Annotated in this window: 54 protein-coding genes and 3 pseudogenes (1 of these 57 cut by a window edge); 22 read left to right on the top strand and 35 right to left on the bottom strand. The window is 57.2% G+C overall.

Annotation, left to right across the window (positions count from 1 at the left end):
* From ACVLVH_RS03810 to ACVLVH_RS03760, 11 genes are all read right to left on the bottom strand, one after another.
* On the bottom strand, nt 1–169 hold the 5' portion of the coding sequence (locus ACVLVH_RS03810; RefSeq protein ID WP_110866094.1) for a DsbA family protein. It extends 554 nt beyond the left edge of the window; only the first 169 of its 723 coding nucleotides appear in the window; it begins with the start codon at nt 167–169; its stop codon lies off the left edge, out of view.
* The gene (locus ACVLVH_RS03805; protein ID WP_498948795.1) at nt 169–2,169 is read right to left on the bottom strand and encodes a protein-disulfide reductase DsbD family protein; all 2,001 of its coding nucleotides are present in this window, start codon (nt 2,167–2,169) and stop codon (nt 169–171) included. Before ACVLVH_RS03805 ends, ACVLVH_RS03810 begins: the two co-directional genes overlap by 1 nt.
* Before the next feature lie 49 nt (nt 2,170–2,218).
* Nucleotides 2,219–2,575 (bottom strand): hypothetical protein, encoded by a 357-nt coding sequence (locus ACVLVH_RS03800; protein WP_498948793.1) that lies wholly within the window; start codon nt 2,573–2,575, stop codon nt 2,219–2,221.
* 224 nt (nt 2,576–2,799) lie between these two features.
* Nucleotides 2,800–3,594 carry an SDR family NAD(P)-dependent oxidoreductase gene (locus ACVLVH_RS03795; protein ID WP_498948791.1) on the bottom strand — a complete coding sequence of 265 codons (795 nt, stop codon included), beginning with the start codon at nt 3,592–3,594 and terminating at the stop codon, nt 2,800–2,802.
* Between the two features lie 124 nt (nt 3,595–3,718).
* Entirely contained in the window at nt 3,719–4,303 is a 585-nt protein-coding gene (locus ACVLVH_RS03790) for a P-loop nucleotide/nucleoside kinase family protein (RefSeq protein ID WP_498948790.1), read from the bottom strand.
* Nucleotides 4,300–4,737, bottom strand: coding sequence for a PTS sugar transporter subunit IIA (locus tag ACVLVH_RS03785; RefSeq protein ID WP_091003163.1), 438 nt, complete (start codon nt 4,735–4,737; stop codon nt 4,300–4,302). The genes ACVLVH_RS03790 and ACVLVH_RS03785 overlap by 4 nt, the downstream gene beginning before the upstream one ends.
* Before the next feature lie 9 nt (nt 4,738–4,746).
* Nucleotides 4,747–5,016 (bottom strand): hypothetical protein, encoded by a 270-nt coding sequence (locus ACVLVH_RS03780; RefSeq protein ID WP_222210468.1) that lies wholly within the window; start codon nt 5,014–5,016, stop codon nt 4,747–4,749.
* Nucleotides 5,017–5,078: 62 nt separating this feature from the next.
* Nucleotides 5,079–5,921, bottom strand: a complete 843-nt coding sequence (locus ACVLVH_RS03775; protein WP_101764478.1) for a class II fructose-bisphosphate aldolase — start codon at nt 5,919–5,921, stop codon at nt 5,079–5,081.
* Nucleotides 5,908–7,281 (bottom strand): PTS sugar transporter subunit IIC, encoded by a 1,374-nt coding sequence (locus tag ACVLVH_RS03770; RefSeq protein ID WP_008110085.1) that lies wholly within the window; start codon nt 7,279–7,281, stop codon nt 5,908–5,910. The genes ACVLVH_RS03775 and ACVLVH_RS03770 overlap by 14 nt, the downstream gene beginning before the upstream one ends.
* Nucleotides 7,274–7,588, bottom strand: a complete 315-nt coding sequence (locus ACVLVH_RS03765) for a PTS sugar transporter subunit IIB (RefSeq protein WP_008110086.1) — start codon at nt 7,586–7,588, stop codon at nt 7,274–7,276. Before ACVLVH_RS03765 ends, ACVLVH_RS03770 begins: the two co-directional genes overlap by 8 nt.
* A gap of 10 nt (nt 7,589–7,598) precedes the next feature.
* Nucleotides 7,599–8,579 (bottom strand): 6-phosphofructokinase, encoded by a 981-nt coding sequence (locus tag ACVLVH_RS03760; RefSeq protein WP_498948788.1) that lies wholly within the window; start codon nt 8,577–8,579, stop codon nt 7,599–7,601.
* Nucleotides 8,580–9,013: 434 nt separating this feature from the next.
* On the opposite strand from ACVLVH_RS03760, the gene dld reads away from it, so the two are divergent.
* Nucleotides 9,014–10,714 carry a D-lactate dehydrogenase gene (gene dld / locus ACVLVH_RS03755; protein WP_498948786.1) on the top strand — a complete coding sequence of 567 codons (1,701 nt, stop codon included), beginning with the start codon at nt 9,014–9,016 and terminating at the stop codon, nt 10,712–10,714.
* A gap of 97 nt (nt 10,715–10,811) precedes the next feature.
* On the opposite strand, the gene pqqF is transcribed toward dld, so the two are convergent.
* The 8 genes from pqqF to ACVLVH_RS03715 all read right to left on the bottom strand — a co-directional run bounded on the left by pqqF (nt 10,812) and on the right by ACVLVH_RS03715 (nt 18,529).
* Nucleotides 10,812–13,130: a pyrroloquinoline quinone biosynthesis protein PqqF gene (pqqF, locus tag ACVLVH_RS03750; RefSeq protein WP_498948784.1), complete on the bottom strand. Its 2,319-nt coding sequence runs from the start codon at nt 13,128–13,130 to the stop codon at nt 10,812–10,814.
* Nucleotides 13,130–14,269 (bottom strand): pyrroloquinoline quinone biosynthesis protein PqqE, encoded by a 1,140-nt coding sequence (gene pqqE, locus ACVLVH_RS03745; protein ID WP_101764482.1) that lies wholly within the window; start codon nt 14,267–14,269, stop codon nt 13,130–13,132. Before pqqE ends, pqqF begins: the two co-directional genes overlap by 1 nt.
* Complete coding sequence (gene pqqD / locus ACVLVH_RS03740; RefSeq protein ID WP_061720121.1) at nt 14,256–14,534, bottom strand: pyrroloquinoline quinone biosynthesis peptide chaperone PqqD; 279 nt, start codon at nt 14,532–14,534, stop codon at nt 14,256–14,258. The genes pqqE and pqqD overlap by 14 nt, the downstream gene beginning before the upstream one ends.
* A 4-nt stretch (nt 14,535–14,538) precedes the next feature.
* Nucleotides 14,539–15,294, bottom strand: coding sequence for a pyrroloquinoline-quinone synthase PqqC (gene pqqC, locus ACVLVH_RS03735; protein WP_137385725.1), 756 nt, complete (start codon nt 15,292–15,294; stop codon nt 14,539–14,541).
* Entirely contained in the window at nt 15,291–16,217 is a 927-nt protein-coding gene (pqqB, locus tag ACVLVH_RS03730; protein WP_498948783.1) for a pyrroloquinoline quinone biosynthesis protein PqqB, read from the bottom strand. Before pqqB ends, pqqC begins: the two co-directional genes overlap by 4 nt.
* A 55-nt stretch (nt 16,218–16,272) precedes the next feature.
* Nucleotides 16,273–16,344: a pyrroloquinoline quinone precursor peptide PqqA gene (pqqA, locus tag ACVLVH_RS03725; protein WP_002905689.1), complete on the bottom strand. Its 72-nt coding sequence runs from the start codon at nt 16,342–16,344 to the stop codon at nt 16,273–16,275.
* Nucleotides 16,345–16,492: 148 nt separating this feature from the next.
* Nucleotides 16,493–17,518 (bottom strand): dipeptidase, encoded by a 1,026-nt coding sequence (locus ACVLVH_RS03720; RefSeq protein ID WP_498948781.1) that lies wholly within the window; start codon nt 17,516–17,518, stop codon nt 16,493–16,495.
* A gap of 78 nt (nt 17,519–17,596) precedes the next feature.
* Nucleotides 17,597–18,529, bottom strand: coding sequence for an ABC transporter substrate-binding protein (locus ACVLVH_RS03715; RefSeq protein WP_498948780.1), 933 nt, complete (start codon nt 18,527–18,529; stop codon nt 17,597–17,599).
* 322 nt (nt 18,530–18,851) lie between these two features.
* Between ACVLVH_RS03715 and leuA the strand changes: the two genes are divergently transcribed.
* Nucleotides 18,852–20,537: a 2-isopropylmalate synthase gene (leuA, locus tag ACVLVH_RS03710; RefSeq protein ID WP_192411901.1), complete on the top strand. Its 1,686-nt coding sequence runs from the start codon at nt 18,852–18,854 to the stop codon at nt 20,535–20,537.
* Here leuA and ACVLVH_RS03705 read toward each other — a convergent pair.
* Nucleotides 20,488–21,270 (bottom strand): AraC family transcriptional regulator, encoded by a 783-nt coding sequence (locus ACVLVH_RS03705; protein ID WP_101764486.1) that lies wholly within the window; start codon nt 21,268–21,270, stop codon nt 20,488–20,490. The genes leuA and ACVLVH_RS03705 overlap by 50 nt on opposite strands.
* Nucleotide 21,271: 1 nt before the next feature.
* The gene (locus tag ACVLVH_RS03700) at nt 21,272–22,225 is read right to left on the bottom strand and encodes an NAD(P)-dependent oxidoreductase (RefSeq protein WP_192411902.1); all 954 of its coding nucleotides are present in this window, start codon (nt 22,223–22,225) and stop codon (nt 21,272–21,274) included.
* A gap of 129 nt (nt 22,226–22,354) precedes the next feature.
* On the opposite strand from ACVLVH_RS03700, the pseudogene ACVLVH_RS03695 reads away from it, so the two are divergent.
* Together ACVLVH_RS03695 and pqqA (ACVLVH_RS03690) are read left to right on the top strand one after the other, a co-directional pair.
* Nucleotides 22,355–22,642 (top strand): annotated as a pseudogene (locus ACVLVH_RS03695) (TonB-dependent receptor plug domain-containing protein); the annotation flags it as partial.
* Between the two features lie 127 nt (nt 22,643–22,769).
* Nucleotides 22,770–22,841 carry a pyrroloquinoline quinone precursor peptide PqqA gene (gene pqqA / locus ACVLVH_RS03690; RefSeq protein WP_010245103.1) on the top strand — a complete coding sequence of 24 codons (72 nt, stop codon included), beginning with the start codon at nt 22,770–22,772 and terminating at the stop codon, nt 22,839–22,841.
* Nucleotides 22,842–22,938: 97 nt separating this feature from the next.
* On the opposite strand, the gene ACVLVH_RS03685 is transcribed toward pqqA (ACVLVH_RS03690), so the two are convergent.
* The 4 genes and pseudogenes from ACVLVH_RS03685 to ACVLVH_RS03670 all read right to left on the bottom strand — a co-directional run.
* The gene (locus ACVLVH_RS03685) at nt 22,939–23,145 is read right to left on the bottom strand and encodes a hypothetical protein (RefSeq protein WP_498948777.1); all 207 of its coding nucleotides are present in this window, start codon (nt 23,143–23,145) and stop codon (nt 22,939–22,941) included.
* A gap of 350 nt (nt 23,146–23,495) precedes the next feature.
* A complete protein-coding gene (locus ACVLVH_RS03680) occupies nt 23,496–23,948 on the bottom strand; it encodes a phage protein NinX family protein (protein ID WP_498948775.1) in 453 nt (150 codons plus the stop codon).
* Nucleotides 23,945–24,241, bottom strand: a complete 297-nt coding sequence (locus ACVLVH_RS03675) for a hypothetical protein (protein WP_498948774.1) — start codon at nt 24,239–24,241, stop codon at nt 23,945–23,947. The genes ACVLVH_RS03680 and ACVLVH_RS03675 overlap by 4 nt, the downstream gene beginning before the upstream one ends.
* Nucleotides 24,238–24,588: pseudogene (locus ACVLVH_RS03670) on the bottom strand (MT-A70 family methyltransferase); the annotation flags it as partial. The gene ACVLVH_RS03675 and the pseudogene ACVLVH_RS03670, both read right to left, overlap by 4 nt.
* Between ACVLVH_RS03670 and ACVLVH_RS03665 the strand changes: the two are divergent.
* The 3 genes and pseudogenes from ACVLVH_RS03665 to ACVLVH_RS03655 form a co-directional block, all read left to right on the top strand.
* Nucleotides 24,586–24,921 (top strand): annotated as a pseudogene (locus ACVLVH_RS03665) (TonB-dependent siderophore receptor); the annotation flags it as partial. The pseudogenes ACVLVH_RS03670 and ACVLVH_RS03665 overlap by 3 nt on opposite strands.
* Nucleotides 24,922–25,054: 133 nt before the next feature.
* Nucleotides 25,055–25,306, top strand: a complete 252-nt coding sequence (locus ACVLVH_RS03660) for a type II toxin-antitoxin system prevent-host-death family antitoxin (protein WP_101764487.1) — start codon at nt 25,055–25,057, stop codon at nt 25,304–25,306.
* A complete protein-coding gene (locus ACVLVH_RS03655; RefSeq protein WP_192411904.1) occupies nt 25,306–25,731 on the top strand; it encodes a type II toxin-antitoxin system VapC family toxin in 426 nt (141 codons plus the stop codon). The genes ACVLVH_RS03660 and ACVLVH_RS03655 overlap by 1 nt, the downstream gene beginning before the upstream one ends.
* Before the next feature lie 61 nt (nt 25,732–25,792).
* On the opposite strand, the gene ACVLVH_RS03650 is transcribed toward ACVLVH_RS03655, so the two are convergent.
* The 3 genes from ACVLVH_RS03650 to ACVLVH_RS03640 all read right to left on the bottom strand — a co-directional run bounded on the left by ACVLVH_RS03650 (nt 25,793) and on the right by ACVLVH_RS03640 (nt 27,456).
* Entirely contained in the window at nt 25,793–26,347 is a 555-nt protein-coding gene (locus ACVLVH_RS03650; RefSeq protein ID WP_192411905.1) for an isochorismatase family protein, read from the bottom strand.
* A gap of 17 nt (nt 26,348–26,364) precedes the next feature.
* Complete coding sequence (locus ACVLVH_RS03645; RefSeq protein ID WP_192411906.1) at nt 26,365–26,790, bottom strand: MarR family winged helix-turn-helix transcriptional regulator; 426 nt, start codon at nt 26,788–26,790, stop codon at nt 26,365–26,367.
* Between the two features lie 120 nt (nt 26,791–26,910).
* Complete coding sequence (locus tag ACVLVH_RS03640) at nt 26,911–27,456, bottom strand: helix-turn-helix domain-containing protein (RefSeq protein WP_192411907.1); 546 nt, start codon at nt 27,454–27,456, stop codon at nt 26,911–26,913.
* A 96-nt stretch (nt 27,457–27,552) separates the two neighbouring features.
* Between ACVLVH_RS03640 and ACVLVH_RS03635 the strand changes: the two genes are divergently transcribed.
* The 4 genes from ACVLVH_RS03635 (at nt 27,553) to ACVLVH_RS03620 (ending at nt 35,571) form a co-directional block, all read left to right on the top strand.
* Nucleotides 27,553–28,731 (top strand): benzoate/H(+) symporter BenE family transporter, encoded by a 1,179-nt coding sequence (locus tag ACVLVH_RS03635; RefSeq protein WP_192411908.1) that lies wholly within the window; start codon nt 27,553–27,555, stop codon nt 28,729–28,731.
* A 152-nt stretch (nt 28,732–28,883) separates the two neighbouring features.
* Nucleotides 28,884–30,227: an SrfA family protein gene (locus ACVLVH_RS03630; protein WP_192411909.1), complete on the top strand. Its 1,344-nt coding sequence runs from the start codon at nt 28,884–28,886 to the stop codon at nt 30,225–30,227.
* A 2-nt stretch (nt 30,228–30,229) separates the two neighbouring features.
* Nucleotides 30,230–33,202 (top strand): virulence factor SrfB, encoded by a 2,973-nt coding sequence (locus ACVLVH_RS03625; protein WP_192411910.1) that lies wholly within the window; start codon nt 30,230–30,232, stop codon nt 33,200–33,202.
* Nucleotides 33,199–35,571, top strand: a complete 2,373-nt coding sequence (locus tag ACVLVH_RS03620) for a virulence factor SrfC family protein (RefSeq protein ID WP_192411911.1) — start codon at nt 33,199–33,201, stop codon at nt 35,569–35,571. The genes ACVLVH_RS03625 and ACVLVH_RS03620 overlap by 4 nt, the downstream gene beginning before the upstream one ends.
* Before the next feature lies 1 nt (nt 35,572).
* On the opposite strand, the gene ACVLVH_RS03615 is transcribed toward ACVLVH_RS03620, so the two are convergent.
* The 3 genes from ACVLVH_RS03615 to ACVLVH_RS03605 all read right to left on the bottom strand — a co-directional run bounded on the left by ACVLVH_RS03615 (nt 35,573) and on the right by ACVLVH_RS03605 (nt 36,716).
* Complete coding sequence (locus tag ACVLVH_RS03615; protein WP_137385714.1) at nt 35,573–35,845, bottom strand: barstar family protein; 273 nt, start codon at nt 35,843–35,845, stop codon at nt 35,573–35,575.
* A 2-nt stretch (nt 35,846–35,847) separates the two neighbouring features.
* Entirely contained in the window at nt 35,848–36,282 is a 435-nt protein-coding gene (locus ACVLVH_RS03610) for a ribonuclease domain-containing protein (RefSeq protein ID WP_192411912.1), read from the bottom strand.
* An 86-nt stretch (nt 36,283–36,368) separates the two neighbouring features.
* Entirely contained in the window at nt 36,369–36,716 is a 348-nt protein-coding gene (locus tag ACVLVH_RS03605) for a helix-turn-helix domain-containing protein (protein ID WP_008110158.1), read from the bottom strand.
* A gap of 293 nt (nt 36,717–37,009) precedes the next feature.
* Here ACVLVH_RS03605 and ACVLVH_RS03600 point away from each other — a divergent pair, with 293 nt between their 5' ends.
* Both ACVLVH_RS03600 and oqxB read left to right on the top strand, forming a co-directional pair.
* On the top strand, nt 37,010–38,164 hold the full coding sequence (locus ACVLVH_RS03600; RefSeq protein WP_192411913.1) for an efflux RND transporter periplasmic adaptor subunit: 1,155 nt from the start codon (nt 37,010–37,012) through the stop codon (nt 38,162–38,164).
* 18 nt (nt 38,165–38,182) lie between these two features.
* Nucleotides 38,183–41,335, top strand: a complete 3,153-nt coding sequence (gene oqxB / locus ACVLVH_RS03595) for a multidrug efflux RND transporter permease subunit OqxB (protein ID WP_192411914.1) — start codon at nt 38,183–38,185, stop codon at nt 41,333–41,335.
* 113 nt (nt 41,336–41,448) lie between these two features.
* Here the strand turns inward: oqxB and ACVLVH_RS03590 are convergent, their stop codons facing one another.
* Nucleotides 41,449–41,934, bottom strand: a complete 486-nt coding sequence (locus ACVLVH_RS03590) for an RrF2 family transcriptional regulator (protein ID WP_008110154.1) — start codon at nt 41,932–41,934, stop codon at nt 41,449–41,451.
* Nucleotides 41,935–42,092: 158 nt separating this feature from the next.
* Nucleotides 42,093–43,292 carry an MFS transporter gene (locus tag ACVLVH_RS03585; protein ID WP_192411915.1) on the bottom strand — a complete coding sequence of 400 codons (1,200 nt, stop codon included), beginning with the start codon at nt 43,290–43,292 and terminating at the stop codon, nt 42,093–42,095.
* Between the two features lie 156 nt (nt 43,293–43,448).
* Here ACVLVH_RS03585 and tus point away from each other — a divergent pair, with 156 nt between their 5' ends.
* The 4 genes from tus to ACVLVH_RS03565 all read left to right on the top strand — a co-directional run bounded on the left by tus (nt 43,449) and on the right by ACVLVH_RS03565 (nt 46,274).
* Complete coding sequence (gene tus, locus ACVLVH_RS03580) at nt 43,449–44,378, top strand: DNA replication terminus site-binding protein (protein WP_101764501.1); 930 nt, start codon at nt 43,449–43,451, stop codon at nt 44,376–44,378.
* A 93-nt stretch (nt 44,379–44,471) separates the two neighbouring features.
* Complete coding sequence (locus ACVLVH_RS03575) at nt 44,472–45,035, top strand: fasciclin domain-containing protein (protein ID WP_192411980.1); 564 nt, start codon at nt 44,472–44,474, stop codon at nt 45,033–45,035.
* Nucleotides 45,036–45,078: 43 nt separating this feature from the next.
* Nucleotides 45,079–45,633 carry a sigma-70 family RNA polymerase sigma factor gene (locus tag ACVLVH_RS03570; protein WP_192411981.1) on the top strand — a complete coding sequence of 185 codons (555 nt, stop codon included), beginning with the start codon at nt 45,079–45,081 and terminating at the stop codon, nt 45,631–45,633.
* Nucleotides 45,630–46,274 (top strand): anti-sigma factor, encoded by a 645-nt coding sequence (locus ACVLVH_RS03565; protein ID WP_192411916.1) that lies wholly within the window; start codon nt 45,630–45,632, stop codon nt 46,272–46,274. Before ACVLVH_RS03570 ends, ACVLVH_RS03565 begins: the two co-directional genes overlap by 4 nt.
* 89 nt (nt 46,275–46,363) lie before the next feature.
* Here the strand turns inward: ACVLVH_RS03565 and fumC are convergent, their stop codons facing one another.
* Nucleotides 46,364–47,761 (bottom strand): class II fumarate hydratase, encoded by a 1,398-nt coding sequence (fumC, locus tag ACVLVH_RS03560; protein ID WP_101764505.1) that lies wholly within the window; start codon nt 47,759–47,761, stop codon nt 46,364–46,366.
* A 197-nt stretch (nt 47,762–47,958) separates the two neighbouring features.
* On the opposite strand from fumC, the gene manA reads away from it, so the two are divergent.
* Both manA and ACVLVH_RS03550 read left to right on the top strand, forming a co-directional pair.
* Nucleotides 47,959–49,134: a mannose-6-phosphate isomerase gene (manA, locus tag ACVLVH_RS03555; protein ID WP_192411917.1), complete on the top strand. Its 1,176-nt coding sequence runs from the start codon at nt 47,959–47,961 to the stop codon at nt 49,132–49,134.
* A 132-nt stretch (nt 49,135–49,266) separates the two neighbouring features.
* On the top strand, nt 49,267–50,766 hold the full coding sequence (locus ACVLVH_RS03550; RefSeq protein ID WP_110866063.1) for a YdgA family protein: 1,500 nt from the start codon (nt 49,267–49,269) through the stop codon (nt 50,764–50,766).
* 26 nt (nt 50,767–50,792) lie between these two features.
* Here the strand turns inward: ACVLVH_RS03550 and malI are convergent, their stop codons facing one another.
* Nucleotides 50,793–51,821, bottom strand: a complete 1,029-nt coding sequence (gene malI, locus ACVLVH_RS03545) for a Mal regulon transcriptional regulator MalI (protein WP_110866062.1) — start codon at nt 51,819–51,821, stop codon at nt 50,793–50,795.
* Nucleotides 51,822–51,996: 175 nt separating this feature from the next.
* Here malI and malX point away from each other — a divergent pair, with 175 nt between their 5' ends.
* The 3 genes from malX to add all read left to right on the top strand — a co-directional run bounded on the left by malX (nt 51,997) and on the right by add (nt 55,878).
* Nucleotides 51,997–53,583 (top strand): maltose/glucose-specific PTS transporter subunit IIBC, encoded by a 1,587-nt coding sequence (gene malX, locus ACVLVH_RS03540; protein WP_110866061.1) that lies wholly within the window; start codon nt 51,997–51,999, stop codon nt 53,581–53,583.
* Entirely contained in the window at nt 53,583–54,761 is a 1,179-nt protein-coding gene (locus tag ACVLVH_RS03535) for a MalY/PatB family protein (protein ID WP_192411918.1), read from the top strand. Before malX ends, ACVLVH_RS03535 begins: the two co-directional genes overlap by 1 nt.
* A gap of 118 nt (nt 54,762–54,879) precedes the next feature.
* The gene (add, locus tag ACVLVH_RS03530; protein ID WP_101764511.1) at nt 54,880–55,878 is read left to right on the top strand and encodes an adenosine deaminase; all 999 of its coding nucleotides are present in this window, start codon (nt 54,880–54,882) and stop codon (nt 55,876–55,878) included.
* The last annotated feature ends 142 nt before the right edge of the window (nt 55,879–56,020 follow it).

Below are 56,020 nucleotides of genomic sequence, written 5' to 3'. Positions count from 1 at the left end.
CTGCTTCTTTATCAAAGGCATCGGCGGCTTCCGCCAGAATCGACGGATTCTGCACCAGGGTTTCACGGATCAGTTCTTTGATGCGCGCCTCCTGCTCAGGCGTAAAAGGCGCGGCCGCCAGTGCAGGCATGGCAAGGAACATCAGTGGCAGTAACAGGGATTTCTTCATTATTTTTTCGCCTCAGAGAGAGTAGAGATCACCGCTTCACGACTCAGCAGCGGTGACAAAATCTGGCCTTGCGGCAGTGCCGGGCCATAAATTTGGTTGAAAGGGATCGCCACGCGGTCGCGGCGGCGCAGGAATTCACCAATGGCCGGATCGGGCTGCGTCCAGTCGCCGCGCAGCAGCACCACGTCATCGGCTTTGAGCGCAGCACGCACATCGGGTTGATTTAACACGCGGGATTTATTCACTTTACAGGTGATGCACCAGTCGGCGGTGACATCGACAAACACCCGTTTATTCTGCTCGAGTGCCTGATGGATCGCCGCTTCGGTCAACGGCTGCCAGTGCAGCGTCTCCTCTTCCGGCGTGACACGCGTCATCAGGAGCAGCGCTCCGGCCAGCGTCAGGGTGATAAACACCACGCCCGCCTGCTGCAGCGCGCGACGTTTCACCAGCCAGCCACACAACACCACGAGTAACACGCCCGCCAGCACCAGCGCGAAGGTGCTGCCCCAATGCGGCACCAGCAACGTCACCAGCCAGAAGGTGGCGAGCAGCATCAACAGGCCGAGCACGCTGCGCAGATGCAGCATCCAGCGCCCCGGACGCGGCAGGCAGCGCGCCATGCCCGGTAACGCCGCCACCAGCAACCATGGCAAACTCATGCCGACGCCGAGCGCGACAAACAGCAGCCATAGCTGCGGCAGCGGTGCCGTCAGCGCATAAGCCACCGCCGTACCGAGAAACGGCGCGCTGCACGGCGTGGCCAGCAAGGTGGCAAACGCGCCCTGGCCGAAGTGGCCGAGCAAGCCGTCGCCGCCCTGCGTCGCCAGTTTGGTATTCAAACCCGACGGCAAGCGGAAATGCAGCAGATCAAACAGGCTGGCGCTAAACAGGAACATCACCAGCACCATCACCAGCAGGAAGCCGCTGCTCTGGAACTGAATGCCCCAGCCCAGCGCCTGACCGCTGAGTCGCAGTCCCGTCATCAGCAGCGCCAATAGCAGGAAGGAGAAAATGATTCCAGCGCTAGAGGCGAGAAACTGCTGGCGCGTCTGACGCTGCGTTTGCCCTTGCTGCTGCACCAGGCTGCTGAGCTTGATCGCCAGCACCGGCAACACACACGGCATCAGGTTGAGGATCAAGCCGCCGAGCAGCGCCAGCAGCAACACCGACCATAAGGTTTGCGCCGCATCGCCGGACACCAGCGTTTCCGCGCCGATATTTATCGCGCTTTGCTGCGCAATGCCAGCATCCGCAACTACCAGCGACAGCGTTTTGCCGCGCAGATCCGGTGCCGCTTCGCCCCATTCATCGGTGACCGCTACGCGCGCGCTGAGCGTGTCGCCATTCACACGGATCGTCGGTGCCGCCAGCATGCTGCCCGGCGGATAATCGAAGAACAGTTCAGGTTGTTGCCAGCCGCCCTGACGCTGTGCGCGGATCTGCAATTCGCCATTTACAAAGCTGGCGTGGAGTTGATCGGTTAAGCCGCTAGCCGCCGGGATGCGCCCCATCGCCTCGGCGAAATCGCGGGCAAAATCGGCGTCTGCGGGCTGGGTCAGATCGAGGCTGATCGGGAAGTCGGTGAGGATGCAAACATCGCTACAGGTTGAGAGCGTCAGCGTTCCCACAAGTTGCTGGCTCGACAGTTTCGCCAGCTCGATCGGCAGCGTGATATCGCCTTTATAGCCTTGCGTGGTCAAGCCGCTGACGTCAAAACGCTCGGGCGCGGGCCAGAACCATTGCGCCTTGACCGCCGGGGTTTGCCAGCGGATTTCCGGCGCAACGCCGCCTTCGCCAGGCGTGCGCCAGTAGGTTTTCCAGCCGGGTTGCAGGCGAATATCCAGCAGCAGTTGCTGATTATCGTTGTGGCTGGCGCTGCGCAAGCGCACTTCGGCGTGGCTGTTTTGCGCATTGCGCAGCCAGCCGGTGTCTGCCGCCTGCGCAGTGATTGCGCAGCTCGCCAGCAGGAGCAGCAGGCTCCTGATCAATACAGTCATGTGAATTCTCCAGTGAATAACAGGGTTTACGCGATGTAACGCGCAGGTGTTATTCCCGGAAGACGCAAAAGGTCAGATGCCGCCGTCGCAGAGGCGGAAACAGCGGTGCGCGGCGATAGCCGACGCAAGTGGTAGTTTGTGTGAAAGTGGCGATCAGTGCCAGCAGCAACAGCAGGAAAGGCAATGCGGTATCAAGGATTGGCGCGGCGGCACTCAGCGATTTGGCGCTTAGCGCACAGGGTTTTTCGCTGGCGCTGGCATCATCACTGCTGTTGGTGTGCGCGGACGCGCTGACCTGCGCTAAAGGTGCGGAAGGCAAATTGAAGCTGCGCTGGACGAGACAAAACGCCAGCACCAGACAAACCAGTGCCAGAATCCATTTTGCGCGTGATAGCGATATCGTCATGCCGCAGCCTCAGAGAAAAGTGCGGACATTTTAAGCATCTGCAGCAGAAACACCAAGCATTGCTGTGTAAACTTTTGTCTTTGTGGTGTTCAACCCAGATCCTGCATCGTAGCGGCGCGATTTATCGCGCATCTCAACGAAGGCATATTACCCACCTAAACACGACGCAATAAATGGCGCCGCTACGATGATTGCGGCCATCAAAATTTGATCGTTACACGGCGTTAAACAATATCATCCACCACGCCACCATCGACGCGCAGCGCGGCACCGGACGTCGCCGACGCCTGTTTCGAGCAAACATACACCACCATATTCGCCACCTCTTCCACCGTGGCGGCGCGCTGGATCACCGAACCTGGCCGCTGCGCCATCACAAACTCTTTCGCCAGCTCTTCCAGCGCCTTACCGGTGCGCTTCACCTCATCTTCCATCATCGCGGCAAAGCCATCAGAGAGCGTTGGGCCGGGCAACACGCTGTTTACCGTCACGCCGCTGCCCGCCACCACTTTCGCCAGACCGCGCGCCAGCGACAGCTGCGCCGTTTTGCTCACGCCGTAATGCAGCATATCGGCGGGAATGTTCAAGGCTGATTCAGAGGAGATAAACACCACGCGGCCCCAACCACGCTGCACCATCTCCGGCAATAAAGCCCGCGACAGACGCACGCCGGACATCACGTTGGTTTGCCAATAGGCATCCCAGGTTTCGTCATCCACCTGATAGAAATCCTGCGGACCGTAAATCCCGGCGTTATTCACCAGAATATCGATCGGCGGCAAGCCGTTAAGCAGTTGCTTAACGCCCTGTGCACTGCCGAGATCGGCGATAAAGGTGTGAATTTTGGCCCCCGCCACTACGCCGTTAAGCTTCTCCCGCGCACGACTCACCGATGCTTCGCTGCGCCCGTTCAGCACCACTTCCGCGCCGCTGGCCGCCAGACCTTGTGCAATGGCAAAACCGATACCGCCAGTTGATGCGGTAACTAAGGCTGTTTTTCCGTGTAAATCGATATTCATCGTGCTTTCCTCTGTGAGCGTAATCACAAAGCCTGGTTCAGGCAGGAGAAGATGCATTGACGAATCATGCGATGGTGCTGTCGGCCACAGGGCTGATGTGCGTTCAGCCTGCTGCCGACATTATTTAGCCCGAGGCCGATAAAGCCGGTTGAGCGCTGATCGGCAGCCGCAGTTGACGCTGTAACCAGGCGCAGGCTGCCGCCTGATCCGGATTGCGTGCGTTAAGCTGCAACACCGGACCCAGCGCCATCGGCTGGGCGGTTTCTGCTAACTTGCGCAGTTCTGGCAGATACTCCGCGCCCGGATGTCCCGGCATGCGATCGGTTAAACGAGCCTGATAACGCGCTACCGCCTCATCCGGCGTGATCGCCAGCCACAGCTCCAGCACCCGCATCACGCCCGCCTGCTGCAATCCCTGCTGCAGCACCTCTTTCGGCTGGAAGCCAAACCAGGCATCGATGACATAGATACAACGCGTCGGCGCTTGCGCCACCACTTGCCAGATCGCCTGATACGCCGCACAACCTAACTGGCGATTGCGCAGGCGATCCACCGGCGCAAAGCTGGCCATAAACGGCTCTTTCAGGCTATCCAGCGTCAGCACCGGAAAGCCGAACTGCTCGGCCAGCGCGCGCGTTAGCGTGCTTTTGCCGGAAGCCGGAATGCCATTCACCAGCACGACAATTTTCTCTTCAGTGTCGGTTGTCATAGGATTTCTATCACCTCCGCGGCACTGCTGGCGTTGCGCAAGCGCACCAGCGTCTCCTCATCCTCCAGCAGCGTAACAATCGCGCGGATGCCCTCTTCAATGTGCGCGTTGCTGTCACGCGCACCGAACATAATCACGATGTCGGCTTTGTCACTGCCGTCGAATGAGATCGGCTCATCCAGCACAATCATGCTGAAACAATCTTTCAGCACGCCGGTCTCCGGCCGCGCATGGGGAATGGCGATGCCCTCCTCAAACACGTAATAGGCGCCATGCTCCAGCGTGTTAGCGATCACCGCTTCCGGGTAACTGGCTTTGATGTAACCGCCGTTCACCAGCGGCAGCGCCGCCAGCGCGATCACTTCGCGCCAATCCCTGGCGCTGATCCCCACCTGAATCGCACTTGCCTCCTGCAGCAGCTGTTTAATACTCATACTGCCTCCTTAAAACGATTTGCGAATGGTGTTACGCAGTTCATCAATTTTGACAAACAACGGATCAATTTCCTGACGATAGTGTCGACTTTTGGCAAAGATATTTAATGCACGATTATATTCCAGCATTAATTGTTTTTGCGTGTCTGTCGCCTGCGGATTATTGGCCAACTGTTTTTCCAGTTCGCTTATTTTCCCGCTGATGGTTTCAGCCTGAAGATCTATTTCCTGTGAATCCTGGCTCTTATTATCAGAGCCCTTTTTCAAGAATCCAAACATAGCATCTCCTGCCCCGAATGGCGCCGGGCACCTCAGGTTATTACGTCATGAGTAAGTCGGAACTAGCGGAACAGTTGAATCTTTTCTACCAGCACATTGGTCACGGCATCGTTGGCCGGCACAAGGAAATTACGCACGCTGTCGTTGACCTTGCCCTTTTCAAACGTCTGCTTGCAGTTTGCAACCCACTGCACATTCATCTCGGTGCCAACGTTGACTTTCTCAATCCCGCTGCGCACCGCAAGACGCATATCTTCATCGCTGACGCCGGTACCGCCGTGCAGCACCAGCGGCGTCTTAGTGGCATCGGTAATTTCCGCGAGGCGCTGATGCTGAATATGGGCTTTACCGGTGTACAAGCCGTGCACCGTGCCGATGGAGATCGCCAGCATATCGACGCCGGTTTCATCGACAAAGCGTTTGGCTTCATCGACGGTGGTAAACGCCGCATCGTTCATTTCCACCTCTTTGCCATCTTCCGACCCGCCAATCGCGCCCAATTCCGCCTCAACCGAAACCGCCAGCGGGCGCGCCATATCAATAACACGGCGCGTATTGGCGATGTTCTCTTCAATCGGTAAATGTGAACCGTCATACATAATTGAACTGAAGCCCGCATCCAGCGCGGTTTGGATAGCGTCCAAATCCGAACAGTGATCGAGGTGCAAACAGGTCGGCACGTTACGGCTTTCAGACAATGAGCGAATCGCATCCACCAATAATTTATGTCCGAGATATTTGGCGGTTCCGGTTGAGATCTGAATCATTAATGGGCTATTCGTTTTCTCCGCTGCTTTAAAAAAGGCGGGCAACATTTCCAGACAGTGCAAATTAAAGGAACCGAGCGCTTTAAATTCACGTTCTTTAGCCACCTGTAACAGATCGGTAAAGTTATAAAGTTTCATGGAGCTTTTCCTCATGGGATTTAGACTTGGTGGATTTTCCGTTAACAAACCAGGCGATGAGAGTAATAAAGGCGATAAACAGCGCCACGAACAGCCAGTTATTCTGGAATGCATGGCCGAGCACCAGGCCGGTACTGATGACATCCGAATCACTGAAGGTGACTCCGGTAAAACCGTAGCTTTCCAGCATCGGCACCAGAATCGCCGGCAGGAAGGTAATGAACAGACCGTGCACGAAACCGCCAATCATTGCGCCGCGACGCCCACCGAGCGCATTACCGAACACGCCTGCGGTGCCACCGGCAAAGAAGTTAGTCAGCAATCCTGGCAGAATCATCGCCAGACCAAACATCGGGAACACCAGCATGCCAACCACCGAACCCAGCGTGGTGGCGAGGAAGCCGACGATCACCGCGTTCGGGGCGTACGGGAACATCACTGGGCAGTCGAGCGCCGGTTTTGCATCCGGCACCAGACGCATGGCGATACCACGGAAAGCCGGCACCAGTTCGTTCAGCAACAGACGCACGCCGCTATACAGCACGAACACACCGCACACGAACTGAATCGACTGCATAAAGGCGTACATCAGGTAGTTCATGCCGTTGCTGTACTGGCCGATAAATTCCGGACCGGCGGCGACCGCAGGGATCAGGTACATCGGCACCATCACCACCGCCATCGACAGATAGGTGTCCTGCAGGAATTTAAAGTTATCGGGCAGTTTGAGATCTTCGGTGGAGCGCGACCCTTTGCCTACCACCTTTGCCACCGCCGCCGTCAGCAGATAGCCAATGGTGCAGAAGTGCCCGAGCGCCACGTCGTCAGAATCGGTGATGCGGCGCACCACCGGTTGGGCCAGCGCAGGCATCACCACCGCCATAATGCCGCCAAAAATGCCGCCGGTAAGGATCAGAGGTAAACCTGTCAGCCCCGCTTTATAGCCAATCACCGCACCGATGGTCGCCATCCACAGCAGCGCCTGACCGGTAAGGAAGATGTATTTGAACGGTGTCAGACGCGCAATGATGATGTTGACGATAAAGATCACCAACAGCGTCAGCGCCACTTCTGAACCCAGCTCGCGGTTTGCTAACCCGGCAATGGCGGCAACATCGGTGATATAACCCTGCATGCCAAAGCCGTGGGTGAAAATGGTGTTCAGGAAGGTCAGCGTACCGACAATAATGTTGATACCGGCCATCATAATTAAGAAACCGAGCAGGGTTTTAAAGGTGCCTTCCACCACCTTGCCCGCCGATTTTTTTTGCAGTAGCAGACCAATCAGGGCAATAAAGGCGATCAGTATCGATGCCTGCCCCAATAAGTCTTTTACCAGGAAGTCGATGACACTATTCATGATTAGCAACCTTTAAGTTACGTTCTTTCATAAACGCCACGATTTTCTCTTCAATTTCTGCTTTGTCGGTCAGCTTATTGAGAATAATCACCCGCTTGATCTGTTCCGGGCTGGCATCGGCATTTAACACATCAGCAAAGGCTTTCTGGGTTAAAATCATGTCGGATTTAAAGGCGTTGGCTTCAGAAATGGTGGTGTGATCAATATCAGCATCAATTTCGAGTTTCTTTAATACTGACTTGGCGCTCATTTCAATCGCAAAGCTTGAACCCAAACCACATCCACAGACACATAATATTTTCAGCATGGCTATTTCCTCACAGAATTTGTAGTTGTTTAGCGAGTTTATAATGATGCCCTTCCGTATCGACCAGGCGTTTTTTCATGCTTATTAAATCAATCGGAATCGGTCGATTACTGCCATTAATAATCACCGCTTTATTGCGCATTCCCGACTGAATACAACGCGCGACTTCACTGGCCATAATGGTGCCCTGATAAATCTCTTCACAGGTAGGATCGCCATTACGCAGGCCATAACCGATAATCGTTTTACGAATACGCACACCAATTAACGGTTCAATTTGTTTAATTAAGGTATCGATAGCGCCCTGAAAGCCCGGCGAATATTCACGGGTATAACCTTCCGAGCACAAAATTATTACGCTGTTCTGCGCCGCCAGCCGCTGCGTGATGCGCTCCGCCAGCTCCTGCGGTGCAATCTGGCATTCCGGGATCAGCGCGAAATCGGCATTGGATTTAATCGCTGACTGCAAGGTTAATTCACCGCAATAACCGCCCAGCAGCTCCACCATAAATACACGACCGGTTAAGGCGCGGCCGGTATTACGTAACTTCGCCACCTCTTTTAACACCTGCTCACAGGCGGTGGAGAAACCGATGCTGTAATCACTGCCAAAGACATCGTTATCGATGGTCATGCCGACGCCAAAACAGTTGACACCAAATTCGCTCAGCGTATGCAGGAATTGTAATGAACCATCTCCGCCCGCCATAATTAATACATCGATGCGCAGCGATTTAAGGTGTTTGGCGATCATCTCATATTCCGGGCGAATTAATTTCCTGCTGGTTCGTCCCGATTGCATCACCGGAATAGCGGCGATGGCGTAATCCACTAAATCACGTCGGGATATTTCCTGATGATTGTTTTCCAGCAAACCTGGAATACCACCATTAAATAACACCATTTCCGCTTGAGTTAAGCGCGATATTTGATACACAAAGTTATTAATCCCGGTGACATCGCCACCGCTGATCACCATGCCAATTCTCATTGTCATCATCCTTTATGCTGTGCGTCTGGAATTCATTCTTCCGATTAACCGCATTGTTATTTGCAACGAATGTCACACTTTTGCGATGAATTTCCCGAGTGAGATAATTGACAGCATCCAACAAAGGCTTATTTTTGTGATGTAAATCACATGGCATTTTTTACCTTAAAACCTTAATAACAAATAAAATCATAGGTTTATATTTATTTTGCGTAGTGAAATCAGCAACCCAAATAAACGCCCTCTTCGCGATTTTTATTTCGATCTATTTTGTGATTTCCCGCGCATTTTTATCGGTTCCTGCCGATTATTCCGTAAAGTAAAAAGGGATAATGATTCCGTGCGTTATTTACGCGTCAGGGCCAGTGAATGATTGACTCAGTGCAGCTGCGCTTGTCCAATACCGTGGCAGATAAAGAATAAAGAAGAGAAAAATGAGCATGCAGAAGGATATTTTGCTTAAGTTGGCCGCGGTGGTGGGTGACAAACAGTTATTAACCCATGCGGATGATAAAGCCTGGTACATAAAGGGGTTCCGCGTCGGGCGCGGTGACGCGCTGGCGGTGGCGTTACCGCAAACCTTGTTGCAGCTGTGGCAAACACTGCAGGTGTGCGTGGCGCACGATGTGATTGTGTTGATGCAGGCATCAAATACCGGCGTCACCGGCGGCTCAACGCCCGACGGCAATGATTACGACCGCAATATCGTGATCATCAGCACCCGCCAGCTCAGAGGCGTGCAGGTGATCGATCAGGCGCGCCAGGTGATCGCCTTCCCCGGCACCACCTTGACTGAACTGGAACACACCTTACAGCCGCTCGGTCGAGAGCCGCACTCGGTGATTGGATCATCCTGCATCGGCGCCTCGGTGGTCGGCGGGATCTGTAATAATTCCGGTGGCTCGCTGATTCGGCGCGGCCCCGCGTTTACCGAAAAATCCTTGTTCGCCCGTATTCATGAGGATGGTCGCCTGGAGATGGTTAATCATCTCGGCATCGAGTTGGGCGACACGCCAGAAGTGATGCTGGCAAACCTGGCGCAGCAGCAGTATCAAACCGGCGAGCAAGCCGATTGGCAGGGTAAAATCTGGGCCGATGACTACGCCGACCGCTTACGAGATGTGACCGCGGATTCCCCAGCACGCTTCAATGGCGATCTGCGCTACTTGCACGACAGCTCGGGCAGCGCCGGTAAAGTGGTGGTTTTCGCTGTACGCTTGCCCACCTTCGAAGCCAGCGCCGGCAGCGACACCTTCTACATCGGCACTAACGATGAGAACGTGCTGGTGGCGCTGCGCCGTTTCCTGCTAACCGAAATGAGCGAACTGCCGCTGCAGGCGGAATATATTCATCGCAACGCCTTCGATTTAACCGTGCGCTATGCCAAGCATATGTATCTGGCGATCCGCAAACTGGGCCCGCAGGCCATTCCGCAGATGATGGCCAATAAAGCCAAATGGGATGTGCGCTTCAGCCATCTTAAATTCCTGCCGCGCAATTTTGTTGATCGGGTGCTGCAATTCTTCAACCAATTGACGCCGAGCTTTATCGCGCCGCGCATCATGGATTACCGCAGCGAGTATCAACATCATCTGATGATCAAAGTAGAGTCGCCGCAAACCGCCGAGTTGCAGAGTTTACTGCAGCAATTCTTTGCTGAGCAGCAAGGCGGCTTTTTCCGCTGCAATGCGCGTGAAGCGGCAGATGCGTTTTTGGTGCGTTTCGGCGTGGGCGGCTGCACCATTTCCTACTGCGACGCGCTGGGTTACAACCCCAACGAGCGGCTGGTAGCCTTCGACGTGGCGCTGCGCCGTAATGACGATGCATGGCGTTTGACGCTGCCCGATCATCTGGCGGCGCAGGTACAGGTTGATTCGTGTTGCGGGCACTTCTTCTGCTTCGTCAATCATCAGGATTACGTGCTGAAACCCGGCTACGACGCGAAAGTGTTTAAGGAAGAGGTGAAACGGTATCTGGAACAGCGCGGCGCGAAATATCCCGCCGAGCACAATGTCGGGCACCTTTATCAGGCGTCGTGTGAGCATGTCGCGCACTGGAAACAGCTTGATCCCACCAACAGCTGTAATCCAGGGATTGGTAAAACCAGTAAGAAGAAGTTTTGGCGGGAGATGTAGCATCGCACTTAGGGTGCGCATTCATGCGCACTCGGTCACCATAAATAGCGACCCTACGTAATGACGAATGATTTCACGTACGTTTCGGTTGAATCTTTCAGCTTTGATTGACCAAAATCAACCAGCGATGCCGTTCGCTCAGCAGACGCTGATGCAGTTGCTCGAGCTGCGGCAGCGTCAGTGCCTGAATAGCCGCGCGATTGAGAGTGGCCAGGCCGTGCTGCTGGCGCAGAGTTTCGAGTGCGGCCTCGCCATTATCTTTGCTTACGCACTGCGTCATTAAGCTCGCCTGCCATGCCGCCAGCTTTTGCGGCGAGATTGCCGCGATCTCGGCGACCATCTCACGCATAAAGCGTTTGCAGTGACCCAGCAGCGCACGCCAGGAGATATCCGGTGATTGCAGCGCCAGCATCAAGCCATCCACATCCGCCACCCGCTGATAGCGCGCCGACACCACATAGCCAATTTGCTGATCCACGCGCAACCGCTGGAAGAAGCGAGTTTCCAGCATCAGCGCCAGCACGCGTAAAGCGGCCAGGCTGGCATCATCGGCCTGCGGTAACGGCATAAACAGCAGCAGCGCCTGATCGCGCCCGTCGCAGGCGATGGGCACGATGCCGTGTTGCAGTCGTGCCGGCGGCGTGTCGCGCGCCAGATCCGGCGTAAAATCGCTGAGCAGATGCGCCACGCGCTGGCTTAATGCGGTATTGGTGCCGCACCATGCCGCCAGCCATTGTGGCGCGGGTAATGGCTTGCTCAAGCGAGTGGGCAACGCGGCGAGCAATTGACGAATCACAATCGAAGGGGTATTCGCTGCGGGTTGCGCCAGCACCGGCGTGTTCAGCGCCTGTATTGCCTGATGCACGCTAAACAACGCGCGATCGGCGGATGCGGGCAGATTGAGCAGCAGCTGCCAGCTTGCATGCGTCTGTTGCCAGCTGCCGTTGCCACCCGCGTGGCGCAATTCCGCCAGCAACGGGCGTAACTGGCGCTGCCGCGACTGCGCGTCTTCCTCACTCAAGGTCTGATAAAACGCCGGACGCAGCAGCAGCGTTTCAACCTGTTTTACCGGTGCAATCAGCGGCAACGACTGCGCCACGGGCGGGAGACGAGGGAGCGGAACAGCGGCTGAAGCAGGATAGAAGTGAAACGCTGCGGGTTTGGTCGCAGCCAACGACGGCGGCAGCCACTCGGCCAGCTGCAAGGTGAAGCCCTGCGTGTGATGCGGTGCGCCGTCAATCTGTTGCTGCGTGAGCAGACGTGTGCGCGGACAATCTGGCAACGCTGCGGCAAAATCCGTGAAGTTTTCTGGCAGCGCGCAACCCGGCGCGAAGCCCAACGCCCGGCCGCGCAACTGTTCCAGCGGCGACAAGGTCGCGAAATCTTCCTGCGCGAGCTGTGCGTAGTGCCGCAGCTGAAGCGCCGTACATTCAGCTAACGCAGCCAGATGCTGCCAAACGCGTTGCTCAATCTGTTGCGCCTGCGCCGGGGAAATGCGCCTGGCGCTAAAGCGCAGCGCCAGTAAAGCTTGTTGCTCATCTTGCCATAACCAATGCGCGTCAAAGGTTTCGCATAACGCCTCAGCGCGCAACTGCGCCAGCAAGCTGCCGGGCGCTTCGTCCTGCCAGAATGCTTTTAATAATGTGACATTGTCACGCACAGTCTGCTCATCGCCCGCCACCAACATCGTCAGCCAGAAATTTTCTTCACCGCCTGATTGCAGTAAACGATCGCCTTGCAACAGCGTAGCTTCAATAGCCGCAGCGCGTTCTCCACCCGCCAGCAAACTGCCGCCAAAGCGTGCCGCCAACTGTTCGAGCTCATCCAGTGATTGCGGGCCATGGAGCCAAAGCTGCATATTTTCAGCGCGATAGAAGCGGCGATGAAAATCGCGTAGTGCGGATTGCAACTCCGTGACGTTGTCACCAAAAGCCTGCCGACTGCCGACGCGGAAGCGCTGAAAACGTCCCGGCAACTTTTCCAGCACGGCAGCTTCACTCAGCGTGTCGGCATGGTTTTGCAGCAGTTGATACTCAGCCTCAATTACCGCCGCTTCCTGCTGAATGGCCTGCGCCGTTAGCAACGGTGCCGCTAACATGTCACACAGCCGCTGCACGCCCGCTGACAACGCTGCAGCTGGGAGCTGAAAGAAATAGGCGCTGCGGCTCAACTGCGTGGTAGCGTTCACCTGGCCGCCCTGCAGCTGCAGCCACGGCATCAGGCGATCGTCGCCGTGAAAAGCTTCGCTGCCGCAAAACAGCAGATGTTCCAGCAGATGTGCCAAACCCGGCCAGCGATCCGCTTCATCCAGACTGCCGGCCTGCACGCGCATCAGCGCCGCCGCCTCACGCGCGTCGGGCTGATGATAAAGATGGCAGCGCAGGCCGTTGGCGAGCGTGAGCTGGCGCGCGTGCATCAGGTGACGCGCTGCTTAAAGATCAGTTCGGAGTTGCTGCGATTGCGGAACTGCAGCTGCTGGATTTTGATGTCGCTGCAGTTGGCTTCACGTCGTGCTTCGAGGATCTTGCCGTGATGCGGCGATTTGCTGCACACCGGATCGGTGTTATCGGCATCGCCGGTCAGCATAAAGGCCTGACAGCGACAGCCGCCAAAGTCTTTCTCTTTTTCATCGCAGGAGCGACAGGGTTCCGGCATCCAGTCAAAGCCGCGATAGCGGTTAAAACCAAACGAGTTGTACCAGATATCGTCCAGCGTGCGCTCCAGCACCGACGGGAACGCAACCGGCAGCTGACGCGCGCTGTGGCACGGCAACGCGGTGCCGTCAGGCGTGACGCTGAGGAAGATCGATCCCCATCCGCCCATGCAGGGTTTCGGCCGCTCTTCATAGTAATCCGGCGTCACGAACAGCAGATTGGTGAGATTGCCGCTGGCGCCCATGCGCTGACGATAATCGGCCACCACCGCTTCGGCGTTGGCGATCTGCTCGCGCGTCGGCAGCAATCCTTCACGATTGAGCTGCGCCCAGCCATAGAATTGGCAAGTCGCCAGCTCGACATCGTCGGCTTCCAGTTCGATACAGAGATCGATGATTTTGTCGATCTGGTCGATATTGTGGCGATGCAGCACGAAATTCAGCACCATCGGATAGCCGTGCGCTTTCACCGCTTTCGCCATCTCCAGCTTCTGCTGGAAGGCCTTTTTTGACCCGGCCAGCGCCGCGTTCAGCGTTTCATCGCTGGCCTGGAAGCTGATCTGGATATGATCGAGTCCGGCGTCGGCAAAGGCATCGAGTTTTTTCGCCGTCAGGCCGATGCCGGAGGTGATCAGGTTGGTGTAGAAACCGAGATCGCGCGCGGCGCGGATCAGCTCCGGCAGGTCCTTACGGGTTAGCGGTTCGCCGCCGGAAAAACCGAGCTGCACGCTGCCCATGGCGCGCGCCTGACGAAACACCTCAATCCACTGTTCGGTGGTCAGCTCTTTCTCCTGCTGGGAAAAATCCAGCGGATTGGAGCAATACGGACACTGCAGCGGGCAGCGATAGGTCAGTTCTGCCAGCAGCCACAGCGGTGGCGTCACGCTTTTACTCGGGTTCACGACACTGTATCCATTTTTGTTCGATGGCGGATTGCAGGAACTCTTTGACGTCGTCGCCGACGCCGCCCGCGTCCGGAAAACGCGCATCCAGCGTGGCAACGATCGCCGCCACATCCTGTTTGCCATCCACCAGTTCGAGGATCGCCACGGCGGTCTCGTTCAGTTTGGCCATGCCTTCCGGATAGAGCACCACATGGCTATCCTGCGCCGCTTCCCACTGCATGCGGTAGCCGCGACGGAAAGCCGGAATCACATTATCTTTCATGTTGTTATACCAGTCTTGTGCTGTGCCAGGACACCTGATCGGTGACCGTATGATAAGGCGGACGTTGCAGCGCATACGCCATGGTCATGGCATCGAGCATGGTCCAGAGAATATCGAGTTTAAACTGCAGGATCTCCAGCATGCGGTTCTGCTGTTCGGCGCGGGTAAACACCTCAAGCGCCAGCGCCAGCCCATGCTCCACATCGCGGTTCGCCTGGCTCAAACGGCTGCGGAAGTAGAAATAGCCTTCCTCTTTGATCCACGGATAGTGCTGCGGCCAGCTGTCGAGACGCGACTGATGAATCTGCGGCGCAAACAGCTCGGTGAGCGAGCTACAGGCCGCTTCCTGCCAGTTAGCACGGCGCGCGAAGTTCACGTAGGCGTCCACCGCAAAACGCACGCCCGGCAGCACCAGCTTCTCGGACAGCAACACGTCACGATCCAGCCCCACCGCCTCACCCAACTGCAGCCAGGCTTCAATCCCGCCTTCGTGACCGTTGCTGCCGTCGTGATCGAGGATGCGCTGCACCCATTTACGCCGCGTCGCCGCATCCGGGCAATTCGCCATGATCGCCGCATCTTTCAGCGGAATGTTGGTCTGATAATAGAAGCGGTTCGCCACCCAGCCCTGAATCTGCTCGCGCGTCGCCTCGCCATTGTGCATGGCAATGTGATAAGGGTGATGAATGTGGTAGAACGCGCCTTTGTCGCGCAGCGCCTGCTCAAACGCGGCGGGCGATAATGCTTCGGTGATGATCACGATGCAAACTCCTGCAGATGAATCGCCATGCCATCCCAACTCACTTCAATGCCCTGCTGCGTCAAATAGGCGCGCTGCGGCGATTGCTCATTAAGGATCGGATTGGTGTTGTTAATGTGAATCAAAATCTTGCGTTTGGCCGGCAGCGCAGCCAGCAACGCCATTAAACCTTGTTCTTCGGCCAGCGCTAAGTGGCCCATCGCTTTGCCGGTATTTTTGCCAACGCCGGTGGCGAGCAGCTCGTCGTCCTGCCACACCGTGCCATCAATCAACAGGCAATCGGCTTTTTGCAGCCACGGCATGATCACCGCATCCGGCTCGCCGAGTCCCGGCGCGTAGAGCAGCGTTTGGCCGTTGGCGGTGTTTTCAATGAACAGCGCCACGTTGTGGCCCGGCAGCGGGCGATCGCGATACGGCGAATACGGCGGCGCGTTGCTGAGAATCGGAATCGCGGTGAACTGCAAACGGTGGCAGACATCGACGCGGAACGGCTCCAGCGGCGTTAACGCATGATGCTGCAAGCCGCCATTCCAGTGCTGCAACATGGTGAAAATTGGGAAACCGCTGGTGAGATCGCCATGCACTTCCGGCGTGCACCACACCTGATGCGGACAGCCTTCGCGCAGGCTCAACAAGCCAGTGGTGTGATCGATTTGGCTGTCGGTGAGAATGATGCTGCCAATCGCCGTGCCGCGCAGCACACCCTTTTTGATCAGTTCTGGCGTGTGGGCAATTTGCTGGCTGATGTCCGGCGAGGCGTTGCACAGCACCCAATCTTCACCGTTGTCGCTGATAATGATCGAAGATTGGGTGCGCGCCTGCGCCTGAATGCTGCCGTTACGCAGGCCGCTGCAATTGGCGCAGTTACAGTTCCACTGCGGGAAGCCGCCGCCCGCCGCTGAACCGAGGACTTTAATAAACATGGACGTTGACCAAAGAGAGAAAACAAAATGCCCGCACGAACGGCGGGCAGAAGTCTTAGCGGTTGGAGATGTACAGAGTCACTTCCAGGCCCAGACGCAGGTCAATAAACGCAGGTTTTTTCCACATAATGGTCTTCCTCATAAAACAAAAACGCAGAGAAATCTCTGCTGAAGAGGATTGCGGCTGTGACTTAGATCACATCGCAATCCGTACGCGCGCAGATGTTGCGCCAATGTAGCGAGCAGATCAACCCTGATTCGGTAAGGGAATGGTGCTAATGCTGCCAAATTTGTTGCAATACGCGCTGCCAGTTGCCCCATGCGAGCTGCTCAAGTGCTGTTTGATCGTAGTCGAACGAACGCAACAACGCATAAAGATGCGGTAATCCGCTCACGTCTTTCAGCGCCTCAGGCACGCTGATGCCATCAAAATCGGAGCCCAGCGCCACATGATCGCGGCCCATTATCGCGATCAGGTGCTCAACATGTTTAACAATTTCGATCAATGCGGTGTCGCTATCGCGTTTTCCGTCGCTGCGCAGAAAAGCGTTGCCAAAATTCACGCCCACCACGCCGCCGCTGTCGCGGATGGCGCGCAGCTGATCGTCGGTCAGATTGCGTGGCTGCGCGCAGAGCGCGTGCGCATTGGAGTGCGTCGCCACCAGCGGCGCGGTTGACAGGCGTGCGGTGTCCCAGAAGGCTTTCTCGTTCATGTGCGACATATCGATCAGCATGCGATGTCGATTGGCAGCGGCGATCAGCTGCTCACCTTGTTCGGTCAAACCTGGCCCGCTGTCCGGTGAGTTGGGGAATGATCCGCAGACGCCTTCGCCAAAGCGATTGGGCAGATTCCAGAACGGCCCGATGCTGCGCACGCCCGCCTGGTAAAACGCATCAAGCGCTTCACCCTCGCCATCAAACCCGTCTGCGCCTTCAATATGCGCCACCAGCGCCAGCACGCCGTCAGCGCGACAGGCGGCAATATCAGCGGTGTTTAGGCATAACCGCGCCCGCCCATCAGATTGCGCCGCCAGCGTTTTCAGGATGTCGAGCTGCTGCCAGAGAATCGTCAGTGGATCGAAATTTTCCTCCGCACGCTGCGGCGCGACCTCTTTGACATAGCGCGCTGGCGGCACAAACATCGCGAACAGCCCACCGGCAAAACCGCCCTGCTGCATGCGCGGAAAATCGAGGTGGCCCTTTTCGATGCCGTGAAAAAAGGCCTGCGCGGGATCATCGCGATGATGCAGCCACAGATTGAGAAGCAGGTCGTTATGACCGTCGAAGGTTTTTAGCAACATGAGGGGTTCTTTGACGAAACAACATGGCGCCATGCTACGCGCGCGCTGCTGTTTCGCCAAATGCGGGCGCACAAAGGGTTAGTTCTGCGCAACCTTTAAGCCGTGATAAAAAGTCGGTTTCACATCAAGATGCTGCTGGATCAACCCGTATTTCTGGTAGAAATCGGCGGTCTCCTGCTGCTGGGCGATGGTGGCATCATCAATGCTCTGCCAGTGCGATTTGCGGCGTGAGAAGGATTTCGCCGCCGCCTCTTTCGGGAAACCGATGATTTTTGCCAGCGTGGTCGAGTACTCATCGACATGGCTGTTAGCCCAGCGATCGGCGGCGGCTAAGCGATTGACGTAATCCTGCAGCGCCGCGCGTTTGGCTTCATCGTTTAGCGCGGCGTCGGTGGCCGCGAGGAAGCTGTTGCCGCTGGACAGGCCAACGCCGTTCACCAGCACGCGTCCGGTGTGGGTCACTTCCGCCAGCGCGGTATAAGGATCCCACGTTGACCAGGCATCCACCGAACCGTTTGCCAGCGCGATGCGCGCATCCGCAGGCGTTAAGAAGCGCCAGTTAACCTCTTTATCGCTGACGCCCGCCTGCTCCAGCGCTTTGAGCGCCTCAAAGTGACCAATCGATCCGCGTCCGGTAGCGATGCTTTTGCCCCTTAACTCAGCAACGGTTTTGATGGGTGAATCCGGGCTGACCAGCACCGCCAATCCTTCGGGCACCGATTTGCTCACCGCCACCGCTTTCACCTGCGAACCGGCCGCCAGCGAGAACAGCAGCGGCGCATCGCCGATAATACCGGCATCCACCGCACCGGCATTTAGCGCTTCCGCCAGCGGTGCCGCCGCCGGGAACTCGGCCCATTCGATTTTATAATTGAGGTTGTTCAACTGCTGCGCCGCTTCCATTTCGGCGTGCATATTTCCCTTTTGATCGGCAATGCGCAGCGTCACGGTTTCTGCCGTCGCCGCACCGCTGGCTGTCACGATTAATAGTGCCAAAGCTGCTCTTTTCATTGTGTTTTATCCCATCGCGCAAAACCCCAGCCTAACCCGCGCGCGCCAAATGACCGATGCCGATTTCGCATGAGATATGCCGCGTGGCGCATAAAGACTATGCATGCAATCACCGCAATTATCGTAGCCGCGCAATTTATTGCGCAATGTCGGGAGGAGCGCGGTGTCGCCTGAAAAATGCGCGATTAATCGCGCCGCTACAGAGTGTGCGCGCAAGAGTCTGAACCCGGTTGTCACTTTTGCGCGAGTGGTTGTCAGCAATGCGCGAGCCGCGCCGCGCGATGCTGGGCGAGACTGAACGCCACATTACAAGGAGATCGTTATGCTCACGCAACCCGCTACAAAATACCGCCCGTTTCCGGTTATCGACTTACCCGATCGTCAGTGGCCCTCGCGCCAACTGACGCAGGCACCGCGCTGGCTCTCTACCGACTTACGCGACGGCAATCAGGCGCTGGCGACACCAATGGACAGCGCGCGCAAGCTGGAGTTCTGGCAACTGCTGCTGCGCTGTGGCTTTAAGGAGATTGAGGTGGCCTTTCCGGCGGCATCGCAGACCGATTTTGATTTTGTCCGTTTGCTGATTGAGCAGAAGCACATTCCAGACGATGTGGCGATTCAGGTGTTGACCCAGGCGCGCAGCGATCTGATTGATCGCACCTTCGACGCGCTGCGTGGCGCGCCGAACGCCATTATTCATCTCTACAACGCCACCGCACCGCTGTTCCGCGAGCGCGTGTTCCGCCAGAGCAAAGCCGAGATTATCGAACTGGCCTGCGCCGGTGCGCGTCAAATTCGCGCCCGTTGCGAAGCGCAAAAGGATACCGCGTGGACCTTCGAGTATTCGCCAGAAACCTTCTGCTTTACCGAACCGGAGTTTGCGCTGGAGATTTGCGAAGCGGTGGCGGCGATTTGGCAACCGGGCCCGGCGCGTCCAATGATCATCAACCTGCCCGCGACCGTCGAAGTGAACACGCCGAACGTCTATGCCGATCAGATTGAGGTTTTCTGTCGCCACTTCAGCCAGCGATCGCAGGTGTCGATCAGCGTGCATCCGCATAACGATCGCGGTACCGGCATCGCCTGCGCCGAGCTGGCGCTGCTGGCGGGTGCCGATCGCGTGGAAGGCTGTTTGTTTGGCAACGGCGAGCGCACCGGCAACGTCGATATCGTTACGCTGGCGCTCAATCTCTACACTCAGGGCATCGCGCCGCAGCTCGATTTCAGCGATATCCAGCAGGTGCTGGAAGTGGTGACGCGCTGCAACCAGCTGCCAGTGCATCCGCGTCATCCGTATGCCGGTGAACTGGTGTTTACCGCCTTCTCCGGTTCGCATCAGGATGCGATACGCAAAGGCTTTGCCGCCCGTGCTGAGCGTGAAGAAGCAATCTGGCAGATGCCGTATCTGCCGCTCGATCCGCTGGATATCGGCTGCAGCTACGAAGCGGTGATCCGCGTTAACAGTCAATCGGGTAAAGGCGGCGCCGCCTGGCTACTGGAGCAGAATCACGGTCTGCAGCTGCCGCGCGGCTTGCAGCAGGATTTCAGCCGTCTGGTGCAACAGCAAACCGACCAGCACGGTCAGGAGATGACCCATCACGCGCTGTGGCAGTTGTTTTGTCAGCATTACGGCTTAACGCAGCCCGTGCGTTGTTTGCTGGAAGCGGAAAGTCACAGCGACGATAAAGGCGAAACGCGCCTTAGGGCGCGGCTGCAACAGGGCGCGCAGCAGTTGATGCTGGAAGGTAAAGGCAACGGCTTGCTCTCAGCCGCCGTTGCCGCGCTGCGTCAGCGCTATGACGTAATCATCACCATTGAGGATTATCACGAACACACGCTGGGCAAACGCAGCGACAGTCGTTCGGTGACCTACATCAGTTGCATTAATGCACGCGGGGAACGCGCATGGGGGGTAGGCATTGATAATGATGTGGCGCGCGCTTCACTGCAGGCGCTGCTCAACGCAGCGCACGCTTTTCTGCCGCAGGAAAGTAGTTCGCTGGCGTGACGCCGAGCACGCGGCGAAACATCGCGCTGAAGGCGCTCGGGCTGTCATAACCGAGATCGAGTGCCACCGTCAGCACGCTATCGCCCTGCGCTAAGCGGGTTAACGCCACGCTCAGTCGCGCGCGGCGCACCCAGTCGCTGAATTGTAACCCGGTTTCGCGACTGAAATGGCGCGCCAGCGTGCGTTCGGCCACGCAGAGTTGCGTAGCCGCGCGGGCCAGCGTCCAGTTTTCGCCGGGCGCTTGCTGGATCTGCTGGCACAAACTCAGCAGCCGCTCGCTTTCCGGCAGCGGCAGACCAAACGGCAGCACGTCCATCACGCGGATCTCATCGAGGATCAGCTCGTAAATCCGCTCGGCGCGGCTGCCGGGAACGTACTGCTCCGGCAGCGCCAGCGCGCTGACAATCAACTCACGCAGCAGCGGCGAAATCTGCACCACCTGACAACTGGCGGGCAGATCGGCGCGCGCCAGCGGATCCACAAACAGCGTGCGTGCGGCCACCGCGCCAACAATGTGCAGTGCGTGACGCGTCCCCGCCGGCAGCCAGACGCCGCGACTCGGCGGCACAATCCAGCTGCCGTGCTGCGTTTCCACTTTCACCACGCCGCTCAGCGTGTGGATCAGCTGGGCGCAAGCGTGGTGATGCCACGGCTCCGCGTCGCCATGCGCATAATCGTGCGCATAGGGCACCAGCGGACGATAGGCGAAGTCGAAGTTGAGCCGCGCACTCATGTTAGCGTTTCAGATATTGATAAACCGCCGCCAGATCCTGCTCGCCGTAACCGGCATCTACCGCTTGCTGCCAGACATCCACAATGTTTTCCAGCGCCGGCAGTTTGCTATCGCCCGCCGCATCCAGCGCCAGTTTGGCGTCTTTCAGCGCCCACACCAGATGCATCTGCGGCGTGAAATCGCCGCTGGCAATCATGCCAAGTTTCATTTTGGCGTACGGTGCCGCCAGCGGACCGCCATCCAGCACTTTCCACAGATCGTCGGTGCTGAAACCAAACTCTTCCGCCAGACGCGTACTTTCCGCCAGGCTCTGCATCAGACCAATCAGCCAGCTATTCACCACCAGCTTCATGCGCGAACTGGCGCCCGCCTCGCCCAGCCATTGCGTGCCTTTACCGATCGCGGCGAACACCTGCTCTGCGGCCTGCGCGTTGCTCTGATCGCCGCTGGCCATCACCAGGATTTGCGCATTCTCTGCTGGCGCTTTGGTGCCGGAAACCGGTGCATCGATAAACACTACGTCCGGACGCGTGCTTTTGAATTCCGCGATCAGTTGATCGGTGGCGGCCACGCCGATGGTGCCCATCTGGCAAATTGTCGCACCCTGCTTGAGCGCGGAGCTGGCGTCGTTCAGCGCCTGACGCGTGGTATCGCCGTCGGCCAGCATGGCGATCACCACATCCGCGCCACTCACCGCTTGCGCAGCGCTGTCGGCCAGCGTGATGCCTGCATCCAGCAGATCTTCGCCTTTGGCACGCGTGCGGTTCCAGCCGCGCACCGTGAAGCCTTTTTTCAACAGGTTAGCGGCAAACGCATGCCCCATCGCGCCCAATCCCAGTACCGCGACCACAGGTTGTTGACTCATCATTCCCTCTCTTTTGTGCCTTAAGACAAAACCGCCAGACTGACAGAATTTCCCTGTCGCAGCCAGGCCAGAGATGCGATGAAAAAACATTTTCAACGCCGCAATGATGAATAATCCGTCATACTATTTACGCTTTTCAAACAAATGATAAAACGATTAACATACGTGCCATTAATGTTCCATTCGGTACATTCCACGCCCTTTTTACGGTCTTTCATAATGAAAATAGCTTTACTGCGACAGGCTTCGCTGCTGATGCTGCCTGCGATGTTACCGGTCTCGGCGCTGGCGGCAAACGCGGCCAGCAATACCATGGTGGTGAGCGCGGCGCCGTCCGCATCCGGACTGTCTGAACTGGATACGCCAGCGGCAGTTAGTGTGGTGTCCGGCGACGATATGCGCCACGCGGCACCGCGCGTCAATTTGTCAGAAAACCTCAGCAGCGTGCCCGGTTTGCAAATTCAAAACCGCCAGAATTTCGAACATAACAGGCAGAGCCATGTCCAATTATCATGTAATCTTCTGATTAATAGGAGATAACATGCTAATGAGCACATTAACTTTGTACTCATTTATGTACTCATTCTTACTTAGGTTTGATTGGGTGTGATTAATTACTTTGGAGGGAAATCCTATGTGGAAGAAGCCAGCATTTATTGATATGCGCCTCGGCTTGGAAGTGACTCTGTACATTTCTAACCGTTAAGGCACCTGCCCGCAATTTTGCGGGCTTTTTTGCCAATAAACCTAGCATTGGGTGCTTGAGTATTAAAACCTCTTAAAATGCTTCACGCGAGGTATTTTCAAATAGTCGGCCTGTCATCCTCATGCATGGTCGTGATTTCGTGCGTTACCACTCCCACCACTGCAATATCTTCCAGCAGGTCATCCATTAGGAATGCGCCATCGTCGGTAATCAGACGGCGCGGCTGAATCATGATCATCGCCCACTCATACATACCTGACATATCAATCAGCACCGTGTCACCGTTTACCGGGTACAGCAACATTCACTGTAATCGGCTTTGGGCGGCGCTTTAGTTGCTGGTATACCGCTGCAATAGCATTGGATCGGAAAGAGCGCCCGCAGGCGCTGATTAATACCCCCTTACGGGTGTTTCTCCAGTAAGTGTTTACGCTTGGAGGAAATGGCAGGGTTAATTTCATAGGCTACCCCACGACCAAATCAGCACATGCTTAACCGCCACTAGCGGCCACAGCAGGCCCCTTATGATCGATGGTATTGGGCTGCTGATGTCTTTGTGCTTATTGGCGCAGCTACTCTCAGCGACCAAGCCCGACACGAAAAAATAGGCGGCAGTGAATACGAGAGCGCCAATCATTGTTTCAATGCTAATCATTACCCCTCCTGCTTCACTAGGAAAACGATCATCGCGGCGCGTAAAATGTTTTCATGCCAATAAACGTTTGAGCCAAGTAAGCCGGTCGATATATCCCACGCCTTTGGCAGCTCGCTTTTAAACGGCATCAGCCCTATGCCATGCTCAGAAATTATGGGCCCAGCATCTGCCCAGGAATTGCAGAAATCGAAAGTTTTAGTTGCCGTCCCTCTATCTTCATCCCACTCAACACCAACCCAAGGTTTCCCTAATTTAGCGAGCTCGCACATGTCTCTTATGTATCCGATAGCAACTGCGACTTCGATATTTAATTCAAGATCGGTCATGTCACTAAAATTTGAACCACTGCCTGTGGTTTGCTCGCGCCTGTTTACACGGCAGTCATCGCCGTTACTCTTGGGTATGATGAACTTCAGGATGTTTTCGCCAGCGCGCTTTTCTTCGTCACTCATGGCTTACTCCAATGATCTTCAATCGAAACGCCGAGGCGATGAAGCCAGTCGGCTAGCTTAAGCATGGTCTCGCGCTCACTCAGTCGCTGCGGGAAATCATCAAGTGCGATCGTTGGTGTCACTCTTCCGTAAGCATCTCGCTCAATCGTGATGCTCTGCTCAAGTGTGGTGTTCCAAATCTTGCTGTGGTGCTTCACCAAATAAACTGACCGGCTGTTACCCTCTTTCACATCTAGGTTGTAGCTCGTGAGAATCACTTGGTTGTTGCCGCGATATAAATTCCTCCAGCTCATGCCACCCTCCCGGCGATCAGTTGCACGCTGCTGTCACACTGGTTGCCCCAGCAATCCCAACCCTCGGCGGCGGTTCGCGCAAACAGCTCAATGCGTGACACGTCACCATAAAGTTGCTCCAGACGGTTTCTCACTTCCCACGGCTTAGCGCTGTGCTCTCCAAGGCAGGAATACACAACCTGCTTAACCGATGCGCTGGCGCGTTCCAGTCCGGTACCGCGTGTCGCTATCAGCACATCCTCTGTGTTGCTGCGGGTGTGGTTGCCGCCGTTCATGCGCGTTTCTGCGTTAAGCATGGCCAGCAGATCGGTAAAGTCGTGGATGGTCTGTTCGGTTAGCGCACGGTTCCCGGCATTGCCCGTAACATGGCTTACGCCGGACTGGCTTACGCGCCCGACCAAGGCTGGTATGCCGGAACCGATGTGCGCTACCTGAGCGATATCGCGGCGGATGATGAGAATGACGTGAAAGCGCCGTCTTATATCGTGGTCGGCGTGAACAGCGGTTATAAGTGGCTGGTGCAGAACTGGACGTTGGATCTATTTGGCCGCGTCGATAACCTGTTTGACCGCAACTACATCGGTTCAGTTATCGTGAATGAAAGCAACGGTCGCTATTACGAACCGGCGCCGGGTCGCAATTACAGCGTGGGCCTGACGGTGAGTTATGCGTTTCAGTAAATAAACGCGTTGGATAGATGATATTAAAGCCCTGCAAGCCGCTTGCGGGGCTTTTTATTGGTTGAATATTGTCCAGCACGGCATATTGCTTTATAGTTATGTAGCAACATCTCTACATATCATGGAGGTCGTGATGACAGTGACGAGAATCAGCAGTCGAGCTTTTAATCAGGAGGTATCCCGGGCCAAGAAAGCCGCCGAGGAAGGCCCGGTTTATATTACTGACCGTGGCAATCCTGCACATGTTTTACTGACATTTGAAGCGTATAAAAAACTCACGGGTTCAAACCGAAGCATCGTAGATTCACTCGCCATGCCGGACGGCGTAGATATCGATTTTGAGCCAGAACGTGCGACCATAATCAACAGGGATGTGGAGTTCTAATGCGCTATTTGCTGGATACCAATGTTATTTCAGAATTACGTAAGGCAGGGACGCCTAAAGCCAATCCTCAGGTGATTGCCTGGGCTAAAAGTATTGATGCTGAAGAGATGTTTATTTCAGCATTGACGCTGATGGAAATTGAAAAAGGTATCCTTAAGTTCGCCCGTAAAGACCCTCAGCAAGCCCATCATTTACAGCGCTGGTATCAAGAGCAGGTTCTGACAGAATTTTCCTGGCGTACACTCTCTATTGATAGCAGCGTGGCCCGCCTTTGCGCTCAGCTGCATATTCCTGATGAACGCCCACATACCGATGCGCTGATCGCGGCGACAGCGATTCATCACGAGCTGATTCTGGTCACGCGTAACGTACGGGATTTTGATACCACTGGCGTGATGTTGCTGAATCCATGGCAGGAACGGTAGGCTCGCCATTCATGGCGTCCTGCAAGCCAGGTGCGCATGAATGCGCACCCTACGATGTTCCTTACTTCAACAACGCCAGCACATCATCGGTTGTGCCGGTTTCGCCCAGCCGCGGGAAGATACGCTCGACGCTGTTTTTATGCGTTTCGGCATTCAGGCAGGTCATGGCGTCGGTTGCCAACGTGACGTTGTAACCCAGCTCATACGCCTGACGCGCCGTGGATTCCACGCCGATGCTGGTGGCGATGCCGCAAATCACCACTTGTGTGATGCCGCGCTGCTGCAGCTGCTCGTGCAGATCCGTGTTATGGAAAGCGCCCCAGGTTTTTTTGGTAATGATGATGTCACCGCGCTGCTGCGCCAGGTCCGGCACCAACGTCGCCCAATCGGCTGGCAAATCGCCAGCGTGTTTCGGCTGCTCATTACGGCCAGGCGCGCCGCCCGCAACGTTGACCAGCACCACCGGGCGCTTTTGCCCGCGGAATGCATCGGCCAGACGCGCTGAGCGCTCAATCACTTCATGCGCCTCTAACGGTGCGACCGGCAGCGCAACAATGCCGTTTTGCAGGTCGATCACAATCAGCGCGGTGTTGTCGTCAAGGGTAGTTAAAGCCATGTTGAGTCCTCTCAGGATTATTGGTCGGCAAGTCGTTGCAGTAAGGGAAGCGCGGCCAGCAGCGTGTGCTGTTCCTGCGGGTTCAGTTGCGTTGCAATGCTGTTGAGCAGCCAGTCATCACGCTGTGCGCGGTTGGCAGCAATCAGTTTCAGGCAGGCATCGGTGGGTTGATAGCGGGTTTTGCGGCCATCCAGCGGATCGGCTGCGCCCTGCACCATACCCAGCGTCTGCAGGCTTGCCACGGTGGCACCCATCGACTGCGTGCGCACCCCTTCCAGCGTAGCCAATTCTGTTACCGTCATAGCGCCATCGCGCACCAGATAGCCAAGTACCGACACCTGCGGCCAGGTGAGATCGCCCGGCGGCGCCGATTCACGCAGGCGACGCGCCAGTTTGCCATTGATGCTGCGCAGTAACGCCGCCGCGCTGTTGAGGTCGCTCATGGCACCTTCTCCTTACTGATGAGCCGCGAGTATATAAATACGAAGGCAAACTGTGTAGTTTACCTTCGTATCAATTTGTAATTGTGCCAGATTGTTAGGTGGCCGCCATGCATGGCGATCCTAGGCGCGCTGCAGATAATGAATCAAACTGTGGAAACGCAGCGGCGTGCTGAGAGGATTGCGGTAGCTGTGCGGCGTGTCGGCGGCGAACTGGCTGGCCTGGCCCGAAAGCAAGCGACGCCATGTGCCTTCCACGCCCAGCAACAATTCGCCTTCCAGCACCACAACCTGCTCAATCACCCCGCTTTCATGCGCTGATGAATCACTCTGCGCGCCACCCGCCAGAGTCACTTCCAGCAGATCAAAATGCAGTCTGGCATCGTACGGCAGCAGCGGCTTAACCTGCATCTGCGCGTTGGGCTCGCTGAAGGTCGCCACGCTGCCCGGCGGTTGATCGCTGCCCTGCACAAAGAAGGAAAACGGCACGTTAAAGCCGGTGGCAATTTTCCACAGCGTCGCCACCGTGGGGCTCGATTCGCCGCGCTCGATCTGGCCGAGCATCGCTTTGCTCACGCCGGTGCGATCCGCTGCCAGCGTCAGGCTCCAGCCGTTGGCCTGACGCAGCTGTTTCAGCGCCAGACTCAAATGTTGATGCAAATTTTCCATGTGTTCTCCCGAAAAGCTCGCGCGCAGTGTAGCACTTGTGCGCTATAACGCTCCATGCCACAATGTGCGTTATAACGCACAACCGGATGTGACCTGATGACCACCGCCACCACACGCAGTGCCTTCTCTTTCCCGATGCTGATTTCGGGTTTTATCGCCGTGCTGGTGGGCTACAGCAGCACGGCAGCGCTGATCTTCCAGGCGGCGCAGGCGGCGGGCGCTTCGCCGGCGCAGATTGGCGGCTGGCTGTCGATGCTCGGCGTAGGTATGGGGTTGGCCTCGCTCGGCTTATCGCTATGGACACGCCTGCCGATCCTCGCAGCCTGGTCGACGCCTGGCGCGGCGCTGCTCGCCACCAGCGTGCAGGGTTTGACGCTGAATGAAGTGGTGGGCGTGTTTGTCGCCACCAACCTGTTGATTGTGTTATGCGGCGTTACCGGCCTGTTCGCCCGCCTGATGAATCACATTCCGCAATCGCTGGCGGCCGCGATGTTGGCCGGGATTCTGCTGAAATTTGGCATCGGCACCTTTAGCGGTTTGCAGAGCAATTTCGCGCTGTGCGGCAGCATGTGTCTGGTGTGGTTGCTGAGCCGCCGCTGGCTGCCGCGCTACGCCATCATTCTGGCGTTGTTCGCGGGCGTGCTGGTGGCGCTCGGCCAGCAATCGATCCACTTTCCGCCGCATGCGCTGGCGATCAGTCGGCCGGAATTCATCATGCCGCAGTTTACTCTGGCGGCGCTGATTGGCGTGGGTTTGCCCTATTTTCTCGTCACTATGGCGTCGCAAAATGCGCCCGGCATCGCCACCTTGCAGGCGCACGGCTATCAGCCGCCGGTATCAGCGCTCACCGGCTGGACCGGCTTTATCGCTTTAGTGCTGTCGCCATTTGGCGGGTTTTCGGTGTGTATCGCTGCGATTACCGCTGCTATCTGTATGGGCGACGATGTCGATCCGAATCCGGCGCGCCGCTGGATGGCATCGGCATTGGCGGGCGTGTTCTATCTGCTGACCGGATTTACCGGCGGATTGATCGCCATCATGCTGAGCGCCTTGCCGCCGGTGTTGATTGCCACGCTGGCGGGCCTCGCGCTGCTGGCTACGCTGTCCGGCAGTTTGCAGCGCGCCTTAGCCGAACCGGATCAGCGCGACGGCGCCATCGTGGCGTTTCTGATCACCGCCAGCGGTGTTTCGCTGCTCGGCATCGGCTCCGCCTTTTGGGGTTTGCTCGGCGGCATGCTGACCTATGCGATCCTTTCCCCGCGCAGCCGCGCTTAAAATTTCAGCAATCTTCTCCGCACGCGGGAAAAACGCCCTGTTTTTCCCCCTTTATCAGCCGTTTGATTTCGCTGCATTTGGCTTAAGATCACTATCATCGCCAAAAACACACACTGTTCTGCCTCAGACAACCACCGATAAGGGCCCAACGAGTGGCAAAAACTTTTCTGCGCAGCGGCAATCTGGACACGGTACTGGCACTGGGTGAAAACGGCCAGCCGGTCTGGACGTCCGCGCTGCAAATCCGTGAAACCCTGCGCCTGCGCCGCCAAACCACGCTGGCCAATTGCCTCGCGATCCCGCAGGTCAACGAGCGCGGTGACCGCCTCGATTGGTACGCCCCGTTTACTGGCAAAGTAAAATCCTGGCTGGGTGCCAGCGATCACGAGCGCCGTCAGGCGCTGGAACTGCTGACGCTAAACCAGCAGGATCTGCAGGCGCTGAGCCTGCGCGCGCGCGACGCGGAGAATCCGGCGATGCGCTTGTTTGGTGCGTTGCTGAGCAAAACGTTGCAGTTCCCGGATCAGCAGTACGTTTATCTGGTGGATGGCAAACCGGTGATCACCTTCTGGGGCTTTGTTGATCCGCAGGCGCGTTCGCGTGATGACGCGCTGGCCTGCCTGCGCGATTCGCTGGAAGATGCGCTGCCGCCGCTGCTGCCAGAACCGCCAGCACCTGCTCCGCTGATGGTTGCGCCGGTAATTGCGCCGCTGATCGAGGTGCCGCCTGCCGCTGCTCAACCGGTGATTGAGCCGGAACCTGAAGCCGAAGAACCGGCGGTTGAGGACATTGCTGAGGCCGCGCCTGAACCGCTACCCGAACCTGTCGCGCCGCCACGTCGCGCCTTTGCCGTGCGTCCGCTGATGCTGCTGTTGCCGGTTGCGGCGCTGGTGGCTGCGGGCGTCGCCTACTGGCTGCACAGCGCGCCGCAACCTGCTGCGATTCGCGTTGCGGATGTGCCGGTGCCGGTGAGTAAGCCGCCTGCCGTGATGGTTAAAGCGGAAAAACTCGCCGCCACGCTGCCACAAACCGCCGCCACCGTCGTTGCCGCCGCGCCGGTTGCCACACCTGTCGCGCCGCCTGAGGTGGTGGCTGAACACACCGAACCGGCCAAAGCCGATGATTTGGTGATGACCACCGAAGATGCGCGCGTTGGATCGGTGAAATTTATTAACGGCACCTGGCGCGTCACGTTGCGTCAAACCAATCTGCCGACCGGCAAACCGCCAAGCCTGCGCTATCAAATCCGCAACGGCAAAGGCACCGCCACCATTACCCAGGGCGACAACATCCGCTGTAAAGCCGATGTCACCGCCGCGATGACCAGTGCCGGCAGCATGGAAGTGCGCAGCCGCTATACTGCGACCTGCAGCGATAAATCGCGTTACCGCATGCCGGAACTGGTGTGTAAAGCCGGTGATGGCATCGCCAGCTGTACTGCGCAATACGGCGCAGATCAGGTCTTCCCGTTGACGATTAAGCGTGAGAGTAAGTAAACATGTTGGCTCCCCTCATCGATGACAAACAGAAAATCACGCTGATTGAAGATAGCGGTGTGCAGTTTCTTGATTTCGGTTTGCGTTTACCTGCGTTGCAGGCACGCCGCCAGTTCGTGCGGCAAACCGCCAACGGCCCGCTGCTGCGCCTCAACGTCGACGGCAACAGCGGCAAGTTCCTGCTCTATCCGGAAGATGGCGGCGCAGCGGAAGTGGTGCGACCGGAAACGGATATCGCGCTGGCCGATTCCCTGAAACTGCTGGCCCATCAATGGCTGCCGCTGCCGGTGCTGCGCTGCACCAGCGGACGTCGTTTTATCGGCGGCCCGGACAACTGGGCGCGTCTGCATCTGGCGCCGCTGGCGCAACCTGACGCGGCAGGCAACACCCATCGCATCACCCTCGCCTTTGATACGCGCATTGTGTCTGAGCAGGATGGCGGCGAGCAGCACGGTTTAAGCAAAGCCGATGCGCAGAACGGCGTCAGTTTCGCCCTCGCCTGGCACAACTACGAGCTGGGCGAATTTCTCGACCATACGTGGGTTGATGGCTGGCTGCGTGAAACCTTTAGCCAGCAGGTGCATGCGCTGGAATCACGCCGTGAGCAGGAGCTGAACCAGGCGCTGCGTGAATTCGAATATCAGGCGCACTATCTCAACCTGCTGGAACTGCTGGGCGAACAGCTCGATCTGGCGGAAATCTATATTCAGGCAACTTCGCTGCAAACCCCGGCGGTCAACGTCGATATCATTCTCGACGTCGGCAACTCGCATACCTGCGGCATTCTGGTGGAAGATCACGCCGAAGAGAGCAGCGGCCTGCGTCAAACCTACGAGCTGCAGCTGCGCGATCTCTCCGAGCCGCATCAGGTTTACAACGAGCTGTTCGACAGCCGTCTGGAGTTTGCTGAAACCCGTTTCGGTAAGGCCAACTTCTCGCTGGAGAGCGGCCGCGAAAACGCTTTTATGTGGCCGTCGCTGACGCGCGTAGGCCGGGAAGCCAGCCGTCTGGCGTTGCTGCGTGCCGGCACCGAAGGCAGCACCGGTTTGTCCAGTCCGCGCCGCTATTTGTGGGATGAAGCGCGCTATCAGCCAGGCTGGCGCTTCAACGCCAACGGCAGCAGCGATGAGCCGCAAGCCACCGCGCTGCCGTTCACCCTACTGATTAACGACGAAGGCCAGCCGCTGCACGCGCTGGCGGAAGACGATCGTCTGCCGGTGTTCTCCGCCAGCTACAGCCGCAGTTCGCTGATGACCTTTATGCTGTGCGAACTGCTGGCGCAGGCGATGATGCAGATGAACAGCGTGGCACAGCGCCAGCGCATGCCGCAAAGCCAGGCGCCGCGCCAGCTGCGTCATGTGATCCTGACGCTACCGTCAGCGATGCCGAAGCCGGAGCGTGAGATTTTCCGTCGCCGCATGCAGGAAGCCATCGCGCTGGTATGGAAAGCCGAGGGCTGGCATCCGGCCGAAGAGGAATTTACCGCCGCCAGCCAGGCAAACAGCCTGCGTCCGGTACCGGATGTGCAGATGGAGTGGGACGAAGCCACCTGTGGTCAAATGGTGTGGCTATTCAACGAAACCCAGGTCAACTTTGCCGGCCGCGCAGAAGATTTCTTCAGCAGCATGGCGCGCCCGGATCGTCCGCGTGAAGTTGACGAGCTGCCGGGTAAAAGCCTGCGCATCGCTTCGATTGATATCGGCGGCGGCACCACCGATTTAGCCATTACCCAATATCGCCTCGATGACGGCCAGGGCAACAATGTCAAAATCACCCCGCGCTTATTGTTCCGCGAAGGCTTCAAAGTCGCCGGTGACGATATTCTGCTGGACGTGATTCAGCTGTGGATTCTGCCAGCGTTGCAGCAGAGCTTGCAGAAAGCCGGTTTGCAGCTGGCCGAACCGTTGATGAACAAGCTGTTCGGTCACGACAGCCGTATGGACGGACAAGCCACGCTGCGTCAGCAAGTGACGCTGCAGCTGTTTATTCCGCTGGCGCAGGCGGTGCTGGAGCAGTATGAAAATTGGGATCCGCTCGACAGCCACAGCGAGATCAATGCGCTGTTCGGCGAGCTGGTGCCGCAAAAACCGGCCAGCAGCGTGCTGGCGTTTGTGAACGGCGAAATTCAGCGCACGCTCGGCGGCGAGAGCCGATTCGATCTGCTCGAAGTGCCGCTGGTGGTCAGCATGGCGCAACTGCACGGCGAGTTCCTGCAACACCGTATGGCGATCATTCCGGCGCTGCGCGCGATGTGTGAAGTGGTGTCGCTGTATCAGTGCGATGTGCTGCTGCTCACCGGTCGTCCGTCACGCTTTCCTGGCATTCAGGCGCTGGTGCGCCATCTGCAACCGCTGCCGGGCAGCCGTATTTTGTCGCTGGAAGGCTATCACACCAGCGACTGGTATCCGTTCAACAAGCAAGGCCGCATTGATAACCCGAAATCCACCGCCGCAGTCGGCGCGATGCTGTGCCTGCTGGCGCTCGATCTGCGCCTCAGCAGCTTCTGGTTCCGCGCCGGTGATTTCGAACCGTACTCCACCATTCGCTATCTCGGCGTGCTGGATGAGACCTCGGCGCTCAGCGACGATAATCTGTGTTATAGCGAGATCGATCTCGACAGCAGCAGCTTCGCGCTGGATCGCAAAAGCAGCTTCCGCATTCGCGGCAACGTCTGCCTCGGCTTCCGCCAGTTGGAGAACGATCGCTGGCCGGCCTCGCCGCTGTATAGCCTGAGCATTGTGGACCCGACGCTGGCGCGTCAGGTTGCCGGCGAAAGCGTACTGCGCATTAAGCTGGCGGTGCAGCCCGGCCCGGATAATCTCGGCCCGGAGCGTTTGGTGCTGAGCGATGCGCGCATGGATGACGGCACGCGCGTGCCGCTGGAGCAGCTGAGTCTGAAACTGAACACGCTTTCTGCCACCGGCAACGCGAATGCGCAATATTGGATCGACAGCGGGAGCGTCTGCAAACGATGAGAACTGCCAAAAAAGCCTCGCCGGTTACGCCCGCGAAACGTCTTAGCCTGATGCAGGAAACGCTGGATGGCGCGCTGAACTGGGTGGAAACCCATCTGGCGCACGCGCCGCGTCTGGCGATGGAAGCTGAAACGCTGACGCTGCAGCTGCGCCGTGCGCGCGTGGAGAGCCATGCATTGGCGCGCCAGCTGGCGCGTCCGGTGACGCTGGCGCTGTTTGGCCAGTCGCAGGCGGGCAAAGCCTGGCTGCTGAGTGAGATGGTCGGCGATGCGCAAGGCCAGTTGATCGCGCGTCTTGGCGATAAAACCCTGAATTATTTTCAGAACATCAATCCCGGCAATCTCGATTTCGCCATCGCCACCCGCTTCAGCCACCAGCGTGAAACGCAATCCAACGCCTGGCCGCTGGAGATGACGCTGCTGAGCGAAGTGGAACTGATTCGTTTAATGCTGGCCTGTGCCAACACCGAGCTTCAGCCGGACACGGCGCAGATCGATGCCGCATTGCAGCGTTTGCAGCGCCACCGTCAGGATGAAGCTCAGCCTGGCCTCGACAGCGATGCGCTGATCACGCTATGGGCGTGGAGCCGTCGTCACCATCGTCATGCCGAGATTCTCGATCGTCACTTCTGGCCGCAGGCGGTAGCGCTGGCGCCGTGGCTCAACGTGGACGACCGTGTGCAGCTGTTTGCCCTGCTGTGGCCGGGACAAAACGCACTAAACGAAAGCCTGCGCAGCCTGATGCATTTGCGCCACCAGCTGCGCCATGCGCCGCGCGTGTTAGCGCCGCTCAGCGTGCTGGTGGACGATGCCGCGCTGCCAGCAGAAAAACTGATTGGCAATGATGCCGACTGGCAGGAGATGATCGAAGTGTGTCCGATCGTCGCCAATCGCGTGGGGAAAGCGCAGCATGTTCCATTGGGATTGCTGTCGCTGCTGACGTTGGAGATCACCTTGCCGCTCAGCTCCACGCCGCGTCAGGCGCTGTACGATGATGCGGATATGCTGGAGCTGCCTGCACCGGGCACGCCAGCCGATCGCGCGCAACAGGATGAACTGGCGCAGCTGCGCAAGCGCGATCCGCTGCGCGCCACGCTGCTGGAACAGAAACGCGCACTGCTGCCGGGCCTGTACGCCGCGCGTCAGGGCATTGATCTGATGCTGATCTGTACCGCTGCCAGCCAGCGTCACGACACCGATGTCGCCGCCAGCGCGCTGCGCGAGTGGCACATACACCAAACCATCGCCGCCAGCGGTGAGAAGCCGCGTCTGATTTGGGCGATCACGCCACATGATGCGCGCTATCAGCAGCAGCAGATTAACGTTGATGAAGCGGTGCAACGCCAGATTGGTCAGCCGGGACAGAGTTGGGGGTCGATGCTGGCGCTGGATCGCGCGGGCGTCGATCGCATGGGCAGCTGGTTGCAGGATGAGATGCAGCCGGAAGCGCGCCGTGAGCGTTTAGCGTTGCAGCTCAGCGCGCTACAGCACAAGCTGGTGGAACGTTTGCAGCCGTGGACCGAATCCAGCGCCACGCCAGAACAGGCAGCTCGCAAGCAGGCGATTTCCGATACGCTGCTGAAATGCTTGCAACATCGCACCGGTTTGCACGGCGAACTATTGGAGCGTTTGCAGCCGTCGCGTGAAGCGGTGCGTCAGCTGTGGCTGAGCCAGAGCAGCAGCCATCACATTCAACACAGCGCCAAAACGGCGGCCGCTGAGCAGAGCTATTTCGGCATCGGCTTCGAGTTCGATCTGTTTAAAGATGAGCCGGTAGCTGCCGCTGAGCCGCGCAGTTCGGGCGGGCAACGCGATCAGCAGTTCCCGCAGCAGGTGTTTGCGCTGTGGCTGGAGCACTTGCGTCAGTTGCCGGAGAGCCGCAGCCTGCTGGCGCTGCTCAACGTCGATAAGCCGACGCTGGAGATGCTGGTGGAAGAGTTAATAACCGCTAGCTTCCGTCTCAAGGTGCTGAGCAAACTGCAAAGCGCGCTTAACGAGCCGGATGCGCAGGCCAGCGCCCATGAAGCGCGTACCGATCGCCAGGTTTCACGCGCCATGACGGTGCTGGGGGATTTTGTGGCGTGGCTGGGCTTTTTACAGCGCCCGGAGAGCGAACGTCCTGAAAGCCGCGTCAATCGCGGTCAGACGATTTTCGCCCGTCCGCCTGCACCGAGCGTCAGCTTCTCGCCGGGACAGCGTTTGACGCGCTTGTCTGCCGCGCCCGCCAATCATACCGCTTACTACATCTATGACTGGCTGGTGGGGTTGAATTCGGTGATCGTTGAGAACAACGGCTACACCGGCGGTGGTGATTTGCCCGCTAATGCCCGCCAGATGCTGGCGATTTTGCTGTTACCGCTGCACGCGTAATTTATTCTCCACGCACCAGGCGCAGCTCGCCTTCTAACTGCTGCTGCGCCTCTTCCAGTAACGCCAGCACCGGCGCGAATTCTGCACTCACGCTGGCGTCATCGGCATGCGCTAAATAGAAGGTGGCCGGCAGCGCCATGCCGCCGGTCAGCCAATCCCATAGCGCATCAAGATTGTTACCGAAATCCACTGGACAGGCACTCTGCTGCACCAGCGCGCGGTAAAACGCCTGACGATCCGATAAGTTTTCAAAGTCAAAATGGAGCGTCAACATGGTTAAGGCACCTGTTTGAAGCTGCGATAGTGATCGGTGGTGAGGAAAATGAGCCCATCATTTGAGTAAAGCAGACGATCGGCGTCGCGGTGACCGCAATCGTAATTCACGTCAGCTTCATACCATTGCCTGCCCGCCTGCATCGGCAGCCTTCTTTCGCGGTTGCTAAAGCGATCGCCACCAATCGCGCGGCCCGGCAACACTTCACACAAGTTGCCCTTGCTGGGATTCCAGCCCTGACGACGCGCTTCATTTTTGGTGAGATAGAGATCGGGTAATGTGTGATGCTGCTGCACCCAACGCGCCACGGTGTTGGCATCGGTGAGCTGCGAAATATCGGGGTGGCTAGCTGACCATTTATCGGACAAACGCGGTTTTAGCCCGAGCCACAACGCGGCCAGGATCAGAATTAAGGCAATCCAGAGTTTTTTTGACATGGTGGCATCCTGAAAAACAGGACGACGATAATAACAGATTTAGGGCAGGGAAAAACGCGGGCCAGCAAAGCTGGCCCTGGCGGGGTTTACTGCATCGCGCTGGCGGATGGCGCGGCGTGACGACGCCATGCCCCCGGCGCTACGCCATACTGGCGTTTAAAGCTGCGGTTAAACGACTGCTGCGAGTCGAAACCGAGTGAAATCGCCACGTTAAGAATCGGTTCATTGCTGGTGGTCAAGCGATCCGCTGACTTCTTCAGCTTCTTCTCACGGATGTATTCGCCCAGAGGCAAACCCGTGTGCTCTTTGAACATACGCTGCAGGTGCCATTTCGAATAACCGGCGCGCCCCGCTACGGTATCCAGATCCAGACGCGTTTCAATATTGTTGTCAATCCAGTCGATCAAATCGTGAATAAATGCGGTGGTCATCATCTCGTTTTCTCCGGTCGCCGTTGCGAACAGTATCAGTATCAGTTGCAATTACACTTTAAGGTTGAACGACTATGCCAGTTAATGCAAGTTTTATTATTGCATTAAATGCCGCACTGCGCGTAGGGGCTTTGATCCTTCTGCAACGTAATGATCAAAACCGCACATAAAGTGTATCAGATATTCTTGCAGATGCAGTTTGAGCAAGCCTACACTCGTGGCGTTTTAATGCAATCATAAAAGTTGCAGATTTTTCGTACGTCTCCTTTCATTTTCACCAAAGCGGAATAACAACAATGCATCTGCAAACGTACAGGGTTCAATGGGCGGTAAGCCTGTCAGGAGTGATGTTGCTGGGAAGCCTGCTGGCCGGTTGCGATCGCGGTGTGGCGCAAAACGCCCCGCCGCCACCGCCCGAAGTAAGTGTCGCGCAGGTGGTAGAGCAGAAAGTCAGCCAATGGGATAGCTTTAACGGCCGTTTCGAAGCGGTGCAGAGCGTGCAGCTGCGGCCGCGCGTTTCGGGCTATATCGATCAGGTTAATTATCGCGAAGGCGATGAGGTGAAAAAAGGTCAGGTGCTGTTCACCATTGACGATCGCACCTACCGCGCCACGCTCGAGCAGGCGCAGGCCGAACTCGCCAACGCGCGCAGCCAGGCTACGCTGGCCCGCAGTGAATCGGCGCGTACCGATAAACTGATCGGCACCAATGTCGTGTCACGCGAAGAGTGGGAACAGCGTCGCTCGGCGGCTAATCAGGCGCAGGCCAGCGTGCTGTCAGCACAGGCGGCGGTGGATATGGCGCAGCTGAATCTTGATTTCACCCGCGTTACCGCGCCGATTGAAGGTCGCGCCAGCCGTGCGATGATCACCACCGGCAACTTAGTGACCGCCGGTGACAGCGCCAGCGTGCTGACCACGTTGGTATCGCAGGAACGTATGTACGTCTACTTCGACGTCGATGAAGCCACCTATTTGCATTATCAGGCGATGGCGCGTAAAGGCGAAAATCGCGGGTCGCTGCCGGTAGAAGTAGCGCTGACCGGCGAAGAGGGTTTTCCGCATCGCGGCACCGTGGATTTCCTCGATAACCAGCTGACCGCCAGCACCGGCACCATCCGCATGCGCGCATCGCTGGATAATCAGCAGCGTCAGTTCACACCGGGCCTGTTTGCGCGCGTGCGCTTGCCGGGCCGCGCCGACTTCACCGCCCTGTTGATTGATGATAAAGCCGTGCTCACCGATCAGGATCGTAAGTACGTTTACGTGGTCGATGCGCAAGGTAAAGCCCAGCGCCGCGATATTCAGGCCGGCGAGTTAGCCGATGGTCTGCGTATTGTGCAGCAAGGCCTGAAGCCCGGCGACAAGGTGATCGTTAACGGCTTGCAGAAAGTCTTTATGCCTGGCATGCCGGTGAACGCCCAACCGGTGGCGATGCGCTCCGCTCAATAACCTTCGAGACTGCCTTTTATGGATTTCTCCCGCTTTTTTATCGACCGACCGATTTTCGCCGCGGTGCTGTCGATTTTGATCTTTACCACCGGACTGATCGCCATTCCGCTGCTGCCGATCAGTGAATATCCCAACGTGGTGCCGCCGAGCGTGCAGGTGCGCGCGGAATATCCCGGTGCCAACCCCAAAGTGATTGCAGATTCTGTGGCGACGCCGCTGGAAGAAGCCATCAACGGGGTAGAAAACATGATGTACATGAAATCCGTGGCGGGTTCCGATGGCGTGCTGGTCACCACCGTGACCTTCCGTCCGGGCACCGATCCGGATCAGGCGCAGGTTCAGGTGCAGAACCGCGTGGCGCAGGCTGAAGCGCGTCTGCCGGAAGAGGTGCGCCAACTCGGCCTCACCACGCAGAAGATGTCGCCGACGCTGACGCTGGTGGTGCACATGTTCTCGCCGCACGGCAAGTACGATTCCCTCTATCTGCGTAACTACGCCACCCTGAAGGTGAAGGATGAACTGGCGCGCCTGCCTGGCGTCGGTCAGATTCAGATCTTCGGTGCCGGTGAATACGCGATGCGCGTCTGGCTCGATCCCAATAAGGTGGCGGCACGTGGCTTGACCGCCTCCGATGTGGTCAGCGCGATGCAGGAGCAGAACGTGCAGGTGTCTGCCGGCCAGCTTGGCGCGGAGCCGCTGAAGAAACAGAGCGATTTTCTGCTGTCGATCAACACCCAGGGTCGTCTTGAGAGCGAAGAGCAGTTCGGCAATATCATCCTGAAAACCGCTGATGACGGCACGCTGGTGCGCCTGCGTGACGTGGCGCGCATCGAGATGGGTTCTGGCAGCTACGCGCTGCGTTCACAGCTCAACAACAAAGATGCGGTCGGCATCGGTATCTTCCAGGCGCCGGGCGCCAACGCCATCGATCTGTCAAATGCGGTGCGCGACAAGATGGCCGAACTGGCCACCCGTTTCCCGGACGATGTGCAGTGGGCCGCGCCGTACGACCCAACGGTATTCGTGCGTGACTCGATCCGTGCCGTGGTGCAAACGCTGTTCGAAGCGATTGTGCTGGTGGTGCTGGTGGTGATTCTGTTCCTGCAAACCTGGCGCGCCTCGATTATCCCGCTGCTGGCGGTGCCGGTTTCGGTGGTCGGTACCTTCAGCATCCTTTATCTGCTCGGCTTCTCGCTCAATACCTTAAGTTTGTTTGGGCTGGTGTTGGCGATCGGTATCGTGGTGGATGACGCCATTGTCGTGGTGGAGAACGTCGAACGTAATATCGAGCAAGGCTTGTCGCCGACGGCGGCTGCGCATCAGGCGATGCGGGAAGTGTCCGGGCCGATTATCGCCATCGCGCTGGTGCTGTGTGCGGTGTTCGTGCCGATGGCGTTCCTGTCCGGCGTGACCGGTCAGTTCTATAAGCAGTTTGCGGTGACGATTGCCATCTCAACGGTGATTTCCGCCATCAACTCGCTGACGCTGTCACCGGCGCTGGCAGCACTGCTGCTGAAGCCACATGATGCCGCAAAGGATATGCCGACGCGCATTATCGATCGCCTGCTCGGCTGGCTGTTCCGTCCGTTTAACCGCTTCTTCCAGCGCAGTTCGGATGGCTATGAATCGCTGGTGGGTAAAACCTTGCGTCGTCGCGGCGCGGTGTTCGGCGTCTACGTGCTGCTGCTGGCCGGTGCGGGCTTTATGTTCCATACCGTGCCGGGCGGCTTTATTCCGACGCAGGACAAGCTCTACCTGATTGGCGGCGTGAAGATGCCGGAAGGTTCGTCGCTGGCGCGTACCGATGAAGTGATTCGCAAGATGAGCGAGATCGGCATGAACACCGAAGGCGTGGCTTATTCGGTCGCCTTCCCCGGTTTGAACGCGTTGCAGTTCACCAACACGCCGAATACCGGCACGGTGTTCTTCGGTTTGAAGCCGTTCAGTGAACGTACGCGCACCGCCGCGGAAATTAATGCTGAGATCAACGCTAAGATCTCGAAAATCCAGCAAGGTTTTGGCTTCTCGATTATGCCCCCGCCGATTTTAGGTCTGGGACAAGGTTCGGGTTATTCGCTGTATGTGCAGGATCGCGCGGGGCTCGGTTACGGTGCGCTGCAAACCGCCATCAACACCCTGACCGGTGCGGTGTTGCAGACGCCGGGCATGATGTTCCCGATTTCATCCTACCAGGCCAACGTGCCGCAGTTGGATGTGCAGGTGGATCGGGATAAAGCCAAAGCGCAAGGCGTGTCGCTGACCGAACTGTTCAGCACGCTGCAAACCTATCTCGGATCGTCGTACGTCAACGATTTCAATAAGTTTGGTCGCACCTGGCGCGTGATGGCGCAGGCGGATGGCGATTTCCGCGATAGCGTGCAGGATATCGGTAACCTGCGTACCCGCAACGATCGCGGCGAAATGGTGCCGATTGGCAGTATGGTGAATATCACCACTACATACGGCCCGGATCCGGTGATTCGCTATAACGGCTATCCGGCGGCTGACCTGATTGGTGATGCCGATCCGCGCGTGCTCTCTTCGGCGCAGGCGATGCAGAAGCTGGAGGATATGTCGACGCAGGTGCTGCCGAACGGCATGAACATTGAATGGACCGACCTAAGCTATCAGCAATCAACGCAGGGCAATACCGCGCTGATCGTCTTCCCGGTCGCGGTCCTACTCGCATTCCTGGTGCTGGCGGCGCTGTATGAAAGCTGGACGCTACCGCTGGCGGTGATCCTGATTGTGCCGGTGACTATGCTCTCGGCGCTGGTCGGCGTGTGGCTGACCGGTGGCGATAACAACGTGTTTGTGCAGGTTGGGCTGGTAGTGCTGATGGGACTGGCGTGTAAGAACGCGATTCTTATCGTCGAGTTTGCGCGCGAGCTGGAGATGCAAGGCAAGAGCATTGTCGATGCAGCGCTGGAAGCCTGTCGTCTGCGTCTGCGTCCGATCGTTATGACCTCGATTGCCTTTATCGCCGGTACTATTCCGCTGATTCTTGGTGAAGGTGCAGGCGCAGAAGTGCGCGGCGTAACCGGGATTACCGTGTTCTCCGGCATGTTGGGCGTGACGCTGTTTGGCCTGTTCCTGACGCCGGTGTTCTATGTGACGCTGCGTAAGCTGGTGACGCGCAAGCAACCACAGGCGGAAGTGCAAACTGTGTAAGGGTTTTAGGTGAAATGAACAATCCGGGCCGATGTGCCCGGATTTTTTTTGCGTGCAGATTGAGGCAATAAAAAAGGGCGTCATGAATGACGCCCTTACGGATGAGAGTGGTTTTAGCGGCCTTTTTTACACAGGTCGGCGAGTTCGAGATCGGGCAACTCTTCGCAGTTGCTGGTGTCGTTATGCTTCAGTTCGGCCAGCGCGTCAGCTACGGTGCGGGTTTCCAGCACTTTCAGCGACGCTTCTTCAGCCTCTTCAGCAATCGATTTGAAATACCAACACAGGTTGGCACTGACCAGACAACGCGGTGCCACGTCGGGACGTGACGCCCAGAGTTTTTTATCTTCAATCACAGAAGTATAAATGTCGCGCAGTGTGATTTCGGCGGCCGGGCGACCCAGATGAATGGAACCGGTGCGGCCAAGCGTTGAGACGATGATGCCGTCACGCGTGAGCGGAACCATAAGTTTCCGAATGAAACTGGGGTTCGCTTCAAGACCATAAGCCAATATGGCACTGGTCGAGCGTTTGCCCAGTTGCTCCGCCATCGCTACGCTCAAAACCATCTGCAAAGCTGTCGGGAAGCGGTAATCAAGCATTTCAATATCCTGAGTTGCGGTTATCTTGTTGTTTTTATGCCGCGACAATGAGTAATCAATGAGCAATAAATATAACAAACACTGTTGCTTTTTAGAAGTCAACGCCCGTGATCCAGGCACGTATTCCCCATTTAATCGGGCAGAAGCGCACAGGCTGCTTAGTTTATCACTCCCCTTTCCGACTGTGGGCTGGCCTGCGGCAATTTCTGCTGCAAAAGCGCGACCAACAGCACGTTAATCAACGCCAGAACGCATAACAACCACAGCGTGGCGCTGGCACCGAGGTGCTGAAACACATAGCCACCAACCAGCGGCGTCAAGGCCTGACCAATTAAGGCGGGACGCGCCATGCGCCCTACCACAATCGCGTAGGCCTCTGGTTTGACCATCACCAGCGGTAAAGTTCCCCGCACAATGGCACGCAAACCATTTCCAGCACCGTACAGCACCATGCTGAGCACCGCAAACTGCGGATAACACGCCAGCAGCAACAAGCCGAGCGCCACCAATCCCACCGAGAAAAAGGTGGTCCAGATCGGGTGACCGCGCTTGAAGGCGATGTCTACGATGCGCGATGCCACCTGACACGGACCGAGAATCGCACTGATGGCCAGCGCCGACGCCAGCGTGTGGCCGCTGGCCTGCAGCAGGGTGATCAGCTGCACCGAAATCGCCGTCATGATCACCGATGCGAGCGTGAAAATGCTGCACAGCAGCCAAAACAGTGTCGGTGCCAGTTCGTCGCCCTGCGCGGTCGGTTTTACCTTAGCGGCGGCGATTTTCGCTTCTGGCGCGGGTAGCGCGTAGAGATAGGCGGGCAACACTGAAACACATAACAATCCGGCAATGGCAAAACAGGCGTTACGCCAATCCAGCCAGTGAATCAGCAGCGCGGTGCCCGGCCACACGATAGTGGTACAGAAGCCAGAAATCAGCGTAATGCCGGTTATCGCGCCGCGTGCCTGGCCGCCATAGAGCGTGCCGAGCGTGGCAAACAGCGCATCGTACAGGCCCATAGCCATACCCACGCCGATAATCAGCCAGGCAAACAGAAACAGCGGCAGATTGTGGCTCAATCCCATGATCACCAGACCGATTGCCATCACCGCCCCGCTCGCCGCCAGCAATGCGCGGCCATAGGAGCGGGAAATCAGTCGCCCACTCAGCGGCGCCAGCAAACCGGAAATCAGCATGCCGAGCGATAGCGCGCCATACACCCATTGCTGCGACCAGCCGGTTTCCGCCACGATCGGATTGGCCATCACCGCCATCAAATAGAAGGATCCGCCCCACGACAGGATTTGTACTACGCCAAGCGTAACTATGGCGGCGGCAGGTGGCTTTGGCTGAGGCTTCACAACATTATTCCGTTAGCAGGCAAAGCATTGTTATAACACGTTCATCCAGCTTGAAAAATCCCACGTTTCCCTGCTTAACAAAATCCCTGCGCAATGCTGGCAGACCGGCACCCAAGCCAGTACACTGAAAGCATGTTGTAACTATGGAGGCGTTTTATGGCTCGTTATGATTTGGTTGCCGATCTGCACGAATGCGTTAATGCGCTGGAGGCGGGATTGGGCGCGTTACGTCAACACATTGAGCAGCAACCGCTGTTGATTGCGCGCGTGTTTAGTCTGCCGGAAATCGAGAAAGGCCGCGAACATGATGAAATTGAACGCATCGCGGTGACGCAGCATCTTGGTAAAACGGCACGCGACATGGCGCTAATGCATTACTGCCGCCTGTTTATGCAGCATCAATCGGAAAAGCTCAGCACCAAAGCCGCCGTGCGCTTGCCGGGCGCGATTTGCATTGAAGCCGACGGCGATGTGCATGCGCAGATTACGCAGCAGGTTGCCGAGATTAATACTTTGAAGCAGCGGCTGGAACAGCTGATCACCGTGGAGTCGGGCTTGCCGAGCGAGGCGCGCTTTGAGTTCGTCCACCAGCATCTGCGCGGGTTAATTACGCTTAACGCCTACCGCAGCGTCACGCTGCTCAACGCGCCGGACAGTTTGCGCTTTGGCTGGGCGAATAAAAACATCATCAAAAACGTCACGCGTGATGCGGTGGTAGAACAGCTGGAGCGCAGCCTGAAGGCCAATCGTGCGCAGGCACCGTGGACGCGGGAACAGTGGGCGGAGAAAGTGCAGCAAGAGCTTGAAGCAATCCTCGCGTTGCCAGCCGGTGCGAAGCTGAAAATCAAGCGTCCGGTGAAGGTGCAGCCGATTGCCCGCGTATGGCGCGCCAGCGAGAAGAAACAGGTGCAGCTTGCCTGCCCTTCTCCGCTGCTGGTGCTGTGCCGCGATCGCACGCAGGTGCCGATTCTGGGAGAACTGCTGAACTACGATGCCGATAACGTTGCCTGGCGTCATAAACCGCTGGCCGAGCCGCTGCATCTGATCATTCCGCGCCTGCATTTGTGGAGCGATCGGCTGGCGTAAAATTTATTTTTAAATCGCTGCATCCAATTCGCAGGCTGCCCTCGTATATCAGAGTGTGAGCAACTTCTTCGCTCCCTACTACGAGGATTTATGATGAAAAAGCTAATGAGCATTGCAGTCGTATCCAGCACTTTACTGTTCACCGCAGGTGCATTTGCCGCCATGAATAATGACTCCGTGATGGTCGGCGGCGCAGCGATGTATCCGCAAAAGAACATCGTTGAAAACGCGCTGAACTCCAAAGATCACACCACGCTGGTTGCTGCTGTTAAAGCGGCGGGTTTGGTGGAAACCCTCGAAGGTAAAGGTCCGTTTACTGTCTTCGCGCCAACCAATGCGGCCTTCGCCAAGTTGCCTGCGGGCACCGTTGATAGCCTGGTCAAACCGGAGAACAAAGCGAAGTTGACCAGCATCCTGACTTATCATGTGGTGGCCGGTAAATACGACATGAAAGCGCTGGAGAAAAAAATTAAGCAAGGTGGCGGACATGCCGAGCTGAAAACCGTCAACGGCCAACCATTGTGGATTATGAATAATGGCCCGCACAATATTCAGCTGAAAGATGGTCAAGGCAATGTGGCGAATATCAGCACTTATGACGTCAATCAGAAAAATGGTGTGATTGATGTGATTGATACCGTCTTGATGCCTAAGTAATTGCCTATACTCGGATTGGGCATTTTAGCCAACCGGGAAGATGATGGATAACAGGCTTGCAGAACGGTTAGACAACTTATTGCCGGCGATCGCAAAAGGCGATCGCCGCGCGTTTGAGCAACTGTATCGACTTACGTCGCCGCACCTGTTCGCCCTCGCCCTGCGCATGCTGCGTCAGCAAGGTTGGGCGGAAGAGGTGCTGCACGATTGCTACCTCACCATCTGGAACCGCGCCGCCTCTTACGATGCTGCCCTGAGCGCGCCGATGACGTGGATGACGCACATTGTGCGCAATCGCTGCATTGACGGGTTACGCAGCGGACAGGCGCGCCTGATGCTGGAGGCAGAAGAGTTTAGCGACCTGCTACCAATCACCAGCGAAGACGAACAGAATAACTTGCACGATCCGGCACAAGCCGATCGCCTGCGACACTGCATTGGCCATCTGAGCAGCGAACAGCAGCAAAGCATCACGCTCGCCTATTATCAGGGGATGTCCCACAGTGATATTGCCGCCTGGCTGCAACAGCCGGTTGGCTCGGTAAAAAGCTGGATTCGCCGCGCGCTGGAGCATCTGCGGGAGTGTGTGGGCCTATGAACGATAAATTACAACGCGATGATGCCTTATCAGCTGAGTATGCGCTGGGCACCTTGAGTGGGCTGGCGCGTTTGCGCTTTGCACGCAGGTTGCGAAACGAGCCCGCGCTCGCGGCTAATGTTGCGCGCTGGCAAGCCCTGCTAGCGGGCCTGGATAATCAGCTTGCGCCCGTCACGCCGCCGGAAAAGGTGTGGAAAAAGATTACATTGAGTTTGCCCGAGCAACGCGTCATTCAACCCAAACGCCATTATGCGGGCTGGCTGGCGGCTGCCAGTGTCGCGGCGTTCGCCCTGCTCGCCTCACTGTTCCTGCAGCAGCCGACGTTGACGCCGTTGACGGTACTGAACGACGCCCAGCATCAACAGCAATGGGTGGTCAGCGCGGACAGCAAACTGGCACAGCTGAGCCTGACGCCGTTACATCCTGTGACCATCGCCGATAACAACAGTTTGCAGCTGTGGCTGATTCCGCCAGGCAAAGCGCCGATTTCATTGGGTTTGTTGGATAACCAGAAGGCAACGGATGTGGCGTTGAATAGCACGATTTCCCGCTCAGGCATCATTGCCATCAGCCTTGAACCGCGCGGCGGCTCGCCAACCGGGCAGCCAACCGGTCCGGTGTTGTATAGCGGGCAGCTATAAATCACCGCACAATCCGTAGCGGCGCGATTTATCGCGCAATCAATTGCGCCGCTACGAGGGTGCTACGTCTGCCAGTTTTTAACAGCGGTTTACTGCTTCATGCTGCCCACCATCTCCTCCGGACGCACCCACTCATCGAACTGCTCTTCGGTCAGATAGCCCAGCTTCAGCGCCGAGCCTTTCAGCGTCAGGCCTTCTTTATGGGCTTTCTTGGCGATTTCCGCCGCTTTGTCGTAGCCGATATGGGTATTCAGCGCCGTCACCAGCATCAGCGATTCGTTCAGCAGCTGATCGATGCGCTCGCGTACCGGTTCAATGCCAATCGCGCAGTGGTGATTGAAGCTGTCCATGCCGTCGGCCAGCAGACGCACCGATTGCAGGAAGTTGTGGATCACCATCGGACGGAACACGTTGAGCTCAAAGTTGCCGGACGCGCCGCCAATATTCACCGCCACGTCGTTGCCCATCACCTGACAACACAGCATGGTCAGCGCTTCGCACTGCGTGGGGTTCACTTTGCCTGGCATGATCGAGCTGCCTGGCTCATTTTCCGGGATCGCCAGTTCGCCAATGCCGCAACGCGGGCCTGAGGCCAGCCAGCGCACGTCGTTGGCAATTTTCATCAGCGAAGCCGCCAGGCCTTTCAGCGCACCGTGCGCGTGCACCAGCGCATCGCAGGTCGCCAGCGCCTCGAACTTGTTCGGCGCGGTGACAAACGGCTGTTTGGTCAAATCGGCCAGCGCTTTAGCCACGCGAACCGCGTATTCCGGATGGGTATTCAGGCCGGTCCCGACCGCGGTGCCGCCCAGCGCCAGCTCCGCTACGTGCGGAATACTGTTCTCAATATGTTTGAGATTGTGCTCAAGCATCGCTACCCAGCCGGAGATCTCCTGACCGAGAGTCAGCGGTGTCGCATCCTGCAAGTGGGTACGACCAATCTTGACGATATCTTTGAAGGCGTCGGATTTTTCACTCAGCGTCTTTTTCAACACGTGAATCTGCGGAATCAGTTGCTCCCGCACGGCGATGACCGCGGCCACGTGCATGGCGGTGGGGAACACATCGTTGGAGCTTTGGCTTTTATTCACGTCGTCATTTGGGTGCACCAGACGCGACATGCCACGCTCGCCGCCAAGAATTTCACTGGCGCGGTTGGCCAGCACTTCATTCATGTTCATGTTGGTCTGGGTGCCGGAGCCGGTCTGCCAAATTGCCAGCGGAAACTCCTCGCTGTGCTTATCGGCCAGCACTTCGTCGGCGGCTTTGAGAATCGCCTGGGCACGATCGGCCGGAAGCAAGCCGAGATCCTGGTTCACCTGCGCCGCCGCGCGTTTGGTCAGCGCCAGCGCATGCACCAATGCCACGGGCATTTTCTCGGTTGAGATTTTGAAATGTTCCAGCGAACGCTGGGTTTGTGCGCCCCACAACTTATCTGCCGGTACTTCGATCGGTCCCATTGAGTCTTTTTCAATGCGATTGGCTGCCATGACTACGTCTCCTTAGCTCAGATTTTGAGGTTTCCGCTCTAAACGCCTTCCCGCGACGCCGTTGAGCGAGCAAGATTGTCACATACAAGAATTTAACATTATGCGAGCCTATCGCCTTTATTGCACTTGTTCGTGTATTTTCTATGGCACTTTCTGCTTTAATAAGCCTATTTACTTACGGTTATTAAGGGTAAACGATGCAAAAATTGAACAATTCGCTGCAAAATTACGCCTGGGGCAGCAAAACTGCGCTGACCGAACTCTATGGCATCGAAAATCCACAAGGTTTGCCGATGGCGGAACTGTGGATGGGCGCGCACCCGAAAAGCCCGTCTACCGTTGAGGTCAATGGCGAAGTGCGTTCGCTGCGTGAGGTAATTGATGCCGACAAAGTCGCCATGCTCGGCAAAGCGGTGGCTGAACGTTTCGGCGAGCTGCCGTTCCTGTTTAAAGTACTGTGCGCCGATCAGCCGCTGTCGATTCAGGTACATCCCAGCAAAGCTGCTGCCGAACAGGGTTTTGCGCGTGAAAATGTTGCTGGCATTCCACTCAGCGCCGCCGAACGTAACTATAAAGACGCTAATCACAAGCCCGAGCTGGTGTATGCGCTGACACCCTTCCAGGCGATGAACGGTTTCCGTGAGCTGCATGAGATTGTCTCGCTGCTGGAGCCGGTGGCAGGTGCGCATCCGCAAATCGCTCACTTCCTCGAAAACGCTAACGAAGCCAATCTGGCCAAACTGTTCGCCACGCTGCTGTCGCTGCAAGACGAGGCTAAATCGCGCGCCATCGGCGTACTGAAATCGGCGATCAACGCGCGTGAAGGCGAGCCGTGGCAGACCATCAAATCTATCGCCATCGATTATCCGGATGACAGCGGTCTGTTTTCGCCGCTGCTGCTCAATGTTATTACCCTGCAGCCCGGCGAAGCGATGTTCCTGTTTGCCGAAACGCCGCACGCCTATCTGAAAGGCGTGGCGCTGGAAGTGATGGCGAACTCCGATAACGTGCTGCGCGCCGGTCTGACGCCGAAGTTCATCGATATCCCTGAACTGCTGGCTAACCTGAAGTTTCAGGCAAAACCGGCCGCGACGCTGCTGACGCAGCCGCAGCGCGACGGCGAAACCCTGAACTTCCCGATCCCGGTTGAAGACTTTGCCTTTGCCATTCATGGGCTTTCCGCTGCGCCGCAAACGCTGGCACAAAACAGCGCTGCTCTGCTGTTCTGCATTGAAGGTCAGGCGATAATTGAGAAGTCCGGGCAACAGCTGGTGCTGAAGCCGGGTGAATCCTGCTTTGTGGCCGCCAATGAGTCGCCGGTCAACGCGGCAGGCACCGGACGTCTGGCGCGCGTGTTTAATACGCTCAACTGAGATCCGGCTGACGCTGCCAGCATTAACTGCTATTCTTTTAAACTATTAATTTAAAACGCCTGCGGGCGTTTTTCTTCACCCGTCGCGCACCGATCAGCGGCGTGCGGACGCAAGGATAAGGACGACACAGCGATGAAAAAGACCCAGGTTGCCGTAGGTGTGATTGTGGCGCTCGGCGTGATTTGGACTGGTGCTGCATGGTTTACCGGTAAACAACTGGAAAGCCATATGGATGAGATGTTGCAGAACGCCAACGCGCAGCTAAATGCTTACGCGCCGAACAGCCGTTTGACGCTGAGCTATCAGGATTATCAGCGCGGCGTGTTCAGCAGCAAAACCAAATTGGTGGTACAGGCCAGCTCGCAAACCAATGACAATCCGCTGTTGAAGCCTGGTCAAAGTATCGTGCTGAACGAGACGATCGATCACGGTCCTTTCCCGTTCGCCCAGTTGAAGCGCGGCAGCCTGATCCCAAGTATGGCGTCTGTGCATACCGAACTGGAAAACACCGATGCGGTGAAGAAACTGTTTGAACTGACCAACGGCAAATCGCTGGTCAACGCCGATACCCGCGTCGGCTACAGCGGTGCGACCAATACCGATCTCAACCTGCTGGCGGTGGATTACAACAATCCGCAGACCGGCGATCGTCTGGCCACCAATGGCGGCACGCTGAACATCAGCGCCGACAGCAAAGGTGACAAAGTCAGCCTCGACGGCGACTTCTCCAGCATCGCGGTCACCAGCAAAAACCAGGTTGAGCTGCCGGTGCTGTTTACGCTGAATGGCCTGAAGCTGAGCGGCGATACCCATCTCAGCCCGGAAGGCGTGCGCGTCGGCGATCAGTCGATCTCTCTGGATAAACTGGATGCCAGCATCAACGGTCAGGAAGGTTTGTCGCTGGAGAAGCTGAAAACCACCTCGTCCTTTGACAATAAAGAAGGCAAGATTGGTGGGCAGTTGGATGTCGATGTTGACAAGATTACCCTGCAGAAGCAGCCGTTTGGTGAAGCTAAGCTGGCGATGAAGTTTGCGCAGTTTGATGCGCAGGCGGTGAAAGCCTTCTCCGATACTTACAACGCCCAGATGCAGGATCTGCTGAACCAGCCGGGCGTGGCGGAAGATCCGATTCGCTATCAGGCCAGCGTGCAAACCATTCTGCGTAATAACCTGCCAACGCTGTTGAAAGGCTCGCCAACGCTGAGCATCGCGCCGCTGAGCTGGAAAAATGATAAAGGTGAAAGCACCTTTAACCTGAACGTGGGCTTTAACGATCCGGCCACCGTGAGCGGCGAGGCGCAGAGTTTGGGTGCCGCAGTGGATCGCGTGCTGAAAACCCTCGACGGCAAGCTGGCGATCAATATGCCAATGGCAACCGAAACCATGCGTCATGTCGGTTTGGCGGAAGGTTATCAGGGTGACGATGCGCAGAAACTGGCGGATCAGCAGGTTAAGGGTTTAGCAGCGATGGGCCAGATGTTCCGCCTGACGCAGCAGCAGGATGATAACATCGTCACCAGCCTGCAGTACGGCAACGGCCAGGTCACCATGAATGGCGACAAGATGACGCTGGAGCAGTTCCTGTCACGCTATATGCTGGGCGCACCAACCAGCGAAGGTATGCCAGAGTAATTCATGGGGCGGCCAATTGGCCGCCCTTACACTTCGCCGCGCATTAGCTGCGGCGGCACAATCAAACTCTGAATCTCCGCTTCCGGCTGCGCCAGCCGCTGCAACATCCGCTCCGCCGCCCTTCTCCCCACATCACGCGCTTCACTACTGACAAAGGTCATGGTGGGATCGTGCAACTCCCGCTGCGGATCGTCATTAAAGCCCACCAGCGCCAGCTGCTGCGTGTAGTAGCTATCCACCGCGCCTTCACCAAAGGTTCGCCCACAGCGTAACGCGCCAAAATAGCAGCCGAGCGCGGTGCTGCCGTTATGCGCCAGAATCGCGGTGATGCCGGGATGTTGACGCAACAACTGCAGCGTTAACGCCGACACGCTTTGCTGGCGATCGTCGCACTCGATAATCCAGTCGGACCGGAACGATAGGCCATATTGCAGCAAAGTGGCGCAATAGCCGCCAATCCGCTCGGCGCGCGTCAGTGACGATCCCAAACCGCCCATCCAGGCGATGCGCTGATGTCCCTGTCGAATCAGATACTCCGTTGCCATGCGCGCCGCCTGGCTGTTATCGGGCCGCAGTGAGTCGACATTGTCGAGGCTGCTGGCGCGCGAAGCGCAAACCAACGCGATGTTTTGCTCCTGCGCCTGCGGCACTAGCGTTTCTGCTTGCGCCGCCGCGCCGCCGAGCACAATGCCTTCCGCGCCCTGAGCCACCAGCGTGTCAAAACAGCGTTTAAGGTGTTGTCCGTGCTGACCGCTTTGTGTCAGCACCAGCACTTTGCCCTGCTGCTCCAGCACTTCACTGAGTCCGGCCGTCATCGCGGCATAAAAGGGCTGGCTGAGATCGCGCACGATCAGGCCGATCACGCCGCTTTCGCCGCCGCGCAAAATCGAGGCTGAGCGATTACGCACGTAGCCAAGCTGCTCAATCGCCTGATTAACGCGTATGGCCGTAGCGGGCGAGATGCGCCCTTTGCCGGAGAGCACCAACGACACGGTAGAGACCGACACCCCGGCGACCAACGCCACATCATGAATAGTGGTTTTCTGCTGGGACATAGTGTTCCGTTACCGACGTCCAAATTCAAAGAGATAAAACGTTACACTGATTGCACCAAAAATAAAGCCTGCAATTAGTCACTCTTTGTGATTATAGCCACAAAAATAAGTGGTAAAACGTTTTATCATCCTTGACCACATTGAAGCCTTTCACTTTTTATTGCCAGGAGAATCTATGTCCGCCAGCCGCCCCAAAATGTCACTTTGGGAGTTTTTCCAAAGTCTGGGTAAAACCTTTATGTTGCCCGTCGCCCTGCTGTCGTTCTGCGGCATTCTGTTAGGAATTGGCAGTTCTCTCAGCAGTCATGACGTCCTGACGCTAATTCCTCTTCTCGATCAGCCTTTCCTGCAATACCTGTTTATCTGGCTGGCGAAGATTGGCTCTTTTGCCTTTAGCTATCTGCCGGTGATGTTTGCCATTGCCATTCCGCTCGGTATGGCGCGCGAAAATAAAGGCGTCGCCGCCTTTGCCGGTTTTGTTGGCTACGCGGTGCTAAACCTGAGTATCAACTTCTGGCTCAACATCAACGGCATTCTGCCAACCACCGATGCGGCGGTGCTGAAAGCCAATAACGTACAAAACATCCTCGGCATTCAGTCCATCGACACCGGTATTCTCGGCGCGGTGATCGTCGGTATCGTGGTGTTCTGGCTACATGAGCGCTTCCACAACATTCGCCTGCCAGATGCGCTGGCGTTTTTCGGTGGTACGCGTTTTGTACCGATCGTTACGGCGATGGCGATGGGCGTGCTGGGCCTGGTGGTTCCGCTGATTTGGCCATTCTTTGCACGCGCGATTACCGGCCTCGGCTGGGTGATTAACAGCGCCGGTGAATTTGGTCCGATGATCTTCGGTACTGGCGAACGTCTGCTTTTACCTTTTGGCTTGCAGCACATTCTGGTGGCAATCATCCGCTTTACCGATGCGGGCGGCACCATGGATGTGTGCGGCAAAAGTGTTAGCGGTGCGTTAACTATCTTCCAGGCGCAATTGGCCTGTGCAGATACCCACGGCTTCGCCGAGAGCGCCACGCGCTTCCTGTCGCAGGGTAAAATGCCAGCCTTCCTCGGGGGTTTGCCGGGTGCGGCATTGGCGATGTATCACTGCGCCCGTCCGGAAAACCGTCATAAAATTAAAGGCCTGCTGATTTCCGGCGTGGTGGCTTGCGTGGTGGGCGGTACTACTGAACCGCTGGAGTTTCTGTTCCTGTTCGTCGCGCCGGTGCTGTATTTGATCCACGCGCTGTTGACCGGCTTGGGCTTCACCGTGATGGCGATGCTGGGCGTCACCATCGGTAACACCGACGGCAACGTGATCGACTTCTTCGTCTTCGGCGTGCTGCACGGCCTCTCCACCAAATGGTATTGGGTGCCGGTGATTGCTGCGGTGTGGTTCGTGGGTTATTACGCCATCTTCCGCTTTGCTATCAGTCACTTCAACATCAAAACGCCAGGCCGCGAAGTTGAAACCAACAGCGTAGCGCAGCAGGTTAATCGCGCGGCTGTGGGCAAATCCGGCTTTAATACGCCAGCGATTCTGTCGGCGCTGGGCGGCGTGGAAAACATCGCCTCACTGGATAACTGCCTGACGCGTCTGCGCATTACCGTGGTCGATATGAGCAAGGTGGATGATGCAACACTGAAAGCCAACGGTGCGATTGGCGTGGTGCATGTTAATGCGACCAATCTGCAAGTGGTGATGGGCCCGCAGGTGCAGTCGGTCAAAGATGAGATGGCACACTTGATGAGCGCGACGGTGTAATGATGCAGGATTTCGCTTTCAATCAGGTGGTGGATCGCCGCGGTAGCTGGTGTACGCAGTGGGATTTCGTGGCCGATCGTTTCGGCGTGGCGGACTTGCTGCCCTTCACTATCTCCGATATGGATTTCGCCACCGCGCCATGCATCCTCGAGGCGCTGCAACAGCGCCTCGCACACGGTGTGTTTGGCTACAGCCGCTGGCAGCATGATGATTTTCTTTCTGCCATTCAACATTGGATGCGCAGCCGTTTCGCTACCGAAGTGGCGGCAGAATCGCTGGTTTATGGCCCGTCGGTGATTTACATGGTGGCGCAGCTGTTGCGCCACTGGACGCAGCCGGATGATGAAGTGCTGATTCACACCCCCGCTTACGATGCGTTTTATAACACCATCAATGGCAATCAGCGTCGGGTGCTGGAGCTGCCGCTGCAGCGCCACGCTAACGAATGGCTGTGTGATATGACGCAGCTGGAAAGTTTGCTGGCGCGTCCGCGCTGTAAAGTGATGCTGCTGTGCAGTCCGCACAATCCTAGCGGCAAAGTGTGGCGCGAAGATGAGCTGCGCCAGATGGCAGCGCTGTGCGGAAAGCATGGCGTGAAGGTGATCAGCGATGAAATTCATATGGACATGGTGCTGAGTGATGCGCAGCATACGCCCTGGAGCCAGGTAGCGCAGTCCGCCTGGGCGCTGTTCACCTCGGCCTCCAAGAGCTTCAACATTCCGGCGCTGACCGGCGCGTGGGGCATAATCCCTGATGAGCGCGATCGTCAGGCGTGGTTCCATGCGCTGAAGCAGCAGGATGGCTTATCCTCGCCAGCGGTAATGGCGCTTGCCGCTACCATCGCCGCTTATCGCGCGGGCGCGCCGTGGCTGGATGCGCTGCGCGCCCATTTGCGTGGCAACATGCAGCATATCGCGCAGCGCCTGAACACGGCTTTACCGCAGCTTAACTGGCAACCGCCTGCCGCGACTTACCTGGCGTGGATCGATCTCAATCCGCTTGGCATTGATGAAAAGGCGCTGCAACAGCGTCTGATTCATCAACACAAAGTGGCGATCATGCCGGGTTCGACCTACGGCGCGGCGAGTCGCGGTTATCTGCGTCTCAACGCCGGTTGCCCGCGCAGCAAACTGGATGATGGACTGGATCGCCTGATTGCCGGGCTAAAATCGTTCTAAAATGCCACGGATGCTGATTAATTCAGCATCCGTTTTGCTGTTTGCGCAAATCGCTGGCGCTGTTGCGCAAGATGTTTTTATAATCCTCTGCACTTAATGAAACTTAAGCGAGTGCGCCATGATTGATCCAAAACTCCCCCTTACCGACATTCACCGCCACCTTGATGGCAATATCCGCGCACAAACCATTCTCGACTTAGGTCGTCAGCATAATCTTGCGCTGCCCGCTGAAACGCTTGATGCATTGCGTCCGCATGTGCAGGTCACGGCTAATGAACCGGATCTGGTGAGTTTCCTGCAGAAACTCGACTGGGGCGTGAAAGTGCTGGGCGATCTTGATGCCTGTCGTCGTATCGCGCTGGAAAACGTCGAAGATGCGGCGCGCGCTGGCATTCACTATGCGGAACTGCGCTTCTCACCGGGCTACATGGCGATGACGCATCAACTGCCGATTGCCGGCGTGGTTGAGGCGGTGATTGATGGTGTGCGCGCCGGCATTCAGCAATACGGCGTTGATGTGCGTCTAACCGGCATTATGAGCCGCACCTTTGGTGAAGAAGCTTGCCTGCGCGAGCTGGAAGCTTTGCTGGCACATCGCGAGGGCATCACCGCCGTCGATTTGGCCGGTGACGAGCTAGGCTTCCCAGGCAGTGAATTCCTCAGCCACTTTAATCGTGCGCGTGACGCCGGTTTCCGCATTACCGTTCACGCCGGTGAAGCCGCAGGCCCGGAAAGCATCTGGCAAGCGATTCGCGAGCTGGGCGCGGAGCGTATTGGTCACGGCGTGAAGGCGATTGAAGACCGTGCATTGATGGATTTCCTTGCTGAGCAGCGCATTGGGATTGAGTCATGCCTCACTTCGAATATTCAGACCAGCACCGTTTCGTCGCTGAGCAGCCATCCGCTGAAAACCTTCCTGCAGCACGGCATTCTCGCCACCATTAACACCGACGATCCGGCGGTTCAGGGCGTTGAGCTGGCCCATGAGTATGAAGTGGCGGCACCGCAAGCGGGATTGACGGCAGAAGAGATGCGTCAGGCACAGGATAATGGTGTAACCATCGCGTTCCTGAGTGATGCAGAGAAAGCCGCGCTGCGCGCGCGCGTAGCGGGATAAAAAAAGGTGCGCATAACGCGCACCTTAGATCGTAGGGTCGCCATTCCTGAACTGAACCCCATAACCTGGACCGTTTAGTTAAAGCGCTGCGTAATGCTGAGTCCTGTACGCTACCGGACTCAGCCCACCCAACCCCATTTTT

The organism is Kluyvera sp. 1366 (assembly GCF_054823405.1).
Note: the sequence above shows the minus strand (reverse complement) of the source record. Positions and strands in the feature narration are given on the sequence as shown.

Coding starts and splice junctions, on each gene's coding strand:
- ACVLVH_RS03720 (WP_498948781.1), bottom strand. CDS start 17,518: ATGTTGCTAAAAACCTTCGACGGTCATAACGACCTGCTTCTCAATCTG.
- ACVLVH_RS03765 (WP_008110086.1), bottom strand. CDS start 7,588: ATGCTGAAAATATTATGTGTCTGTGGATGTGGTTTGGGTTCAAGCTTT.
- ACVLVH_RS03785 (WP_091003163.1), bottom strand. CDS start 4,737: ATGAGTATTAAACAGCTGCTGCAGGAGGCAAGTGCGATTCAGGTGGGG.
- ACVLVH_RS03565 (WP_192411916.1), top strand. CDS start 45,630: ATGAACGATAAATTACAACGCGATGATGCCTTATCAGCTGAGTATGCG.
- ACVLVH_RS03645 (WP_192411906.1), bottom strand. CDS start 26,790: ATGAGCGACCTCAACAGCGCGGCGGCGTTACTGCGCAGCATCAATGGC.
- ACVLVH_RS03535 (WP_192411918.1), top strand. CDS start 53,583: ATGATGCAGGATTTCGCTTTCAATCAGGTGGTGGATCGCCGCGGTAGC.
- ACVLVH_RS03760 (WP_498948788.1), bottom strand. CDS start 8,579: ATGAGAATTGGCATGGTGATCAGCGGTGGCGATGTCACCGGGATTAAT.
- ACVLVH_RS03620 (WP_192411911.1), top strand. CDS start 33,199: ATGAGAACTGCCAAAAAAGCCTCGCCGGTTACGCCCGCGAAACGTCTT.
- ACVLVH_RS03795 (WP_498948791.1), bottom strand. CDS start 3,594: ATGAATATCGATTTACACGGAAAAACAGCCTTAGTTACCGCATCAACT.
- ACVLVH_RS03660 (WP_101764487.1), top strand. CDS start 25,055: ATGACAGTGACGAGAATCAGCAGTCGAGCTTTTAATCAGGAGGTATCC.
- ACVLVH_RS03590 (WP_008110154.1), bottom strand. CDS start 41,934: ATGCTTGATTACCGCTTCCCGACAGCTTTGCAGATGGTTTTGAGCGTA.
- add (WP_101764511.1), top strand. CDS start 54,880: ATGATTGATCCAAAACTCCCCCTTACCGACATTCACCGCCACCTTGAT.
- ACVLVH_RS03780 (WP_222210468.1), bottom strand. CDS start 5,016: ATGTTTGGATTCTTGAAAAAGGGCTCTGATAATAAGAGCCAGGATTCA.
- ACVLVH_RS03650 (WP_192411905.1), bottom strand. CDS start 26,347: ATGGCTTTAACTACCCTTGACGACAACACCGCGCTGATTGTGATCGAC.
- ACVLVH_RS03550 (WP_110866063.1), top strand. CDS start 49,267: ATGAAAAAGACCCAGGTTGCCGTAGGTGTGATTGTGGCGCTCGGCGTG.
- ACVLVH_RS03600 (WP_192411913.1), top strand. CDS start 37,010: ATGCATCTGCAAACGTACAGGGTTCAATGGGCGGTAAGCCTGTCAGGA.
- ACVLVH_RS03575 (WP_192411980.1), top strand. CDS start 44,472: ATGAAAAAGCTAATGAGCATTGCAGTCGTATCCAGCACTTTACTGTTC.
- ACVLVH_RS03715 (WP_498948780.1), bottom strand. CDS start 18,529: ATGAAAAGAGCAGCTTTGGCACTATTAATCGTGACAGCCAGCGGTGCG.
- ACVLVH_RS03610 (WP_192411912.1), bottom strand. CDS start 36,282: ATGTCAAAAAAACTCTGGATTGCCTTAATTCTGATCCTGGCCGCGTTG.
- manA (WP_192411917.1), top strand. CDS start 47,959: ATGCAAAAATTGAACAATTCGCTGCAAAATTACGCCTGGGGCAGCAAA.
- ACVLVH_RS03700 (WP_192411902.1), bottom strand. CDS start 22,225: ATGTTTTTTCATCGCATCTCTGGCCTGGCTGCGACAGGGAAATTCTGT.
- ACVLVH_RS03705 (WP_101764486.1), bottom strand. CDS start 21,270: ATGAGTGCGCGGCTCAACTTCGACTTCGCCTATCGTCCGCTGGTGCCC.
- leuA (WP_192411901.1), top strand. CDS start 18,852: ATGCTCACGCAACCCGCTACAAAATACCGCCCGTTTCCGGTTATCGAC.
- ACVLVH_RS03790 (WP_498948790.1), bottom strand. CDS start 4,303: ATGACAACCGACACTGAAGAGAAAATTGTCGTGCTGGTGAATGGCATT.
- pqqF (WP_498948784.1), bottom strand. CDS start 13,130: ATGCACGCGCGCCAGCTCACGCTCGCCAACGGCCTGCGCTGCCATCTT.
- ACVLVH_RS03770 (WP_008110085.1), bottom strand. CDS start 7,281: ATGAATAGTGTCATCGACTTCCTGGTAAAAGACTTATTGGGGCAGGCA.
- ACVLVH_RS03625 (WP_192411910.1), top strand. CDS start 30,230: ATGTTGGCTCCCCTCATCGATGACAAACAGAAAATCACGCTGATTGAA.
- pqqB (WP_498948783.1), bottom strand. CDS start 16,217: ATGTTTATTAAAGTCCTCGGTTCAGCGGCGGGCGGCGGCTTCCCGCAG.
- ACVLVH_RS03570 (WP_192411981.1), top strand. CDS start 45,079: ATGGATAACAGGCTTGCAGAACGGTTAGACAACTTATTGCCGGCGATC.
- ACVLVH_RS03685 (WP_498948777.1), bottom strand. CDS start 23,145: ATGTTGCTGTACCCGGTAAACGGTGACACGGTGCTGATTGATATGTCA.
- ACVLVH_RS03655 (WP_192411904.1), top strand. CDS start 25,306: ATGCGCTATTTGCTGGATACCAATGTTATTTCAGAATTACGTAAGGCA.
- ACVLVH_RS03680 (WP_498948775.1), bottom strand. CDS start 23,948: ATGAGTGACGAAGAAAAGCGCGCTGGCGAAAACATCCTGAAGTTCATC.
- tus (WP_101764501.1), top strand. CDS start 43,449: ATGGCTCGTTATGATTTGGTTGCCGATCTGCACGAATGCGTTAATGCG.
- ACVLVH_RS03635 (WP_192411908.1), top strand. CDS start 27,553: ATGACCACCGCCACCACACGCAGTGCCTTCTCTTTCCCGATGCTGATT.
- ACVLVH_RS03800 (WP_498948793.1), bottom strand. CDS start 2,575: ATGACGATATCGCTATCACGCGCAAAATGGATTCTGGCACTGGTTTGT.
- oqxB (WP_192411914.1), top strand. CDS start 38,183: ATGGATTTCTCCCGCTTTTTTATCGACCGACCGATTTTCGCCGCGGTG.
- malX (WP_110866061.1), top strand. CDS start 51,997: ATGTCCGCCAGCCGCCCCAAAATGTCACTTTGGGAGTTTTTCCAAAGT.
- ACVLVH_RS03805 (WP_498948795.1), bottom strand. CDS start 2,169: ATGACTGTATTGATCAGGAGCCTGCTGCTCCTGCTGGCGAGCTGCGCA.
- ACVLVH_RS03775 (WP_101764478.1), bottom strand. CDS start 5,921: ATGAAACTTTATAACTTTACCGATCTGTTACAGGTGGCTAAAGAACGT.
- ACVLVH_RS03675 (WP_498948774.1), bottom strand. CDS start 24,241: ATGAGCTGGAGGAATTTATATCGCGGCAACAACCAAGTGATTCTCACG.
- malI (WP_110866062.1), bottom strand. CDS start 51,821: ATGTCCCAGCAGAAAACCACTATTCATGATGTGGCGTTGGTCGCCGGG.
- fumC (WP_101764505.1), bottom strand. CDS start 47,761: ATGGCAGCCAATCGCATTGAAAAAGACTCAATGGGACCGATCGAAGTA.
- ACVLVH_RS03615 (WP_137385714.1), bottom strand. CDS start 35,845: ATGTTGACGCTCCATTTTGACTTTGAAAACTTATCGGATCGTCAGGCG.
- dld (WP_498948786.1), top strand. CDS start 9,014: ATGAGCATGCAGAAGGATATTTTGCTTAAGTTGGCCGCGGTGGTGGGT.
- pqqD (WP_061720121.1), bottom strand. CDS start 14,534: ATGAAAGATAATGTGATTCCGGCTTTCCGTCGCGGCTACCGCATGCAG.
- ACVLVH_RS03605 (WP_008110158.1), bottom strand. CDS start 36,716: ATGATGACCACCGCATTTATTCACGATTTGATCGACTGGATTGACAAC.
- ACVLVH_RS03640 (WP_192411907.1), bottom strand. CDS start 27,456: ATGGAAAATTTGCATCAACATTTGAGTCTGGCGCTGAAACAGCTGCGT.